Source organism: Streptococcus sp. DD12 (assembly GCF_001578885.1).
Classification (GTDB): domain Bacteria; phylum Bacillota; class Bacilli; order Lactobacillales; family Streptococcaceae; genus Streptococcus.
In genome coordinates this window covers 588500-632469 of the sequence record NZ_KQ969495.1, presented here as the reverse complement: position 1 = coordinate 632469, position 43970 = coordinate 588500, and the positions used below count along the sequence as shown (strand labels likewise).

Genomic DNA, 43970 nt, shown 5'->3' with positions numbered 1-43970 from the left:
ATTTCAGCCAATCTAGTGACTGTTAAAGAGACAAGCGGTGGTTTAGCCCTATCCTTACGTTCTCAAACGCTCAATGATTTGTCTTCCGTCCGTTATGCCGTTTGGTCCCAAGTTAACGGTCAAGATGACTTGCATTGGTATCAGGCCAATAGTCAAGGTGAGGTTCTTGTGCCTTATCGTGACCATACAGGGACTGGCCTCTATAACATCCATGTCTACACCCTCAAGAATGGGCAACTACAAGGTGTGACGACAACCAGTAAAACGGTTTCAGAGCCACACTTATCGACAAAAATTGAGGCTTTGGATACCGCAACCTACCAGATTACTATTTCTGGCGTTCCGGATTACCTGACTGACCTCAGCTTACCAGTTTGGTCTGATAGCAATGGTCAAGATGATTTGGAATGGGTACAGGCCTCTAAAATTGCTGAAAACACCTACAGTGCGACTGTTCGTTTGAGCAATCATAATTATAATCTAGGCCATTACTCTGCTCATATTTATGGGAAAAATCAGCTGGCTAATGGCAAGCAAGAAGGTCTTTTAGCGACGAAAGGCTTTACGGTAACGGCTATTGCAGATAAGGATAAGTTGGTCAACAGCTTCTTTATTGATATCTCAAGTTACCAAAAAGAGATTTCTGTTGCCCAGTTTGCTAGCTTGAAATCACAAGGCATCCAAGGGGTAGTGGTTAAGCTAACAGAGGGAACCAATTATATTAACCCATTTGCCGCCTCACAGGTGGCTAATGCCAGAGCTGCTGGACTGACTGTTTCGGCTTACCATTACTCACACTATACCTCAGCCGCAGAGGCACAAGCGGAAGCACGCTACTTTGCTGCTGCAGCCGAACGCTATGGCTTCAATAAGACTGCAGTAATGGTTAATGATATGGAAGCAGATGGCATGCTAACCAATATCAACGCCAATACTCAAGCTTGGGAAGCAGCCTTGAAAAATTTGGGTTACACAAATTTGGTGCATTATACCATGGGAAGTTGGTTGGATATCAATGGTGGTTCTGTGAATACCAACCTATTTGGCTTGAAAAACTTCTGGGTGGCCCATTATTATGATGGCTATCAAGTGATGAGTCAGGAACGGGCCAAAAGCCTATCGCTCTACAAGGGAGCAGCTGCTTGGCAGTTCACGAGCGTTGCCCCTTTAATTGGGATGAGTTTAGACCAAAGTTTAGATTATACTGGACGATTTACCCGTTAGTTCTTAACGGTTGGCTCTATTTATTTGAGCGAATTCATGCTATAATAAAGACAGGAAATGTCTGCTATAATGAGCTTTTTACGCTGACAAAAGAGCTAGGTGGACCCTAGCTCTTTTGTGTTTTTAATAAGGAGAATGCAATGACAAATGCTTTACTAGAACGGTTTATCCGATATGCCAAGATTAACACTCGTAGTGATGAGACCAGCCAGACCATTCCGACAACACAAAGCCAAGTGGATTTTGCTAAAAATGTTTTGGAACCTGAGTTGCGTGCATTAGGTTTGCAGAATGTGCATTACTTAGAAAGTAACGGCTATTTAGTAGCCACTTTACCGGCTAATGATGCACGTTTCACTCGAAAAATCGGTTTTATTTCACACATGGATACGGCTGATTTTAATGCGGAAGGTGTTAATCCGCAGGTGATTGAAAATTACCAAGGGGGTGACATTCCTTTAGGCACATCAGGTTTTTCGTTGTCACCTAAAGATTTTCCGCAGTTGGATGGTTACCTTGGCCAAACCCTGATTACAACGGATGGGACAACCCTTTTAGGGAGTGACGATAAATCTGGAATTGCTGAAATTATGACAGCCATGGCCTATCTAGTAGACCACCCAGAAATCAAACACGGGGAGATTCGTGTGGGATTTGGGCCGGATGAAGAAATTGGCCTTGGGGCTATTCATTTTGATGTCGCTGATTTTGATGTGGATTTCGCTTACACGGTTGATGGTGGGCCACTGGGCGAATTGCAGTATGAAACCTTTAGTGCAGCTGCAGCTGACGTGACGGTGCAAGGGCGCAATGTCCACCCTGGGACAGCAAAAGGCCAGATGGTTCACGCGCTACAAGTACTCATGGATATCCATGCCCAATTACCTGAAAACGAACGGGCTGAAACAACAGAAGGGCGAGAAGGTTTTTATCACCTCTTAACCCTGGAAGGAACTGTCGATGAGGCACAAAGCCATTACATTCTAAGGGATTTTGACCGTGAAGGCTTGGAGGCTAAAAAAGCTCTCTTGCAACAAATAGTTGACCAAACCAACCATCACCTCGACCAAGACCGTGTGACCTTGACACTGACAGATCAGTATGCCAATATGCGTGAAGTCATTGAAAAAGATATGACACCGATTACCCTCGCTAAGCAGGCCATGAATAGCTTAGGCATTACACCGGTAATTGAACCAATTCGTGGTGGAACTGATGGCTCAACGATTTCTTTCATGGGTATTCCAACCCCTAATCTATTTGCGGGTGGGGAAAATATGCATGGCCGCTATGAATTTGTCAGTCTGCAAACCATGGAGAAAGCGGTCGATGTCATTGTTGCTATTGTCAGCCAATCGGATACTGTCTAAGCAAAAAAGGAGGCAAGCATGATAAAAATTTTTGGTAAAATGCGCTACCACTGGCAACCAGAACCCTCTTGGTTGGTGATTTATTGGTCTTTTGCATTGATACCGATTTTTCTGGCGATGGCTCTGGTGTATGAGCAGGTACGCCTTCCAAATGTCATTTTCTTCTTGTTTGGTCTCTTTTTAGTCTTACTGATTGTGGGCTTTCATCGCTATTTTATCATCACAGAAGATGGCAAAGTTAAAGTGATTTCCCTAGATCCTATCCGCTTACGAAAAATGGATATTAGCCATATCAATCGTATCGAAGTTTCAAAAGGTAGGGTATGTTTTGTCTTAGCCAATAAGCCAAATCAAGTCTTTTCGATGCGCAAATGGCCAAAAAAATACTTTTTAGACGCTCTAGCAATCAATCCTTATTTTACGGGTGAAGTTGTTTTATTAGACCACCATTTTTTGGATTATTTTGAGCTCTATGCCAAAGGGAAAACAAAAAAAGCCCTTAAGCATCTTTAACGATGAGGGCTTTGGTTGGACAAGCTTTGACAGCAGCCAGAGTGCTAGATTTTGCCTCGACATCAAGGAGGCGTTGGTCAGCATTTTGAGCAAAGATGACGATGCCCTCATCATCATAATCAAACAGAGGTGACAGCGTCTGACATAGCCCACAAGCTATACATTTTTCTGGTAAAATTTGAACTTTCATAGTAATATTGTAGTACGAAATAAATAAAATCACAAGGAGTAAAACATGTCTAAAAAGCCATGGGAAGATAAAGTTGACGACGACTGGACAGAAGAGTACTCACGTTCAGCAAAAGGCGAAAATTTAATTTCGACGCCCTTCTTGACAGGGATTTTGGGAATTTTCTTTGTTGTCATTGTTGTCATTTTGGTGTTTTTCCTTTATACATCCACGGGTGGCAGCAACAAACAAGCATCTAGTCAGTCAAGCAGTTCTCAGTCATCAGTTGTTTCTAGTAGTTCTACCAGCGCATCTTCTAGCCAAGAAGAAGCGTCATCTTCAACAGAAGCTTCCTCTTCTTCAACAGAGGATAGTTCAAGCACAGCGACCTCTTCAAGTTCAACAACACCAAGTAGTAACGGTGGAACCATTACAGTCAATGCTGGTGAAGGACCAGCATCTATTGCGGCACGTGCGGGCATTTCCTTGGACCAATTGTATGCCCTTAACCCCGACCATATGACGACAGGTTCTTGGTATGCTAACCCTGGTGACGAGGTGTATGTAAACTAATGACAAAGCAGCCCATTCAAATTGCAATCGACGGACCAGCTTCTAGTGGTAAGAGTACAGTAGCTAAACTTATCGCTCAGAAATTGGGCTACACTTATCTGGATACTGGGGCAATGTACCGTGCCGTTACCTATCTGGCTTTATCCAATCAACTGACGGCAGAAAATGTTTCAGAACTGCTCGAACAACTAAAGACCTATTCTGTTAGCTTTGGGCGCGATGAGAAGAGCAACCAACTCGTTTATGTCGGTGATGTTGATGTGACCCATGCGATTCGTGAAAATGATGTGACCAATAATGTTTCCTGGGTTGCAGCAATTCCTGAAGTCCGAGAAGCATTGGTGGCTCTCCAACAAGACATCGCGCAAGAGGGTGGTATTGTCATGGATGGTCGCGATATCGGAACAGTTGTTCTGCCAGAGGCTGCTGTAAAAATCTTTTTGGTGGCTTCTGTTGAAGAAAGAGCCTTGCGCCGTTTCAAAGAAAATCAGGAAAAGGGAATTCCGACAGAACTGGAGCAGCTAAAAGAAGAAATTGCTCAGAGAGACTATAAAGATAGCCATCGAAAAACGTCCCCATTAAAACCCGCAGCGGATGCGGTGTCATTTGATACGACAGGGGTGTCTATTGAGGGCGTTGTTGACTTTATCATGGATAAAGTACAAAAAGTTCTTGACAAGCAGTGAGAGCTGTGATAGAATTTAAATAATGAGAAAAGCAGAAGTGAGAGCTTCTCGCCTTGCGACTAACGTTGTCTGGCCCTACATGTAAAACATCTTGTGATGATTACTCGTAGTGCGGACTGTTAAAGCAGTCCGCTTTGTTTTTCTCTAAAAAAATGAAGAGGTGAAGGATATCGCAAAAAGAGATTTGTTCATTAACGATGAAATTCATGTGCGTGAAGTTCGTCTGATAGGCCTTGATGGTGATCAACTTGGTATTAAGCCACGAACAGAAGCTCAGGAAATTGCTGATAACGCTGGTGTAGACTTGGTTCTCATCCAGCCTCAAGCAAAGCCGCCTGTAGCACGTATCATGGATTATGGCAAGTTCAAGTTTGAGTATCAGAAAAAGCAAAAAGAACAACGGAAAAACAAAGCGTAGTAACCGTTAAAGAAGTTCGTCTGAGTCCAGTTATCGACAAGGGTGACTTTGAAACAAAACTGCGCAATGGCCGCAAGTTCCTTGAAAAAGGCAACAAAGTCAAAGTGTCTATCCGTTTTCGTGGCCGTATGATTACTCACAAAGATATCGGTGCCAAGGTTCTTGCAGACTTTGCAGAAGCGACACAAGATATCGCGATTATCGAACAACGTGCCAAAATGGATGGTCGTCAAATGTTTATCCAATTAGCACCAATCCCTGACAAGAAAAAATAAGGGAAGAAAATAGAGGAGAAAGAAAATGCCTAAACAAAAAACACACCGTGCATCAGCAAAACGTTTTAAACGTACAGGGTCTGGTGGACTTAAACGTTTCCGTGCGTACACATCTCACCGTTTCCACGGGAAGACTAAAAAACAACGTCGTCATCTTCGTAAAGCCGCTATGGTGCACTCAGGAGATTTCAAACGTATCAAATCTATGCTGACTCGCTTGAAATAATCAGGCATCACTCACAATTCGAATATCTGGAGGAATTATAAATGGCTCGTGTAAAAGGTGGCGTTGTATCACGTAAACGTCGTAAACGTGTTTTAAAACTTGCAAAAGGTTACTATGGTGCTAAGCATATCTTGTTCCGTACTGCTAAAGAACAAGTAATGAATTCTTACTACTATGCTTACCGTGACCGTCGTCAAAAGAAACGTGACTTCCGTAAATTGTGGATCACACGTATCAATGCGGCTGCTCGTCTTAATGGTTTGTCATACTCACAACTCATGCATGGTTTGAAATTGGCTGAGATTGAAGTAAACCGTAAGATGTTGGCTGACTTGGCGGTTAACGATGCGGCAGCTTTTACAGCATTGGCTGATGCTGCTAAAGAAAAACTTGGTAAATAAGACCATATCAAGAAGTATTGGCGGAAGCCGATGCTTCTTTTTTTTACCTGGGCTCTTGAGAGCCTTTTTTTATACTTTAAATCATGCTATAATGAAAGTAATTCGTACGAAATGGGAGGGCATCATGCTCAAGAGAGATTTTATTCGTAATGCGATTTTCATCGTTATTGCTTTGGTTGCTATTTTATTGCTTCGTAGTTTTGTTTTTTCAACGATTCGTGTGCATGAACCCTCAAGTAATGCCTATATTGCCAATAATGATATCTTGCTCTTTAACCAAAATCGTCGGCCTGCTCGTAAAGATTTGGTGGTTTATGAGGTGGATGGCACCCGTTATATTGGTCGAGTTATTGCAACACCTGGTCAATCTGTCACCTTTATGGATGATATCTTATATCTGAACAATCAAGCAACGTCAGAACCTTACCTAGATCAGGTTAAAAGTCGTTTCCTCAGTAAGGCCTCACAGGGAACACTTTATACTGAAGATTTTAGTATTGCGACTTTGACACATAATAAAACAGATAAAATTCCTAAAGACACCTATCTTATTTTGAATGATAATCGAAAGAGCTCCAAAGACTCACGGACCCTTGGATTGATTTCACGAAAAAATATCAAGGGCATCGTCGCCTTTCGTGTTTGGCCTTTGGAAAAGTTCGGCTTTTTACGCATCCAATAAAAATAGACCTTTAAGGTCTATTTTTTTATAGAGTTTCAAATTTTCTCGCATTAACTTAGTCAATGGGCTTAGTCCTGCTTGTGTAGGTCTTTATGTTATAATAGAGAGAAGTAGAAATGAGGAGATAAACATGGCAACGATTCAATGGTTTCCTGGACATATGTCTAAGGCGCGCAGGCAGGTACAAGATAGCTTAAAACATGTGGATTTTGTGACGGTTTTAGTGGATGCCCGTTTGCCCTTGGCTAGCCAAAACCCTATGCTAGATAAGATTATCGGGGACAAGCCACGCCTTGTCTTGCTCAATAAGAGCGATCTAGCGGACCCACAATTGACAAAAGATTGGGAAGCGCTCTTTCGGCAACAGGGGTTGGCGACATTAGCCATCACAGCCAAAGAAAACCAAACAGTGAAGCTGGTCACCCAACAAGCCAAGCATCTAATGGCAGAAAAAATCGAGCGTTTGCGGTCTCGAGGTATAAAAAAAGAAACTTTGAGGACTATGATTGTCGGGATTCCTAATGTGGGGAAATCCACGCTGATGAACCGTCTTGCTGGTAAGAAGATTGCTGTTGTTGGGAACAAACCTGGTGTCACTAAGGGACAGCAGTGGTTAAAATCAAACAAGGACTTGGAGATTTTGGACACACCAGGTATTCTTTGGCCTAAATTCGAAGATGAAAAAGTTGGTCTAAAGTTAGCTTTAACTGGGGCTATTAAGGACAACTTGTTGCCCATGGATGAGGTCACTATTTTTGGGATCAATCATTTCAAGACTTATTACCCCGACCGCTTAAAAGAACGTTTCAAGACCATCAGTCTCGACCAAGAAGCGCCAGAAATCATTATGGATTTGACGCGCCAGTTGGGCTTTCGAGATGACTATGACCGTTTTTACCAGCTATTTGTTAAGGAAGTCCGTGATGGTAAGCTGGGGCGTTATACCTTGGACATCCCAGGAGAAGGTGATGGCGACAATCAGTGAGATAAAAAAGGCGCTAGAAAGTGTGACAGACTTAGAAGATAGTCGCTGGGCACAGTGGGAACAGGATTCTCGCAAGGGGGTTCAAGCTGCTATTAAACGGCGAAAACAGGCGATTCAAAAAGAGATGGCTGAACAAGACCGCCTCAAGCAAATGTTGGTCTATGAAAAAGAACTTTTAGAGCAAGGTTATGCGCTTATTGGTGGTGTCGATGAAGTTGGCCGTGGTCCTTTGGCAGGTCCTGTGGTGGCTGCCTGTGTTGTTTTGCCAAGAGGGCTGGTGATAGCAGGCTTAAATGATAGCAAGAAGATTGCTAAAAGTCAGCACCGTGTGGTCTATGACCGTGTTGTCGGTCAAGCTTTGGCCGTGGGGATTGGTCTGGTCTCAAATGAAGTTATCGATCGGATTAATATCTACGAGGCCACTAAAGTAGCGATGACAGAAGCCATCAAACAGGTTCAAGCACAGCTGGTTTTAGATGCCCTCTTGATTGATGCCATGACCTTGGAAGTGCCTTTGTATCAAAAAAGTCTCATCAAAGGGGATGCCAAATCACTCTCGATTGCGGCCGCATCTATTGTCGCCAAGGTGACACGGGATCAATTGATGGCCGACTATGATAAGCAATACCCTGGCTATGATTTCTCTCACAATGCAGGTTATGGAACGGCCAAGCATATCCAAGCCCTCAAACAGCTAGGACTTACGCCTATTCATCGTAAGACATTTGCCCCTGTCAAAGAAATGGTCGATGGGAGAGACTAAAGGGCTAGGTCATGGGCTTCAGGGAAAGCGCAAGAATTAAAAAACCAATCCTAACGAATAGAGTCATAAAGATCATTCCTATGGTCTTTTTTGTTGCGCAACGGTTTTGCAAGAAATATGCTCAGTTCCTCTATATAAAAAAATGATAACCAACCATTGGAAAAATAGATTATGTAAAATGATTGCGGCGTGGTAAGATGGAAACATCTCAAAAGTGAAAGAGGTTTTCCATGACAGAACATTTTACCATTCATACCATTGAAACAGCTCCAGAGGCCGTCAAAGACGTTTTAGCGACCGTCAAAGAGGCAAATGGGGGTTATATTCCTAACTTGATTGGCCTTTTAGCCAATGCACCAACAGCACTTGAAACTTACCGAACAGTTGGTGAGATTAACCGTCGCAACAGTTTGACCCCAACTGAGCGTGAAGTGGTCCAAATCACGGCTGCCGTGACAAATGGTTGTGCCTTTTGTGTGGCAGGTCATACGGCTTTCTCCATTAAGCAAATCCAAATGGGGGATGATTTGTTAGAAGCCTTGCGCAATCGCACCCCGATTGACTCAGATCCTAAGTTGGATACCTTGGCTAAATTTACGATTGCTGTCATCAATACCAAAGGACGTGTCGGGGATGAAGCCCTAGCAGATTTCTTTGAAGCAGGCTATACCCAAGAAAATGCCTTGGATGTTGTCCTAGGTGTGAGTCTGGCCAGCCTGTGTAACTATGCAAACAACATGGCTAACACCCCTATCAACCCAGAGTTACAGGCTTATGCCTTAGAGCAAGACCCAACAGCCTAAGAAACGGGACGTTTTTGGACCAAGGAGGACAAGAAATGAGCTTTTTTTCGACAACTTTTATTGACTGGTTGGACAGTCACGCCCAACAAATCGACCAAGAGTCCTGTGACGTGGCCAACCAACTGGTGGAACGCATTGCAGCTGAGGGGGCTTTCCGTGTCGGAGTCCCAGAATCATTGGGAGGCCTGGGAGGAAGTCACCAGGATGTGATTGAAGTTCTTGCTGAATTGGCAGAGCATTCCCTAACAGCGGCTTTTGCCTCATGGGGACAAAGGACGTTGATTGACAATATTCTTCATGCTGAGCAGGATTACTTTAAGACACATTACTTGGAAAAGTTGCTGTCTGGTGCGTATTCCGGTGGAACAGCTCTTTCTAATGCGGTCAAATTCTTATCAAATCTGGAAGAATTGAATGTCCAAGTCATTGAAAAAGATGGCGAATACGTCCTTAAAGGACGTTTGCCTTGGGTGACCAATGTGCGTGAGGATCATTTTGTGGCCATTTTTGTGGCCGGCTTTGAAGACCAAAGCCGTGAACCGATTGTTGTGGCAATCCCTTCTGAAACACCAAAGCTCACCCGCTCACAGGACCTAGAATTTGTTGCCTTGCAAGGGGCTAATACGGCAGCGCTGACTTTTAATCAGGTGCCTTTGCAAGAGGAATGGATTATTTCACATGATGCCAAACAGTTTTTGGCTCAAAATCGTCCAGCTTTCCTTGGCTATCAGTTTGGTTTAGCCTTTGGTCTGGCCAAAAAATCTCTGTCTGAAGTGGAAGCAAGCCTGGCCAAACGCAGTGTCCTCAAAGAGGAGTGGCAAGCCCAAAAAGAAGCTCTTGCAAGCATTAAAACGGAACTATTTGATGGTTTAAGGGACTATGATTATTTTGTAGCACACCCGAAAGAACTGTTTCAATTGCGTATCGATATTGTCGATGTCGTGGCGCAGAGCCTCTTGCTAGAGTTGCAGGCAGGTGGTGGTCGTGGTTACTTTAGCCATTCTACCTCTGGTTTTATTCGTCGCTGGAATGAGGGAGCCTTCTTGCCTATTGTATCCCCAAGTGCGGTGCAGTTGCGCCATATTCTATCAGGCGCATGAGACGGTTAGGCAATCTTTTAAAGCAGCCACCCTTCTTGCTTTCAGGGGCCATCTTGGCCCTTTTTGGTTTAGGAAAATCATGGACGGTTGACTGGCCAGTTTTTTCGCAAATCCTGACGGGTGTCGGTCTGTGTTTATGGCTGGCTTATGTCTTTTATTGGGGGAGGCATTGGCGAAAATGGTTGCAAGCTATCCAAACCCCTGCCTTTGCTTCAAGTTTTGCGACCTTTCCCATGGCTAGTCTCTTACTGTCTCACTATATCAGTCAATGGCCAAGTCTTCTGGGCTTAGCGCAAGTTTTATGGTGGTTGGCCTTTGGTGGTCATCTGGCCTTAATCCTATACTTTACCCTGACCTTTGCCAAAAAGCGCTGGTACCAACAGGTCTTGCCGAGTTGGACGGTTCTTTATGTTGGGATAGCTATGGGAGCTGTCACCAGTCAAGTTACGGGCCAATCCATTTTGGCTCAGCTCGTCTTTTACTTTGGTTTATTGGCCAGCTTGATTTTGTACCCTCCCTTGCTGATACGTTTGGCCAAACAAGGTCTTCCTGAAGCCTTATTAGCCCAAAAAGCTATTCTTTGCGCGCCCTTGTCCCTTCTTCTTGTAGCAGGGCAGGCCATCGGGGTTTTTCAAGGCGCATGGACTTATTTGCTCATTTTCCTGATTCTTTCACAAGCCCTTTACGTTTATGTGGTCATAAGCCTGAAAACTCTCTTAAGGCGAGCTTTTTCACCCGCCTTTTCGGCCATGACCTTTCCCCTAACGATTTCTGCGACCGCCCTCCAGTTGGGGTTGGCTGGGCTTCATCACCCGTTGCCTTGGTTGTTTTGGACGGAGCGCTTTTTAGCAACGCTTGTTTTGCTTTATGTCTTAGGGCAATTCATCTGCAAAAGCACAAGTGATTCGCAAAAGTAGGGAGGAGAGATTCTGTTAGCATAAAAGGCATGACAGTATAAAAACAAAAAAAACGGTTGGATTTGATGGTCCAATCGTTTTTGAATAGAATCTGTTGTCTTGGACAAAGCCTCTAAAATCTAAGGTGTTTTGTGGCAGTTGCAAAAGAATTGCCGTCATGCTCTTAGGTCTCGTCTTCAAGGTCTAAGGTCAGGGGGTAACAACCACGCACGGCGTTACAAGCGTAGATGGCATCAGCATCTTTGAGGTCTTTTATCTTCAGGTATTTTTCTTTGACACGACCACTAGTGACGAGCTTTTGCCGAAAAATGCCGTTTAAAATGTCGAGGTCAGCGGGGGGTGTCCACTTTTGACCATCTTTTTCAACGATAAGATTGCCAATTGTCGTTTCAAGTAAATTCCCCTTTTCATCAAAGAAGATAATTTCGTGAGAACTCTTTGGCAAGTGTGGGCGGTAACTGGTTTTAAAATGCGTGAAAGGATTTGCCAAATCTTTAGTCTGTAAGACTAGCTTGGCTTGTAAAAAGGTCTCTGGCAAGGGGGTTAAGATATCTGTATTAACCTGCAAGTCTCCCGTCCGTGATAGAGCCAGCCTTAGGCGGTAGCTCTGATGAGGGTCTGTCTGACTTTGCACCTCTGCGATGGCCTGCCAAAATTGCTTCTCATCGAAGGGGTAGTGGAAATAGCGACTAGCCTTTTTTAGCCGTTTGAGATGGTCATTTGCAAAGCTGACTTGCCCATTTTCCAATCGAGCTGTGGTGATGAGGTCAAACTTAGGGTGCTTTTGATAGAGTACCTGGGCTTTTTCTTTGGTTTCTTGATACTCACTTTTCCAATCACTCATCCAAGTAATGCCACCCCCGACACCGTATATAGCTTCTTGCTTGTGGACTTGGAGGGTCCGAATGGCGACATTAAAAATTGCATTACCGTCAGGCAAGAGGACACCTATGGTGCCACAGTAGACCCCTCTAGGGTTTGGCTCCAGTGCGTGAATAATGGCCATCGTGGCGATTTTAGGGGCACCTGTGATGGAACCACAAGGAAAGAGTGCTGAAAAAATAGTGGCCAGTTGCGTATTTTCTCGGAGTTCGGTGGTGATGGTTGAGGTCATTTGCCAAACGGTGGCGTATTGTTCCACTTGGCACAAGTGGGGGACTTTTTCACTCCCAACAAGGGAGATGCGGTTCATGTCATTGCGCAACAAGTCGACAATCATCATATTTTCTGCACGATTTTTGGCATCTTGTGCCAGCCACTCAGCGCGTGAGAGGTCATCTTCGTCAGAGATACCACGAGCGATGGTGCCCTTCATGGGACGTGTTAGCAAATGCGACCCCTGACGTTCAAAGAAAAGCTCAGGGCTGATGGAGAGGATTTTTTGGTCATCATGCGCAATATAAGCATTGTACTGAGCGTCTTGTTCCAGACGGATTTGCTCATAAATGGCTAAAGCATCTGCGGTCAGATTAGCCGAAAGCGGTATCGTGTAGTTGACCTGATAGCTGTCACCTTGACGCAGATGGTTTTTGATTTGGCTAATGGCCTTTTTATAGGCCTCTTGACTGACAGCAGATTGCCACGTTTTTGGCATATCAACAGGCCTGTAGGCGGTTGGAAACGGAACTCGCTTGGGGTGGCGATGAACACTAAAGTAGGCCAGATATTCTGTCTGCAGGGGGCCAGCGTGTACGGTAAATAGGGGGTCAAAGGCCTTGGCAGCTTCATAGGCTAGGTAACCAACCACGTAAAAGCCTTGTTTCTGGTAGTTTTCTGCTTTGTCAAGAATGCCCTTGACCTGAGACAAATCGGATGTTTTTAACTCTAAGAGGGGGTCTGTAAAAATGAGGCGTTCTTTAAGAGGCTTAAAATCAATGATAGTTAGATGGTGCATAGGTTTAGTGTATCACAAAATGCTTGCTGGAATAAAAGAAAACAGCCTTAAGGCTGATAATTAAGATAATAAAGGGAGTATCCACTGGGTCCAGGCCCAGGAAACAGGCATGACGATAACCATAGCTGGAATCATATCAGCAGTTGGAAACATTTTTAGCCCTAAAATCCGAAAACCGGTAGCAATCATCAAGAGGCCTCCGCAAGCTTTAAAGTCACTAATCATGACAGGCGTTGTGAGCGGAATAATTTGTTTGGCCGCTAAAAAGAGGGCGAAAAAGATGATGAATTGTGGAAGAGCGACTAAGGAAACCACTAGGCCCAGACTTGTCGCAAAAATCATGGCTGTGAAAAAGTCCAAAATAGATTTTGTGATGAGGATGGTGCTATCTCCGGTCATGCCGGACACGAGACTTCCATAGATACCTGTTCCACTCGCACAAAAAAGTACGATGATGGTGACGAGGGTAATGATAAATTCCTTTTCTGAAAGACTCTCGTTAGGGTTTTTGAAGGTCTTTCCCATGAGACCTGCCCCGCGCTCAATCCATTGTCCAAAATGGATGGCAAGACCAAATGCTGTACCGATGACGACTGAGAAGATAACAGCCGAGAGGTTCTTCATATCGAGCATGGAATAAATTCCCATACCGATAGAGGCCAAACCAAAAATCATGTTGAGCTGGGCTTTAAAATCTTCCTTTAAGAAACCTCCAAAGAGGGCACCAAAAAGTCCTCCTAGGGCTATCGCAACTGTATTGATGAGAACACCGACTGGCATAAGCACCTCCTTATTTAGTTAGGCTAATCTTACCACGATTTTTGGGACAAAACAAGGGGAGCTGGCTTTCTAGCTGACTTTTGTGATACAATGAAACTATGTTTCATTCTGTTTTATTAGGTCTTTCTAGTCTTCGGCGTCGTGAAGTGCTAGTGACAAGTGTGATTATCATGGGCTTTGCGCTGTGTTTGATTTTACCACAGTGGCTACAAGGGACTTTTATAGCTGGAAGTGACTTGTTATTTCACTATAACCGCTTTTATGACACAGCCATGCAAATCAAAACGGGGCATTATTCTTATTTTATGACCCTCTTTGGTTTTCAAGCTTCTGGCCGAATTGTGAATGCCCTCTATGGCCCTTACTTTGCCTATTTTCAAGGCTTGTTGGTTTTACTAACGCCGTCCTGGTTAGCCTATCAGCTTTTGAGTCGTTGGTTGATAGCGACTCTAGCGGGGCTTTCACTTTTTCGATTACTCAAACGCATAAACCTCAATCAGTGGCCAGCTTTAGCTATGGCTATGGTTTACATGACAACCTTTAGTATTCAGTATTGGACCTATCGTCAAGGTTTCACGAGTTGGGGAGCAGCGATTTTCCCTTGGTGTCTCATTCCAGCCATTGATTATGCACAAAAGCATAAGATTTCCATTGGCCGTTTGGCCCTTTCGGTTGCTCTGATGACCCAGGTGCACCTCCTATCGACTTTCTTTTTGGTATTAAGCTACCTGCCTTTTTACGCTTATGGCTTTTGGACGGATCAGCAGAAGGGGCAGGCCATTAAGCGTATTGTAGCAAGTATGCTCGTTTTCGTCCTTTTGTCCTTAAATGTCTTTTTACCCTTAGTGCAGGTCAATGCTAGAAATACCTTATTAGCTCCATTTGTAAACAAAAGCATGGCAGCCAACACCATTAACGGAACGGCGAGTTATTGGCTAGCGACACCTGTCCTTCTGGTCATTCTTCTCATTGTCTTTGTTGGCTGGCAGTTGCTCAAATGGCGACAAGCGTCCGCTTTATCACGCCTGACTTTTCTGAGCTTTTTAGGTTTTAGTTTTTGTGCCACCAGCCTTTTTCCATGGGCCTGGGCCAATGCGCACCACATCAAGGCAATTGAGACCTTACAATTTCCATTTCGCTTTTTTGTTCCTGCTCTTGTTTTTCTTTTTCTGGGTCTGGGACTCTTATGGAAAAATGCTTTTCAGCAAAAGAGCTGGCGCCGTCTAGGTCTTGCTTTCTTGTTACTGACGGCTTTGACTGGCTGGGTTCAACTCCAAGTGATTTTGCCCCAACAAAGGGGTTACCGTAACAGCTACAATACGATTCCAAACGGAAAACACCTGAGAGTGTTGACAGATGACGCAGGCATTCGAAAGGCTTTTAGCAGTAAAGATAAGGCAGATTTGTTAGCTTTGGCAGTGAAATCCACACCAGACTACCTGCCTCAAACGTCGCAAAAGACGGATGTGAATTATTACGATGTCTATGATGAGCTTGTCATCAAGCCTAATGAAAAGTATCAAAAAGTACAGACAGGCCAAGAGCTTCAGGTCACTTGGCAGGCTCAATCGGCTGGCCAAGTCGAACTCCCTGTTATTGCTTATGCGGATAGCCGTCTGACATTGAACGGTCACAAATTGACGAAGAAGGATTATAGCAGAGGGCTGATTGGCACAGTCATTGTCCATCAGGTAAAAGGTACCAATCACTTGACCTTAAGCTATCAGTCGCCTAAAACGTTTGTTTTTGCCATCTGGCTCAATATCCTGTCTTGGATTATTTTGGGAATTTGGGGACTTTTTCATCATAAAGCCTAAGAGAAAGGAAGCAAGCTTGCTTGAAGCTAGCTTCTTTTTTCTTGCCTAACTGGTGAAATCATGTTAGTATTTAGCTACCAATTCGGAGGTAAGGCATGGACAAGATAATCAGTGATTACGAAAAGTTAACAGTTAACCGCCGGCCCTTGCATCAAGTGGCTGATATTTTTAAGGGAAAAGCCATCTCACCCAAAGACGCGCCTGGGGATATTGCAGTCATCAACTTACGAGACATAGGCCCCTTGGGGATTGAAGGGGAGGACCTGCAATCGCTATCTGGAGATAAGCGTTTGTTACAACGCTACCTTTTAGAGGATGGTGATTTATTGCTGGCTTCAAAAGGGACCGTTCACAAGGCGGCTGTTTTTGAGGAGCAGGACTTTCCTTGTGTGGCATCGGCCAATATTATTGTTGTACGGCCTGGTAAGGAACTCTCAGGCTATTATCTCAAGTTCTTTTTTGAGTCTAAGCTTGGATTAGCCCTCCTAGACCAGGCAAGTAGTAGCCAGTCATTGCTCAATATTTCCAGTAAAGCCTTAGGCAGTATTGAGGTTCCGATAATCCCCTTGGTTAAACAAACCTATTTAGCGCAACGCTATCTGCAAGGCAGAGAGGATTATAAACGTAAGCTCTCTCGGGCAAATCAGGAATGGCAAAGAATTCAAGACGATATTACCAAGCACTTGTACTAGAAGTGGGCAGGACAGCTAAAAACTTCCAGCCTCTTTGCCATTGAGACTTACTAATTCACAAAAGGAGGAAAGACAAAACAATGTCACAAATAACATGTCCGCACTGCGGAACGGTTTTTACGGTTGACCAAAAAGAATACAGTCAACTGCTCAGTCAGGTTCGCAGTAGTGAGTTTGAAAAAGAAGTCCATGACCGCTTGGAAAAAGAAAAAGAGCTTTTAAAAGAGCGGGCCAAAAATGATCTAAAAGAGCAGGCTCAGGCTAAGGATAAAAAGATAGATCAGTTGTCACATGAAATCGAGCGCCAAAAGCAAGCACAAGAGATGGAAACACAGGCCCTTCTCACCCAAAAAGAGCAGGCGATTAGTGAGTTGACCTCACAATTAGAAAAGGCAGAGGCGATCAGAGAACTAGAAGTGAGACAAGCCCTGGCCAGCAAGGAAACGGAACTGACACAAGTCAAAAATCAATTGGAAGTGCTCAGTCTTGAAAACAAAACGAGCTTGGTTGAAGCCGTTGCTCAAGTGGAAAAAGAGCGTGATGCCGTTAAAAACCAATTGGACTTGCAAGAAAAAGAAGCCCAGCTCTCTTTGTCAAATCTCCAACAAGAATACGAATTAAAACTCAAAGCCGCTCAACAGGAAGTTGACTTTTATAAGAACTTCAAGGCACAACAATCGACCAAGGCTATTGGAGAAAGCTTAGAAATTTATGCAGAAACTGAGTTTAATAAGGTGCGTGCCTACGCCTTTCCAAATGCTAGTTTTGAAAAAGACAACACCATTTCTGGAAGGGGTTCCAAGGGCGATTTTATTTACCGCGAAACAGACGAAAATGGTGTGGAAATTTTGTCCATCATGTTTGAGATGAAAAATGAAAGTGATGAGACCAAAACCAAACACAAGAACCGTGATTTTTACAAGGAATTGGATAAGGATCGCACAGAGAAAAACTGTGAGTATGCCGTTTTGGTCACCATGCTAGAGGCTGATAATGATTATTTCAATACTGGAATCGTTGATGTCAGCCATGAGTTTCCTAAAATGTACGTGGTCCGTCCCCAGCTCTTTATTCAACTGATTGGGCTTTTGAGAAATGCGGCTTTAAACTCGCTCAAGTACAAGCAGGAGTTGGCGCAGGTACGAGAGCAGCATGTTGATATCACGCATTTTGAGGATGACCTAGAAAGTTTCAAAAAGGCTTTTGCTAAAAACTACAATTCTGCCAGCAGTAATTTTAAAAAAGCAATCGACGAGATTGATAAGAGCATTAAGCGCATGGAGGCTGTTAAGGCGGCCCTGACCACCAGTGAAAATCAGTTGCGGTTAGCCAACAACAAACTAGACGATGTTTCTGTCAAAAAATTAACACGAAAAAACCCAACCATGCGGGAAAAGTTTGCAGCCCTAAAGTCTGACTAAGGGATTGCGACGTCAAAAGACCACTACAATTCTGTAGTGGTTTTTCTTTTATAGGATGGTATCGTGTTTTTCGATAGCAAAAATGGCTAAGGTCATCAGCAGAGTCGCCAGGAGTAAGACAATGACCAAAACTGCCCAAGAGTGAAAGGCAGAAAAGCTATAACCAAGGAGGGCAGGACCTGTGGCCGCGATGCAGTAACCTCCTGATTGCACCATGCCCGATAAACGTGCGGTAGCTTGAGAATTACTTGTTTTTAAGGAGAAGGAGAGCATCATATAAGGGAAAAGCACACTGGTTGACAGGCCTAAGAGGAGGCTGATGACTAACCAAAAGTTAAACTTTGCGCTAGGTAGTAAAAGGCCAACCAAGCCCAATACAGAAAGCCCAGCAACGGCTGTCATAAAGGCTATCCTGCCTTTTTGGTTAAGCCTAGCGATGAGCGACGGTGTTACCATGGAAACAGGGATGCTGATGAAAGAGAAGGCGCCCGCAATCAGGCCTGCTTCTACCTGAGACAAACCAGCAGTTTGGGCAATCGTTGGCAACCAGGCCATTAACGTATAGTAGAGCAATGATTGCAAACCACCAAATACTAGAAAAACGAGGGCCGCTTTATTTCGCCAGAGTGATGTTGCCACACCATTGGTTTGCGCTTGAGCGAAACGGTGGTTATGACGGGTATTGGGCAACCAGACCAGAGTGGCAAGTCCGATTAGGCCACTTAATAAGAGGATAAAAATCTGCCAAGAACTGGCATTCACGATAGGAACAGCCAAACTAGACCCTAGAGCAGTCGTTAGGCCCATGACGGTTAGGTAGAGAGCGGTATAAAAGCCAACCTTTTGCGGAAAATAGTGCGAGACTAGACTCGGTAAAAGGACATTAATCATGGCGATGGCAAAGCCGACCAGTAAAGTACCTAAATATAAGGCGGGTAGGGAAATAATTCGCACGAGCGAACCCAGAAGTAGGACAAAAAGAGAGAGGGCTAAGAGTTTTTCTAGGCCAATTTTAGCAGCCCAGGCTGGCGCCAGCGATGAAAAGAGGGCAAACATGAGTAGGGGGAGAGAGGTCAAAATCCCTAGGTTACTAATGGAAACATGTAAACCACTCGCTATATCGGTCAAGATGGTTGGAATGGCCGTAAAAGGAACCCTCATGACAGCTCCCAATAAGATAATACCTGGTATGAGACAAGCGGATTTTTTCACAAAAAATGTCCTTTCACATTCGTTTTGATGATATGGCGAAATAAGTTAGTTTCCCAGTAGCTTTTGCAGAATTTTACCGCCATAAATCCAAAGGTAAGAAAAGGAAAGAATGGATAGCGGTTTGGTCCATAAGAGAATCCCAATCAGACGGCGATAGCTCATCTTAGATAGACCTGTAATCATGAGCATGATGTCAGCAGGCATAAAAGGAATAATTTGCGTAAGGATAAAAAAGCGTTCGTAATTCTTGGTGTCCAAGCGCCGTTCGTATTTGTCAAAGGTCGCCTCACTGGTGAAAAGTAAAATAAATTTCTTCCCATAAATGCGCACCAAAGTAAAGAGGATTAAGCTCCCAATGAAAATGCCCAGAAAATTGTATAAAAAGCCTAACCAAAAACGAAAGGTCAAAAAGCCCACGACCGTTGTGACACCACCTGGAATGATTGGGAAAACCACCTGGATAATCTGAACCAGAATGAAAATCAAAAAACCTGTCATAGGGTGATTTTCAACGGTCTGTGCCAGCAGATTGTCATCGTTTAAAATGCCTAGCTGAAAGAGCCAGATAACGGCAATAACAGAACCAAGCAGTGCCAATATACCTAAAATCTTAAAAATGTGTTGCCATACTTTGTACATGATGTTATGATACCACACTTTTTTGGTCCTAGATAGGTGAAACTGAGGGTTTTTATTGTTCTTTTTCTACAGATTTGCTATAATAAGAATCTCAAATGACGGGGTCGTTACGGATTCGACAGGCATTATGAGGTATGTTCTGCGACCCATCGGCAGATGTAAAAATGCCAGTTAAATATAACTGCAAAAAATAACACTTCTTACGCAGTAGCTGCCTAAACACCAGCTCGCGTAACTTCTGCAAGATGGCTTGCGTTTTGTTAGAGGTTTTATTTTAGCAAGATACGTTGTTTTGCTTGCCTAGGTAAGGCAAAAGAGATTTTTAGGCTCGCCTGAGCTGAGTTTGAGTTATGTACTAGGCTGAGGTTAAATGCATACATAACCTATGGTTGTAGACGAACATATTGGCAGGTGTTTGGACGTGGGTTCGACTCCCACCGACTCCATATTTACTTTTTAAACTTTTTAATCCTTCTTAAAACGTTGATTTTTGCAACGTTTTTTCTTTTTTGCTTCTTATAGCTTGCTATTACTTTTTAAAATAGGGAGTTACAAAAAGAGGGACTGAGGTCATTGCTATAGTAAAGACAACAAAAAAAGAGTGAAGAAACCGCGCTCCAATGGGTGCTCGACTCCTTCACTCTCTACCTAGATGATACATCAATTAACTTTTTTTACAATTTATCAAGTAAAAAAATAGAAGTGACCCACCTCCTACCGCAGACGAATCTGTTTCAAGGGGAGTTAGACCACTTCCTTATCATTTGAATTATACAATTTGTAAAGATTTCTTGTCAAGAAAAGAAAATAGAGGCTTTGCTACCCTCCCATGGCTCAGAGAGCTTTATGCGGAAGGATGTCAAGCTTTCTAAGGATTGACTAAGGCACCGACCACATCGTTTGTGGGATGATTTTTTTTATCGAAAATAATACAAGCGAAGTCGTCATCATACGGCTTTTTCTTATGCGTCTAATGGAATTTTAGCATGCTAAGATACTACAAGAGTTAGACAGTCTGGTCAACAAGTCCCATCAAAAGGTCTTGGAGACCTATAAACAGCGGGAACTGTCTTGGAAGTCACCAAAGAAAAAAGCCGTCCCACCGAGAGGCGGAGCGGCATGAGATTACCGTTTACTGGCTTGGCGCATGCTGTCGATCTTTTCAGCATTAGGGGTGACCCTTAGGGTCTTTTGTCCTCTGTAGGTGACAAAACCAGGATTACCACCTTTTGGCTTGTGGAGTTTTTTGGCTGTAATCATATCGACTTGCACCAGATTAGAGTGACGGGCTTTGGAGTAGTAGGCGGCTAGCTCAGCTGCATCTGTTTTAACTTCGTCGCTCGGATTGAGATTATCTCGGATAACCACATGGCTACCTGGAATGTCTTTGGCATGAAACCAGAGCTCGTCTTTTTTGGCCAGTTTAAAACTGAGTTCGTCATTTTGCAGGTTGTTGCGCCCGACTAAGATAAGGGTCTGCCCATCGCTAGCAAGATAGCTTTCTGGTGCGCGACGCTTATGCTGTTTATCCCCGTGGCGCTTCTTGAGAAAGCCTGTGGTAATCAATTCTTGGCGAATGTCTTGGATGTCATCTAAGTTGGCCTGTTCCAGAGCGGTTTCAACAGATTCCAGATAGCGGATACTGTCTGAGGTTTCTGAGATAAGACCATTCAGATGCTTAACGGCTTCCTTGAGCTTTTGGTAACGTTTGAAATAGCGTTGGGCATTTTGGTTGGGCGTCAGTGCCTTGTCAAGGGGAATCTGGACTTCTTCATTCGTGTAGTAATTGACCAAGCTAACGCTGTCTTGATCGTTTGGGACTTGATGCAAAAAGGTTGTTAGCAGTTCGCCGTATTGGCGAAAGGTTTCCGCACTATCCGTTGCCGCCAATTCTTGTTCTTGTTTTAGAAGCTTCTTGCGGCGGCTATTCAGTTGGTTCTTGACGAGTAAAATCAAGTCATGCGCTTGCTGGTTGACCCGATCGCGCTCGGCCTTATCCAGATAGTAAGTGTCTAAGAGGTCAGATAAAGAGTCAAAGTTCTTTTGGGCATCAGGATGGCTGACAGGGAAAAATCCTTTTGGAGTCAAACAAGCCTGTGTAGCCTGACTAAAGAATTGGCGAAAGGTTTTCAAGGTCTGTTGACTGCCAGTGAGCTCTTGCGCTAGTAAACTAGCGGTGTCTCTCCCTAGCCCTTGAAAGTTTTTTTGCAGTGAGTTAGCTGTCACGTCTGTTGTCTTGAGGATATGAAAGAGGGACTCGTCAGCAACCGTGAAAGGGTTAGCTTGATCCTGGGCAGGAGGGGCTACGTAGGTGCTACCAGGTAAGATGGTTCGATAGGAATTTTGCGAGAAACCAACGTGTTTGATGGCTTCTAGAATCTTATTTTCCTCTTCGTCGATAAGGATAATATTTGAATGTTTGCCCATGATTTCGATAATCAGAACAAGCGAGAGGTCGTCCCCGATTTCGTTTTTGTTGGAAATAGCAAGGCGCAGGATACGGTCATTGGCAAGCTGTTCAATACTTTGAATCAAGGCTCCCTGAAGGTATTTACGCATGAGCATGGTATAGGTAGTGGGGGTCTGAGGGTTTTGAAACTGCGTCTGTGTCAACTGTACTCGACTAAAAGTCGGATGGGCTGATAAGAGAAATTTCCAATTTTTGCGGTGGTTACGTACCGTTAAGACCAGTTCTTGGGCAAAAAGTTGATTGATTTTTTGAATACGACCACCCTCTAGCGATTGCTTGAGCTCTTGGGTCATATGATGTAAGAAAAAACCGTCAAAAGACATGGGATTCTCCTTTTCTAAAAGTGTCTTACCCATTATTATATCATGAGAAGGTAAAAGCAGGCATAGGAGAAAGGTAACTTTTTCTTTTTTACTAGAAATGTTCTTAGACTATGGCCTAGCGGGACAAATTAGGATAAAATAAGGATGAAATGAGGGAAAGTATGCGAAATTATGACGTTTTTTATCAGAGATTAACAGCTCCTTTAAGGCGCCATAGAAAATGGATTAGCTGGCTGGATTGGAGCAATAAGCTAGTGACGCTGACGATGTATTTGGCCTATGTAGCTTTGCTAGTGGGTTTATTAGTGATGAGAGACCCCTCACTTTTTTGGCGAATGGTTCTGATTCCTGGCGGAAGTTTTTTGGCGATTTCCCTTTTCCGCCATCTTCTGAATCGCCCAAGGCCTTACGAACGTTGGGCAATCAGTCCTTTGATTGTCAAGCATACCAAAGGACATGCCATGCCTAGCCGTCATGTTTTCTCAGCGACTATCATCAGTATGGCCTATCTTTATGTCTACTGGCCTCTAGGGTGTTTTTTCTTGGGCCTGTCTGTCTTGCTTGGCTCTTGTCGCATCTTAGCTGGCGTGCATTACCCCTCAGATGTCATTGTCGCTTATCTTTTAGCAGGGCTATCGGCCAGTCTTTTCTGGTTGTTATAAGAGAAATCCCTTTTCAGTGCAGGGTCTTTATGCTAGACTGAAATAGTATAAGAATGAAAATAAGGAGTCCGTATGCAAAGCCTTTTGCGAAAACTATCGAGTAGCCTAGAAGTTCTTGGGCGGTCTGCTGGTGTGCTCATTTTTGGATTGCTTTTTATCGTCACAATGGTCTTAAGGACCACCATGATGACGGGGCTTTCCGAATGGGCCATGATTACGCGCGAGCCCTGGTACGTTTATCTGACGGCCTTTATTTTACTGGCTTTGGGCCTCTATTGGCCACGCCTTTTTAAGGAATACAGCACCCGACAGATTCGCCGATTTTTTACCATTTGTTACCTGATTTTTGGCTTATCTTTGGTTTTACTCACGGCTTACGTAGGCCGTGATGATGCGGGGAAGGTTTTTGAAGCAGCTCTGCAGTTTAATGCTGGCGACTACCATCTGCTGGAGCCCGGGGGCTATATGTTTCGTTACCCCCATCAATTGGGCTTGGTGAGCTTTGAGCGTTTGGTGCTCTGGGCTATTCCCATTCCTTTGATATCAGTGTTCTTTGCGCTCAACTTAGCTTTTGTGTTGGGGATGAATACTGCCACCTACAAGATTGCCCAAGAATTATTCGGCAAAGCCCGTTGGGTCCGTGCAACAGTTATTGTCACCTATGGTTTTTTACCTCTATTATTTAACATCATGTTTGCCTACGGCCTTATGTTTGGCCTCTTCTTCGCAGTTTGGGCAGTTTATTTTGCCATTCGCTATCTTAAGTGGGAGAAGTGGTCCGATGCCTTGTGGTCTCTGCTCTTGATGACGGTGGCCTACTGGGTACGAAGTAACAATGTCATCCTCATTGTCGCACTTTTAGGGGTCTTCGTCCTACACGCGATGAAGCGGTGGCGCTTTAAACCTTTGCTTTTGGGCCTTGCCTATCTTGTTTTTGCCCTAGCTTCTAATAAGGCTACGGTTGCCTACTATGAGCAAGTCAGTCACCAGAAAATCTCTGGAACACCCCAGTTGGCTTGGGTAGCTATGGGAATTCAAGAAGACGAATCCTCCAATCGCGAACCCGGATGGTATACAGGTTATGTCCGAAAAGTTTACTTCCGTGAAAAAGGCGACATTAAAAAGATTGAAGCCAATGCCAAGCATTTAGTTCTCAAACGGGTAAGCTACTTTCTCAGTCATCCCGAGGACGCCAGCTGGTTTTTCGGCATAAAATTTTTAAGTTCATGGACAGAAGGCAGTTTCCAGTCGATTTGGTCAGGGCCTAGTAAGGCTAAAAAACAACCTTTATGGAATAGCTACGCCAAATCAATCTACCACCAAGGCTCTCTCCACCTGATTTTTATCACCTATATGCAGGCCTTCTTAATCCTGATTTATCTAGGGGGGCTCTGTTATTACTTGTTTAGCTTTAAGCGGTTGGGCGACCAAGCGCACCTCACCTTATATGCCCTGTTGGTCATGTTTGGGGCCATTATTTTCCATCTGGGTTGGGAAACAAAGAGTCAGTATATCTTACCTTACATCTATTTCCAATTGCCGATGGTAGCCGTTGGTCTGTCGGATGGCTTTGGGTTAGTCAGCTATAAACGCAGAAAGAGGCGGCAGAAACGACAAAAAGGCTTCTAGCTAGAGAAAAGACCTAGGACCACTATCGAAAGATAGTGGTTTTCTTTTTGAAACTAATTTCCCATAGCAAATAGTTGCATTGAGTCTTGGCCATGTGTTAGACTACGCCTATGATAACTTAAAGGAGAAAAAACGATGGCAAAAGCTTATGATTATATCGTTATTGGTGGAGGAAGTGGCGGGATTGCTTCCGCTAATCGCGCAGCTATCCATGGCGCAAAAGTCCTCTTGGTAGAAGGAAAAGCTGTTGGTGGGACCTGTGTCAATGTTGGCTGTGTTCCTAAAAAAGTCATGTGGTATGGGGCGCAGATTGCTGAAAGCCTTAGACTTTTTGCTCCCTCTTACGGATTTAATTATGGACCTGTCACCTTTGATTATGACACCTTGAAAAAGAACCGTGAGGCCTATATTGACCGTATTCATGGCTCTTATGAGCGTGGCTTTGAATCCAATGGTGTGGACTACATTTATGATTACGCGACCTTTGTTGATGCTCACACCATAGAAGTGGCCGGAGAAAAATACACGGCACCGCATATTCTGATTGCAACGGGTGGCCATGCCCTTTACCCTGAGATTCCGGGTGCTGAACTGGGTGAGATTTCGGATGATTTCTTTGCCTGGGACAGCCTGCCTGAGCGTGTGGCTGTTGTCGGAGCAGGCTATATTGCCATTGAATTGTCCGGTGTCCTTCATGCCTTGGGTGTGAAAACGGACCTCTTTATTCGCCATGAGCGTCCTTTGCGTCATTTTGATGAAGAAATTGTTGACGTGTTAGTGGATGCCATTGATGCCGATGGGCCGACCTTGCATCGGAATGCTTCACCAAAATCAGTGGAAAAAAATGCAGACGGTAGCTTGACAGTCGCCTTTGAAGATGGGGAAAGCCTTGTCGTTGATAAACTTATCTGGGCTATTGGTCGCAAGGCCAACACTACAGGTTTCGGTCTTGAAAAAACCGGTGTTGCAGTGGATGCGCGTGGGTTTATCACAGTGGATGATTTTCAAAATACCAGTGTTGAAGGCATCTATGCTGTTGGCGATGTTACTCCATGCCCTGCCTTGACTCCGGTTGCTATCAAAGCTGGACGCTTGCTGTCTGAACGTCTCTTTAACAACCAACCAAAAGCCAAGATGGATTATGACATGATTCCAACTGTTATTTTTAGCCATCCCCCTATGGCATCTGTCGGCTTGTCAGAAGCAGCTGCGGTGGCAAAATTCGGTTCAGACGAGATTAAGACCTATCGTTCGAGCTTTGTTTCCATGTATACAGCTGTGACGGACCACCGTCAACCCAACAAGATGAAGTTAGTGGTTCGTGGTGAAGATGAAGTCATTGTCGGTATCCATGCTATTGGTCAGGGAGTTGATGAGATGCTTCAAGGTTTCGCTGTGGCCATGAAAATGGGAGCGACAAAGGCAGATTTCGATAGTACAGTGGCGATCCATCCCACTGGCTCAGAAGAATTTGTCACCATGCGGTAATGGTAAAAGAAGAGAGCATTTAGGGAATAATGCCAACAAGAGAGACCAAGGAAAACTTTCTAGGTCTCTTTTTTGTGGGGGGAATGTGTTATAATAAAAGAAAATCAACAAAGGAGAAAATCAGCGATGACCATTGATTTTAAAGCAGAAGTTGCAAAACGTCAGGATGCCATGATGGCTGACCTCTTTGACCTCTTACGGATCAAATCAGAACGTGAAGATGACAAGGCAGATGCAGAGCATCCATTTGGACCAGGCCCAGTTAAAGCCCTTAAGCATTTTTTGGCTATGGCCGAACGCGATGGCTATCAGACCAAAAACATTGATAACTATGCCGGCCAGTTCGAGTATGGTGAAGGTGACCAGGTTTTGGGGATATTTGCGCACTTGGATGTGGTGCCTGCAGGTGAAGGCTGGGACAATCCGCCCTATGAACCGCTTATCCGTGATGGTAAGCTGTATGCTCGTGGGGCTTCAGATGACAAGGGACCAACCCTAGCTTGTTACTATGCCTTAAAAATCATCAAAGAGTTGAATCTCCCCGTCTCAAAGAAAGTTCGCTTTATCGTCGGGACAGATGAAGAATCTGGCTGGGGCGATATGGACTATTATTTTAGTCACAACGACCAAGACAAACCTGACTTTGGTTTTTCACCGGATGCAGAATTCCCTATTATCAATGGTGAAAAAGGAAATGTCACCGCTTATGTACATTTTTCTGGAGACAATCATGGTCAAGCAGAGTTAGTGTCCTTTACAGGTGGCTTGCGAGAAAATATGGTTCCTGAGCAAGCAGAAGCCCTCGTCCGCTTGCCGGAATCAGAAAAAGCCAGCCATAAAGAAGCCTTTGAAGCCTTTGTGGCCCAAGAACCTATCTCTGGTCAGTGGACTGAAAAGGATGATGCTGTCTTGATTCAGGTCAAAGGGAAATCAGCGCATGGCTCACTACCCGAAGACGGTATCAATGCAGCGACTTACTTGGCGCGTTTTCTAAAAGACTTGCCGTTTGAAGGACCAGCTCAAGCCTATATCACCTTTATCAGTGACCACTTGCATAAGGATTTTGCAGGAGAAAAACTTGGTCTGGCTTATACAGATGCTAAGATGGGGGCTCTGTCTATGAATGCTGGTGTCTTCTCCTTTGACCAGTCACAAGAGGACAATACCATTGCCTTAAACTTCCGCTACCCTAAAGGAGTGACTAGTGCTGACCTTAAAGCTGGTCTTGAAAGACTCTCCGGTCCAGAGCAGGTAACCCTGTCTGAGCACGAGCACACACCACACTACGTCCCAGTGGATGACCCAATGGTTGCAACGCTTTTGCAAGTTTATGAAAAACATACAGGGCAAAAGGGGCATGAGACCATTATCGGTGGGGGGACCTTCGGTCGCCTTTTGGAAAGAGGGGTTGCTTTTGGAGCGATGTTCCCAGGTTATACCAACACCATGCACCAAACCAATGAATTTGCCGATGTGGCGGACCTTTATCGGGCGAGTGCGATTTACGCTGAAGCCATTTATGAGCTGATTAAGTAAGAAAAATAAATTACATTTTTGTTACAAAACAAAGACAAAGGCCTCGCTTCGGTCACAGATGTTATAATTTATGCAAAAATAATACAAACAGAAAACGCTTGTTTTCTGTTTTTTTAATGGATTTCCACTAATGAAAGTGTCAAGAAAAAGCATATTCTGTTTTTTAGGCGCAAGTTAGAAAATATCCGTTAAATCCTTTTAGAACAGGCATTTGCCCTATATGCATCTTTTGTTTAAAATCCAGAAGTAGCCAAAAGATGTCAAAAACGTAACGCTGTATTAAGACTTGCTTAACCCTATTACTATTTCAAACAGGTTATGTTATGATTTACTATGGAAAAAATTGATTTTATCTTAATGCAAGAAAGGTAGTTAGCCATGTCAGGAAAACATGCAAAGCAAAAGACGGTGACTTATTCGCGCGTTGATCGTGTGACCATGCACAAGTCGGGGAAACATTGGGTGACGAAAATGGTTTCTCAAATGGGGACCTACGCCCTCAAAGGAGCAGCTGTAGCGGGGGCCTCCCTCGTTTTATTTGGAGCTGCTGGAACTGTTCAAGCAGATGAGGTAGATGCTAATACGGGTGATGCCACCAATAGTCAAGCCACTGATGCCACTTTAGAAAGCGCAGAAGTAGAGGACCAGGCAAGTAACGCTGGGACAGCATCAGTGACAGGGACTCAAGAAGACGCAAGTTCAGATACCACTGCGAGCGAGGAGAGCAGTCAAAGCGATTCTTCATCTGCGACTGCGCCAACGGTAACGGCTAGGACGACAACCGCGGCTACAGGTGGTCAAACAGAAGAGTCATCAACAGTTGCTGCTTCAGGCAATGAGACGACTTTCTCAAAAACGGGTACGACGATTACCGTCAGCAACCCTGATGTAAAGGTAACAGGCTCTAATCAGCTTTATGGGACAACCCATGTGGACTACAGCGTAGATTTTCCTGACCAGTTGGCTATCAACTCAGGTGATAGTGTTCTTTTGACCTTGCCAGATGCTTTGCGATTACAGACAGGCTATAGTTTTGATGTGTTAAATCCCGATGATGCTGTTGTCGGACATGCTGTAGCAGACCCAGAAACCAAGACGATTTTGACGACTTTTAATGATTATTTTGAAAGTCACCCTCTTCATAAAAATGTCAGTCTGCACCTGGATACCAAGTGGGATTCAGAAGTCGTTAACCGACCTGGCCAAGAAGTTGTCCTAAACTTCAACGGGAGCTTGGTCCCTGTTAAAGTGGATGGCGTAGCGCCACCACAAAGCAATGAAGTCATCGCCAAATGGGGGAATCAAACACAGACAGATGCCAATGTCAACAGCTGGTGGATTCGCTTCAATAATGCGCGTGAGCTCTTAAACTATGTCACCTTGACGGATACTTGGGGACAAGGGCAAACTTATGTGGATGGGTCAATGTCTGTCACTTTCTTGAAAGATTGGGAAGGCTGGCAAGTATCTGATACAAATAGCGAACAAGCCCAAGCATTTTTCAATGCCTTTCACGTCTATGCTGGCGGCTTTGAAGCTAAATTGGATCAATTAAATGATATCTTGGTTTTAAACTATCAAACCCGGTCTACGACGGGTGAGAATCCGACGAATACGATAAAATTTGTGGCAGAATCTACTGGTGGTGAAAGCACCTATACCATTGAACGTGTCACAGGAAATGGGCGTGCCGCTGGAGATAGCGAAACACCAATCATCCCGAACACGCCAACTTCAGAAACGCCAAATCAACCAACACCACCAAATCCAACTCCTGGTCGTGGTGGTAGTGGTTTTGGGCCTCGTCCAAGCGCAACAGCTATGGCTGCTTACACGAAAAGTCTTCAAGCCAGTCCTAGTCCAGTAGCTCCTGTCGCTAAAGGTCTTGCCGTCGCTGCAGCCCGCCTTCCAGAAACAGGAAGTCAGGACATGACAGGCTTAGCCATTCTCGGCTTTGCCCTTATGGGAGGCAGTCTCTTATTGACCTTTGGTCCACGTCGTTACCAAGCCTAATGAACAACACCCTTTCATCCTCTGAAATGGGTGTTTGTCATTTCTGTAGCAAATAATTGGCAAGGACGAAACTTTAGGTTACAATAAGCCTATCAAAAATTATGGAGGGTTGTTATGGCTGAAATCGTAACAGATAAAACATTTGAACAAGAGACATCTGAAGGACTTGTCCTCGTTGATTTTTGGGCAACTTGGTGTGGCCCATGTCGGATGCAAGCGCCTATCTTGGACCAATTAAGCGAAGCCTACGATGATAGCGAATTGCGCATTTTGAAAATGGATGTGGATGAAAATCCAGAAACAGCTCGTCGTTTTGGCATTATGTCCATTCCAACACTTATGTTCCTTAAAGATGGTGAAGTTGTGAAGCAAGTAGCAGGTGTTCACACCAAGCAACAATTGTCTGCTATTGTCGATGAACTTAGCTAAGTGCTTTGGTCATCCTTAAACGGGCTGACTTTACCTAAAAAGACGCTAGGGATTTCCCTAGCGTCTTTTTTTGAGGTTTAAGCTGTCTTGCAGACTGCTTCTTATTTATCGATTAGCAACCAAACTAGGTTGGGCAAAGTGTTCTGTATGATGGGTTTCCCGTTCAGCGATTGCTTCGTAATCCGTGTCATTCCAGTCTAGCAATCGGTAGTTTTGGTTATCTGTGGTTTCAAGCAGAGTAAGGCTGGCATTGTTTAGTCCCCCTTTTTGGCGTAATTCGGGGATTTCATAGCCCAGCAAACGGCGAATACTTGCTGTCAAGATAGCTCCGTGTGAAACCAAAAGGACCTGTTCCACGGTGTTAGGATTTAGAGATTTGACAAAATCACAGATACGGTTGGTAGCTTGGTAGACACTTTCAGCAGCAAACACATTGTGGTCAAACTGGCCGAGGTTATGGTAGAAGGCGTTAATCTGTTTGGGGTAGATACCCTGAATAGTTGTAATTTTTTGCCCTTCAAGTCGTCCAAGATGCCATTCTTCTAAAGCTTTTGTGACTTCAATCGTTTTTTGGCTGGTTTGGTTATTGGCCATTAGGATGGCTGCGGAATCTTGTGCCCGTTTGAGTGGACTAGTGTAAACTGCGTCAAAGGCTGTGGTACTTAAAGCAAGGCCTAGACGCTGAAGCTCTTCTTTGCCTTCGATCGTCAGCGGGGAATCGCCATTGGCCCCTTGGAAGCGCCCTTCAGCATTCCATGTGGTTTTTCCATGACGTACAAAATACAGTTTCATGATGTCTCCTTTAGAGGTGTTTAATGGTCGGTGAGTAAATCTGTAAATTCAGCAGCAACAAAATCGGCTAGGATTTGGCTATCTATTCGGATAGAACGGCCGATTTCTCCTGCTGAAACAATGAGCGAGCCGGATTCTTTAGCCGTCTGGTCGATGAAAATAGGAAAGGCATGTTTTTGTCTGATACCAACAGGGTTGTTGGCACCGTGAACATAACCAGTAGTCTTTTGCAGTTCCTTTTGCGGAATCATGGTCACTTTTTTATTGCCAGAGACCTTGGCGAGTTTTTTCTCATCCAAGTGCTCTGTGATGGGAATGATTCCAATGATTGGCCCAGTTTTGTCGCCTTTTAGGGCCAGTGTTTTATAGATAGCTGAGCGGTCAATCCCCTCAGGTAGGCTTCCCTCCAAGGCGTTGAGGCTAAGGCTATCGTGGCTGATGCCTGCTTTATCCAAAATCTGATCTACGAGGGTCTTTTTAAGTCCCTTTTTCTTTTTCATGTGATGTGCCTCCCTATTAACTACCCTTCTATTGTACCATGTTATGCCTTGTTCGAATAGTCTGGGAAAACGAATTCTTGCCTTGACCTGCCATCGAAAAGCAGGGAGAGCTTGGTGATTATCTAGGGTAAGAGGAGAAGGGGGGGGCTTTGGGATGAGGTGTTTTTAGGCTATCAAAAAGCCTAGGAGCTTTCTCCTAGACTTGAAATGACTTAACTGCCAAAAAGTTTTTTAAAGGTTGCTTGGGTGTCTTTTGTTGGCGCAATTTGGTTAAGGTCCAAGACACCATTGTAACCGTTTAGACGGCCTTGCGACGTGTACTGATGCAGGTCATAATCTAAATCGGTAGCCGGTGCGGCATTATAGTAACCGTTGTCTGTCCCATAAGTTGGAATCCAGACGGCGCTAAAGCCAGAAGTGGAAATCCCGTGTTCTTGCATAAAATAAGTTCCAATGTAAATCCCGATTTTCTTGGCACCGAGGGAGGCGAGCTCCTTGCGAAAAGCTTGGACACCTGCATCCATATCAGACATCGTTTTTTCCTCGACATCTAACCAGTAGTAGGTAGGGTGGTATTTTGAGGCGGCTTTATAGAAGGTTTTTGCCTCTGCTCGCATTTCTTTTTTATTGGAACCCAAGACATAAGCGTAAACAGCAACAGGAATGCCACGTTTTTGAAACTCAGTAATATGTTTCTGGTAAGCGGTATCCATGCCGTCAGCGTCAGTGGCATTGTTTTTCTTGGTAATATTTGACCCCCCTTGGACACGGACGATAACAGCGGAAATATTTTTAGCGAGGGTATCGTAATCAATACTGTCAGGTGCCTGCCAAGCGGATAAATCAATAATAGGTTTGAGGGCTTCTTGACTGCTAGCACTAGATGTTGACGATGATGTGGTCAACGTACTTGAGGGAATATCTTTTTCGGCCTCGGCAAGGCTCCTCGTTCGGCTTTGTGTTGTCACCAGATGGGCCAACACAACCCCAAAAGCAAAGATTCCCAAGAAGATAAAGGCTACAATCGGTTTTAGTCGTCTTCTCATTAACGTCATTTTAACCTAAAATGCGTCACTTGACAACTCTAAGGCTTCCGTTAGCAGAAAGGCCACTTTTTTGAGCTGTCCTTGGACACCTCCATTGGTTGCTATAGATGGAAATTATAACCTACTATAAAAAAATGGTAATTGTTCCCCTGCAGGGGAAGTGATAAGATAAAAGGCAATTACCTATCCATCTTAGAAATAAGTGAGGCGACAGCATGACGAAAACACACGAACATTTTGACCACGTAGGTTCTTACCTGCGTCCCCAAGCTCTCAAAGAAGCTCGAGAATGCTACGCAAAGGGAGAAATTAGCCAGCAAGAACTTTTGGAAACGCAGGACCGTTTGGTCAAAGAATTGGTCGGTCACCAAGTGGAAAATGGCCTTAAAGTGGTTTCAGATGGGGAGTTTGGTCGCTCATGGTGGCACCTGGACTTCCTTTGGAACCTTAATGGTCTCGAAGCCTACCAACAAGAAGATTCCTATAAGTTTCATGGGGCTAAGACCCGTACCACAAATGTCCGTTTAAATGGTCAAATCACTGAAAATCCGGACCACCCTTTCTACCGTGATTTTACCTACCTAAAATCAATTGTCCCTGAAGGCGTAACCCCTAAGGTAACCATTCCGAGTCCTTCCCTAATCATCAATCGGGACCATCGCTCTGACCTGGCCTTAGAGTATTATGAAACTTGGAATGACTTTTTAGATGGTCTGGCTCAGGCTTACAAGGATACCATTTTACATTTTTATGACTTGGGAGCGCGATACATCCAGTTGGATGATACCACTTGGGCTTTCTTGATTCAACAACTTGAAGATAATAAAAACAATCCTGAGGAGCGCCAGAAATTCCAACGCATTGCTCAAGATGATGTCTATGTCATCAATCAAATTTTGGCAGGTTTGCCGGAGGATTTGACTGTTTCCACCCATATTTGTCGAGGGAACTTTAAATCAACTTATCTCTTTGAGGGAGGCTATCATACCATTGCCCGTTACTTGGGGCAATTAAACTATGACATTTTCTTCTTAGAATACGATGATGCCCGCTCAGGTGATTTTTCTCCCTTGGCAGCCATTTGGAACAACCGCAAATCTGTCGAGTTGGTTTTGGGGGTTATTACATCAAAAGACCCTGCGCTTGAGGATGTCGATGCCATCGTGGCCCGTATTCAAGACGCAGCCAAAAGCGTCCCTTTGGAAAATCTCGGTATCTCTACCCAGTGTGGTTTTGCTTCAACGGAAGAAGGCAATATCTTGACCGAAGAGGATGAATGGCAAAAATTGCGTTTGATTAAAACCATCACAGAGACCATCTGGAAGGATTAGTCGCTAGGGGTTCATTTTAACTGTAAAACGTTTAACCGAACAGTCTCCCCTGGGGGCTGTTTTTGCTTTTCAAGGATTTGTCAGAAAATTTCCACGATTTTACGGGTAAGAGTTTACTTTTACATACAAAGAAGTATAATAGATAGTAACGAAAAAAGGAGAGATTTTTGTGGCTACTAAACGACTCGAGAACAATACAAATGCTGACATTGTTCGTGAAGAAATCGCGATCTTAACCCAATTGTTGGATGAAACTACGCAAAAATTGATTGGCCCATCTGGCTTAGCGCACATCAAAGAGATGACTCGCCTATCAGCCAAGGGAGATTATCAGGCGCTTGAAAACTTGATTTCCCAAATGGATAATCAGGAAATGGTTGTGGTTTCTCGCTATTTTGCTATTTTGCCACTACTGATTAATATTTCAGAAGACGTCGATCTGGCATATGAAATCAACTATGAAAATAATGTTGGGCAAGATTACCTAGGAAAACTCGAACACACCATTGACCTTGTGACAGAGCATAAAAATGCGCAAGAGATTTTGGAACATGTCAATGTTGTGCCTGTTTTGACGGCTCACCCAACTCAGGTTCAGCGAAAGACCATGTTGGAGTTGAACAATCAAATCCATGAACTTTTGCGGAAACACCGTGATGTTAAAGAAGGGCGCATCAACAAGGAGAAGTGGGAATCTGACCTCAAGCGCTATGTTGAGACAATGATGCAGTCAGATATTATCCGTGAAAAGAAACTCAAGGTAACCAATGAGATTTCCAACGTCATGGAGTACTACAATAGTTCCTTGATTCCAGCGATTACGAAATTGACTAGTCGTTATCAAAAATTGGCTGCTCAAAAAGGCTTGTCCTTGGATGACTCAAAACCCATTACCATGGGGATGTGGATTGGTGGTGACCGAGATGGGAACCCTTACGTCACTGCGGAGACCTTGCGTCTATCAGCCATGGTGCAAAATGAAGTCATCATGAATTATTATCTGGACAAGTTATCAGCGCTTTATCGCACCTTCTCCTTGTCTGATAACCTTATCCAGGTCACCGAGGCTTTACGGGCTCTAGCGGACAAATCCTCAGATACGTCAGAATTCCGTGAAAAAGAACCTTACCGTCGTGCCTTTAACTATATCCAACACAAGATTTCCCAAACCTTGGCCCATATTCAAGGCAGACAGGAACAGGCCCAAAGTCTTCCAACTTGGGCAACTGAGTCTGCTGCTGTTACTGAGGAGCTAGATGTCTATGCCAATGTATCTGAATTTCAGGCGGATTTAGCCGTTATTAAAGATTCATTGGTGTCTAATGGCGATGAGGACCTCATTGATGGGGAGTTTGAAGAACTTTTAGAAGCAGCCCGTGTCTTTGGTTTCTTCTTGGCGACCATCGACATGCGTCAAGACTCTAGTGTCCACGAAGCCTGTGTGGATGAACTCCTGCGTGAGGCCAATATTGTGCCTAACTACAGTGACTTGTCTGAAACAGAAAAAGTAGCTGTTCTCCTTAAAGAATTGCAAGAAGATCCAAGAACCTTGTCTAGCGCTAACGCAGACAAGTCTGAACTTCTGCAAAAAGAATTGGCCATTTTCCAAACAGCCCGTGACCTTAAAGACACCTTGGGTGAGGATGTTATCAAACAACACATTATCTCCCACAGTGAAAGTGTCTCAGACCTTTTTGAGCTCGCTATCCTCCTTAAAGAAGTAGGACTTCTCGACACAGACAAGGCTCGCATCATGGTGGCACCTTTGTTTGAAACCATTGAAGACTTGGAGAATTCTGGCGATATCATGCGGCAATACCTTTCCTATGATATTGTCAAACGATGGATTGCGCAAAATAAGGGTTACCAAGAAATCATGCTGGGTTATTCAGACTCCAACAAAGACGGTGGTTACCTGTCTTCTGGTTGGACCCTTTACAAGGCGCAAAATGAGTTGACACAAATTGGAGAAGAACGCGGTATCAAGATTACCTTCTTCCACGGTCGTGGGGGAACTGTTGGTCGTGGGGGTGGTCCTTCTTATGAAGCCATTACCTCGCAACCTTTTGGAACGATCAAAGACCGGATTCGTTTGACAGAGCAAGGAGAGGTTATCGGCTACAAATACGGCAACAAGGATGCCGCCTACTACAACCTTGAAATGCTTGTGTCTGCAGCCATTGACCGGATGGCGACAGGTATGATTACCAGCTCAGAAGAAATTGGCGACTACCGTGAAGCGATGGAAAGCATCGTCACGGACTCTTATCAGATCTATCGTGACTTGGTCTTTGGTAACCCTCATTTCTATGATTACTTCTTTGAGGCGAGTCCTATTAAAGAAGTTTCTAGTCTGAATATCGGTTCACGGCCGGCAGCGCGTAAAACGATTACGGAAATATCTGGCCTGCGTGCTATCCCATGGGTATTTTCTTGGTCTCAAAACCGGATTATGTTCCCGGGTTGGTATGGTGTAGGTTCTGCCTTTAAACACTTTATTGATCAGGCTGAGGGAAATCTGGAACGCTTGCAACACATGTATAAAACTTGGCCCTTCTTTAACTCACTCTTGTCAAATGTTGACATGGTTCTATCCAAGTCTAACATGAATATCGCCTTTCAATATGCCCAGTTGGCTAAGGATCCAGCGGTTCGTGAGGTATTTAACATTATCCTAGATGAGTGGCAGTTAACCAAAGATGTCATCTTAGCGATTGAGCAACAAGAAGACTTCATCGAAGAGAGTCCATCTTTGAAAGCTTCGCTTGAATACCGTCTTCCTTACTTTAATGTGCTTAACTATGTGCAGATTGAACTGATTAAACGCCTGCGCAAAGGGGAATTAGACGAAGAAACTGAAAAACTTATTCATATCACTATCAACGGAATTGCAACAGGTTTGCGTAACTCTGGTTGATGATGAGAGCACCGTCATTGCGGTGCTTTTTTGGTGAAAAAGTTTGGAACAGTGAAACGTTTTCACTGTTTTTCTGTAAGAGACTGTACTATAATACTCTTTGTAAAAATTTAAAGCCTTTTCTTTGCCTTTTGGCATGAGGTCGGGTATTGTAGTAGATGAAGTAAATGAAATGAGGTGACGAGATGTCCAAACTCACTAAAACAGATTATCTTGAAATGTTTGTTAAAATGCAACAGATTCGGGATGTGGATATGACATTGAACAAATTGGTTCGTCGTGGTTTTGTCCAAGGGATGACCCACTTTTCGGTTGGTGAAGAGGCTGCCTCTGTTGGCGCCATTCAACCCTTGACTGACCAAGATATTATTTTTCAAATCACCGTGGTCATGGTCAGACAATTGCCAAAGGTATCGATATTAAGGCGATGATGGCTGAACTTGCCGGTAAAGCAACAGGTTCTTCCAAAGGACGTGGTGGTTCCATGCACTTGGCCAATCTTGAAAAAGGCAATTACGGAACTAATGGTATTGTTGGTGGGGGCTATGCCCTGGCTGTGGGAGCGGCCTTGACGCAACAATACGAGGGAACAGACCGTGTTGTCGTTGCTTTTTCAGGGGATTCAGCGACCAATGAAGGGTCTTTTCATGAGTCAGTCAACCTAGCTGCTGTCTGGAACTTGCCTGTTATTTTCTTTATTATCAATAACCGTTACGGAATTTCAACTGATATTAGCTATTCTACTAAGATTGACCATCTGTACAAGCGAGCTGACGCTTACGGGATTCCTGGTTACTATGTTCCAGATGGAAATGATGTCGTTGCTGTTCAAGCCATGATGGACAAGGTGGTAGCGGACGTCAGAGCTGGTAAGGGGCCTGCTATTGTCGAGGTTGAGTCTTACCGCTGGTTTGGGCATTCAACAGCTGATGCTGGGGCTTATCGGACTAAGGAAGAAGTGGATGCTTGGAAAGCGAAAGACCCTATCAAGAAATATCGCACTTACTTGCTATCAGAAGGGATTGCTAGTGAGGAAGAATTGGACCAGTTAGCTGATGCGGTTGCCGATGAAGTAAAAGAAGCGGTCGCCTTCGCTGAGGAAAGTCCTTTCCCTGAACTTTCAGTAGCTTTTGAAGATGTCTTCGTTGACGAATAGGAGAAAAGAATGACAGAATTTAAGAAAATGGCTTTACGTGAAGCAATCAACTTGGCACAAAGCCAAGAAATGCGACGCGATGAAAAGGTCTTCTTGATGGGAGAAGATGTCGGTGTCTACGGGGGAGACTTTGGGACATCAGTTGGCATGTTAGCTGAGTTCGGTGAAAAACGGGTTCGCGATACCCCTATTTCAGAGGCTGCTATTGCAGGTGCAGCTGTCGGGGCTGCTCAGACGGGCCTTCGTCCGATTGTGGATTTGACTTTTATGGACTTTATCACCATTGCCATGGATGCGATTGTCAACCAGGCAGCCAAGACCAACTACATGTTTGGTGGGGGCTTGAAAACCCCAGTTACCTTCCGTGTGGCATCTGGTAGTGGGATTGGTTCTGCAGCGCAACACTCTCAGTCACTTGAAGCTTGGGTAGCACACATTCCTGGTTTAAAAGTTGTGGCACCTGGTACGGCAAATGATGCCAAGGCCTTACTAAAAGCGTCTATTCGAGACAATAACCCTGTTATTTTCCTTGAACCTAAGGCTTTGTATGGGAAGAAGGAAGAAGTGGATCAGGACCCTGATTTTATAATTCCGCTGGGGAAAGGTGACATCAAGCGCGAAGGTAGTGATGTCACTATCGTCACTTACGGGCGCATGTTGGAGCGTGTTTTACAGGCAGCTCAGGAAGTCGAACAAGATGGCATTTCAGTAGAGGTTGTCGATCCTCGTACCTTAATTCCTCTGGATAAGGACATCATTATCAACTCTGTGAAGAAAACAGGGCGTGTGATTCTGGTCAATGATGCCTATAAAACAGGTGGTTTTATCGGTGAAATCGCAGCCATGCTGACTGAGAGTGAGGCCTTTGATTATCTGGACGCCCCAATCATACGTTTGGCTTCCGAGGATGTTCCTGTGCCTTATGCGCATGTCCTTGAAACGGCTGTCTTACCAAGTGTTGAAAAAATCAAAGATGCCATTATCAAGCAAGTCAATAAAGGCTAATCACTAAAACAGGAAAGGAGACCAGATGGCAGTAGAAGTTATCATGCCAAAGCTGGGTGTTGACATGCAGGAGGGTGAAATCCTCGCCTGGCACAAGGCAGAGGGCGATAGCGTCCAAGAAGGGGATATCCTCTTAGAAATCATGTCAGATAAGACCAACATGGAAATCGAAGCCGAAGATTCGGGTGTGCTCTTGAAAATCCTTCACCCCGTCGGTGATGTGGTACCTGTCACAGAAGCGATTGCTTATATCGGACAGGCGGGAGAAGATGTTGCCGCATTGACTCCAGAACCATCGACACCAGCAGTTGAGGAAGCTTCTCCGGTAGAGAAGGCCTTAGAAACAAAAGACGCGCCTCAAGCCAGCCTGGCAGACCGTCCGCATGACCCTGTCTCTTCTGAGGATGGGAAAGTTCGGGCGACACCAGCTGCGCGGAAACTGGCAAGGGATTTGGGCATTTCTCTAGCGGAAGTTCCAGGAACCGGTGCCAAAGGGCGGATTCATCGCGATGATGTCGCTGCCTTTGAAGCTGCGACACCGAAAGCCTCACCCCTTGCAGCTAAAATGGCTTTGGAATACGGGATTGATTTACAAGCGGTCAAAGGTTCGGGCTTCCGTGGCAAGATTATGAAAGAAGATATTCTTGCTTTAGTAAGCAAGGAAGAGCCGTCAGATGAAGTTAAGCCAGCTGTCAAAGACGAAAAAGTTCAAGAAAGCTTGCCAGAAGGCGTAGAAGTTATCAAGATGAGTGCGATGCGTAAGGCGATTGCCAAGGGAATGGTCAATTCGTACTTAACCGCACCAACCTTCACCTTGAACTACGATGTCGATATGACCAATCTGATGGCTTTGCGTAAGCAACTGATTGACCCTATTATGGCTAAAACTGGCTTTAAAGTGACCTTTACCGACTTGATTGGTCTAGCTGTTGTTAAAACCTTGATGAAACCCGAACACCGGTATTTGAATGCGTCCTTAATTCATGATGCGCAAGATATTGAACTTCACCGGTTTGTAAATCTAGGGATTGCAGTGGGACTCGATGAGGGTCTGGTTGTGCCCGTCGTTCACGGTGCTCAAGACATGAGCTTGGCTGACTTTGTCGCAGCATCAAAAGATGTGATTAAAAAAGCTCAGACAGGCAAATTGAAAGCTCAAGAAATGTCTGGCTCAACTTTTTCAATTACCAATCTGGGTATGTTTGGAACCAAGAGCTTTAACCCTATTATCAACCAACCAAACTCAGCTATTTTAGGAGTCGCTGCAACGGTTCAAACGCCGGTCGTTGTCGATGGCCAAGTTGAAGTGCGTCCGATTATGGGCCTTTGCCTTACCATTGACCACCGGATTGTTGATGGGATGAATGGGGCTAAATTTATGGTTGACCTCAAGGCCCTCCTAGAAAACCCGATGGAATTACTGATTTAAACGTAAGAAAGGAAAACACATGGCAGTAGAAGTTATTATGCCAAAACTGGGTGTCGACATGCAGGAGGGGGAAATCCTCTCATGGAAAAAACAAGAAGGCGACACTGTCCAAGAGGGCGATATCCTTTTGGAAATCATGTCAGACAAGACCAATATGGAAATCGAAGCTGAAGATTCTGGTGTTTTGCTGAAAATTATTCACTCTGATGGGGATGTCGTTCCCGTCACACAGGCCATCGCCTATATTGGTGAACCTGGTGAAGTGGTCCAAGAAGCAGGACAAAGCCCAGCCAATCCTGCTCAAGCTTTGAAAGAAGCTGGTCTTGAAGTTCCTGAAAAACCTGTCCAACAAGTCGCTGCCGTCCGTGAGGAAGCTTTGGCTGATGATGAGTATGACATTGTTGTCGTTGGTGGTGGGCCTGCGGGTTATTATGCGGCCATCCGTGGGGCACAATTGGGCAGTAAGGTAGCGATTGTAGAGAAATCTGAATTTGGTGGTACCTGTCTTAACAAAGGCTGTATCCCAACGAAAACTTACTTGAAAAATGCAGAAATCCTCGATGGTCTTAAGATTGCCGCTGGTCGTGGGATTAACCTCGCATCAACCAACTACACCATTGATATGGATAAAACGGTGGACTTTAAAAACCAAGTCGTTAAAACCCTGACAGGTGGTGTCCGTGGTCTCTTAAAAGCCAATCAAGTCACGATTTTTAATGGTCTTGGACAAGTCAATCCTGATAAGAGCGTGGTGATTGGTGGGGATACTATTCGTGGACGCAAAATTATCCTGGCAACAGGGTCAAAAGTGTCTCGTCTCAATATTCCAGGCATCAATTCACCACTGGTTTTGACCTCTGATGATATTTTAGACCTGCGTGAAATTCCAAAGACCTTGACCGTCATGGGTGGTGGTGTCGTCGGTGTCGAACTCGGTTTGGTTTATGCCTCTTATGGGACTGAGGTTACCGTGATTGAGATGGCAGACCGTATCTTGCCAGCAATGGACAAGGAAGTTTCACTGGAATTGCAAAAGATTCTTGCCAAAAAAGGTATGGTCTTTAAGACATCAGTTGGGGTGTCTGAAATCGTTGAAGCCAACAACCAATTGACCCTCAAACTGAGTGATGGGTCCGAAGTGGTATCAGAAAAGGCCCTTTTGTCCATCGGTCGTGTCCCTCAGTTAAACGGTTTAGAAAACCTCAATCTGGAAATGGATGGCAACCGTATCAAGGTCAATGCCTACCAAGAGACATCTGTGCCTGGTATTTATGCCCCTGGTGATGTCAATGGAACGAAGATGTTAGCGCATGCGGCTTACCGCATGGGAGAAATCGCAGCAGAAAACGCCGTCTGGGGAAATGTCCGCAAGGCCCATCTCGACTTTACACCGGCAGCGGTTTATACCCATCCTGAAGTTGCCATGTGTGGGATTACCGAAGAGCAAGCGCGCAAGGATTATGGCAATATTTTGATTGGTAAATCTAGCTTTGCAGGTAATGGGCGTGCTATCGCTTCAAATGAAGCCCACGGTTTTGTCAAAGTCATCGCTGACACCAAGTACCATGAAATTCTCGGTGTCCACATCGTTGGGCCAGCCGCAGCTGAAATGATAAATGAAGCCGCAACCATCATGGAAAATGAGCTAACTGTTGATGAACTCTTACGCTCTATCCATGGCCACCCAACCTTCTCAGAAGTCATGTACGAAGCCTTCGCTGACGTCCTTGATGAAGCTATTCACAACCCGCCAAAACGCAAGAAATAAATCTCGAAAAGCTAGACCCTTGGGGCTGGCTTTTTTTGTTAGGAAGACAAGGTGATTTTTGTGAAAGAGCTTTCTTTTTTGTTTTTTTAACAGTTAAACTGAGCTGAAAGCCCTTTATCCGTGTATAATAGGCTTGAACATTTTGATACTTTATAGAAAGAAGGCAAACGATGTCTTATTACATACATGCAGACCAGTTTTTCTATCCCCAAGGGATTCGCCAAGGCGGTTATCTGGAAATCAGTCAGGGGCGTTTTGGGGCCTATCAGGTGGACTTGCCTGAAGGTGCGGAGGTCTTGGATTACTCTGGTTTTAGTATTGCGCCTGGGCTTGTGGATACGCATATCCATGGTTTTGCAGGCAGTGACGTCATGGATGCTGACGTAGATGGCTTGGTGCATACCATGAGTGAGGGCCTTTTATCGGCTGGTGTGACGAGTTTTTTGCCAACAGCATTGACAGCTTCTTTTGAAACACTGCTGGACATTAGCCGTTTGGTCGGTGAACATCACCAGGAAGCGACAGGGGCTAAAATCCGAGGCTTGTATTTTGAAGGGCCTTACTTTACAGAAGAGCATAAGGGGGCTCAAAATCCAAAATATATGAAAGACCCAAGTTTTGCTGAGTTTACAGCTTGGTATGAAGCGTCTAAGGGCCTTTTAAGCAAAATTGCCATTGCTCCAGAACGGCCACAGGCAGCAGACTTTGCCCGAAAGGTGAGTGACTTGGGTGTTGTTGTAGCTCTGGGGCATTCCAGTGCGACCTATGCCCAAGCTGTCAAAGCCGTAGATGCCGGAGCCAGCGTTTGGGTGCATGCCTACAATGCCATGCGAGGCCTCTCCCACCGTGAAATCGGTATGGTAGGCGCTGTCTACCAGCTTCCCCAAACCTATGCGGAATTGATATGCGATGGCCACCATGTGTCGCCTGAGGCTTGTGATATTTTGATCCAACAAAAGGGCTATGACAAGGTGGCCCTGATTACGGATTGTATGGCTGCTGGTGGGCTAAAGGATGGCCAGTATAAACTGGGCGAATACACCGTGGATGTCCGTGATGGTGCAGCCTTTTTACCGACTGGAAATTTAGCTGCCTCTATCTTACGCTTGAAAGATGGCATGAAACATGTGGTGGATTGGGGCTTGGTAAATGCACATGAAGCGGTCATGATGGCTAGCTTGATTCCTGCTCAATCCATGCGGATTGATGATGTCTGTGGGCAAATCAAGCCAGGACATGCTGCCGATTTTATCGTCCTAGATAAGGACTTGTCTTTGCAGGCAACCTATTTGGATGGGATTAAGCGGTTTGAAGTGGGACAATAAACAGGCAGTTTTAGAGGATTTGAAACAGTTGAGAGTCTTGCTCTCAACTGTTTTTTGTCTTACCCTTGCTTTTATGCGTTTTCAGCTAGGGATTAGGAGAAAAATTCTTTCAAAAACCTTAAAACTTTGCTATAATTATCTTTGTAACATTTGTAACATAAAGGAGATGCTGTGTTTTATTCAGGAAAGCATTGTGCGCGCAAGGAGCGTTATGGGATTAAGAAATTAAGTGTCGGGGTAGCGTCTGTTCTGATTGGGACCGTCTTTGCGACGCAAGGAAGTGTTTTGGCGGATGAGACGGCTGGTCAAGCTCTGGAAACAGTGACTGGTCAAGTGACGACAGGAGCTAGTGCCTCTGCTGAGCTGATAGAGGATGCTGAGTCGTCCTCCGACACTGCCTCTGGTCAAACTGATGACAACAGCCAAACCTCCCAAAGCAGTCAAACCAAAGTAGAGGCTGACCGTCTCGACGCCAGCAGTGCTCCAGCTAGTCAGGACCAGGCGACTACAGAGATATCTGCGCAACCATCTTCTGCAGATGCCAGCACGGCCTCATCTGAAACAAGCACTGAAACAGCGGTATCCGAAAGG

38 protein-coding genes, 1 other RNA gene, 2 pseudogenes and 1 other annotated feature are annotated in these 43970 nt (G+C 44.7%); of the genes and pseudogenes, 32 read left to right on the top strand and 9 right to left on the bottom strand.

Translation table 11 applies throughout. The annotated features are described in order from the left end of the window. From STRDD12_RS08325 to STRDD12_RS02935, 3 genes are all read left to right on the top strand, one after another. On the top strand, positions 1–1224 hold a 1224-nt coding region (locus STRDD12_RS08325), incomplete at its 5' end, for a GH25 family lysozyme (protein ID WP_197456646.1). A 140-nt stretch (positions 1225–1364) separates the two neighbouring features. After that, positions 1365–2594: a peptidase T gene (pepT, locus tag STRDD12_RS02940; protein WP_066915005.1), complete on the top strand. Its 1230-nt coding sequence runs from the start codon at positions 1365–1367 to the stop codon at positions 2592–2594. Between the two features lie 18 nt (positions 2595–2612). Then, positions 2613–3107 (top strand): EbsA family protein, encoded by a 495-nt coding sequence (locus STRDD12_RS02935; protein WP_066915003.1) that lies wholly within the window; start codon positions 2613–2615, stop codon positions 3105–3107. On the opposite strand, the gene STRDD12_RS02930 is transcribed toward STRDD12_RS02935, so the two are convergent. Beyond that, the gene (locus tag STRDD12_RS02930; RefSeq protein WP_066915001.1) at positions 3094–3297 is read right to left on the bottom strand and encodes a ferredoxin; all 204 of its coding nucleotides are present in this window, start codon (positions 3295–3297) and stop codon (positions 3094–3096) included. The genes STRDD12_RS02935 and STRDD12_RS02930 overlap by 14 nt on opposite strands. A gap of 45 nt (positions 3298–3342) precedes the next feature. Between STRDD12_RS02930 and STRDD12_RS02925 the strand changes: the two genes are divergently transcribed. The 11 genes and pseudogenes from STRDD12_RS02925 (at position 3343) to STRDD12_RS02875 (ending at position 11105) form a co-directional block, all read left to right on the top strand. Next, complete coding sequence (locus tag STRDD12_RS02925; protein WP_066914999.1) at positions 3343–3849, top strand: SAG1386/EF1546 family surface-associated protein; 507 nt, start codon at positions 3343–3345, stop codon at positions 3847–3849. Further along, positions 3849–4535, top strand: coding sequence for a (d)CMP kinase (gene cmk, locus STRDD12_RS02920; protein WP_066914997.1), 687 nt, complete (start codon positions 3849–3851; stop codon positions 4533–4535). Before STRDD12_RS02925 ends, cmk begins: the two co-directional genes overlap by 1 nt. A 23-nt stretch (positions 4536–4558) precedes the next feature. Continuing rightward, positions 4559–4682, top strand: a sequence feature (ribosomal protein L20 leader region). A gap of 13 nt (positions 4683–4695) precedes the next feature. Beyond that, positions 4696–5228, top strand: a pseudogene (infC, locus tag STRDD12_RS02915) (translation initiation factor IF-3). Between the two features lie 25 nt (positions 5229–5253). Continuing rightward, a complete protein-coding gene (gene rpmI / locus STRDD12_RS02910; RefSeq protein WP_066914995.1) occupies positions 5254–5454 on the top strand; it encodes a 50S ribosomal protein L35 in 201 nt (66 codons plus the stop codon). Between the two features lie 41 nt (positions 5455–5495). After that, complete coding sequence (gene rplT / locus STRDD12_RS02905) at positions 5496–5855, top strand: 50S ribosomal protein L20 (protein ID WP_066914993.1); 360 nt, start codon at positions 5496–5498, stop codon at positions 5853–5855. 124 nt (positions 5856–5979) lie between these two features. After that, entirely contained in the window at positions 5980–6537 is a 558-nt protein-coding gene (gene lepB, locus STRDD12_RS02900; protein ID WP_066914991.1) for a signal peptidase I, read from the top strand. A 130-nt stretch (positions 6538–6667) separates the two neighbouring features. After that, positions 6668–7522 carry a ribosome biogenesis GTPase YlqF gene (ylqF, locus tag STRDD12_RS02895; protein WP_066914990.1) on the top strand — a complete coding sequence of 285 codons (855 nt, stop codon included), beginning with the start codon at positions 6668–6670 and terminating at the stop codon, positions 7520–7522. After that, positions 7506–8285: a ribonuclease HII gene (locus STRDD12_RS02890; RefSeq protein ID WP_066914989.1), complete on the top strand. Its 780-nt coding sequence runs from the start codon at positions 7506–7508 to the stop codon at positions 8283–8285. Before ylqF ends, STRDD12_RS02890 begins: the two co-directional genes overlap by 17 nt. A gap of 230 nt (positions 8286–8515) precedes the next feature. Beyond that, positions 8516–9088, top strand: a complete 573-nt coding sequence (locus tag STRDD12_RS02885) for a carboxymuconolactone decarboxylase family protein (protein ID WP_066914987.1) — start codon at positions 8516–8518, stop codon at positions 9086–9088. A gap of 35 nt (positions 9089–9123) precedes the next feature. Continuing rightward, a complete protein-coding gene (locus STRDD12_RS02880) occupies positions 9124–10188 on the top strand; it encodes an acyl-CoA dehydrogenase family protein (RefSeq protein WP_066914984.1) in 1065 nt (354 codons plus the stop codon). Then, positions 10185–11105 (top strand): TDT family transporter, encoded by a 921-nt coding sequence (locus STRDD12_RS02875; protein ID WP_066914982.1) that lies wholly within the window; start codon positions 10185–10187, stop codon positions 11103–11105. Before STRDD12_RS02880 ends, STRDD12_RS02875 begins: the two co-directional genes overlap by 4 nt. Before the next feature lie 163 nt (positions 11106–11268). On the opposite strand, the gene pabB is transcribed toward STRDD12_RS02875, so the two are convergent. Both pabB and STRDD12_RS02865 read right to left on the bottom strand, forming a co-directional pair. After that, complete coding sequence (gene pabB, locus STRDD12_RS02870) at positions 11269–12999, bottom strand: aminodeoxychorismate synthase component I (RefSeq protein WP_066914980.1); 1731 nt, start codon at positions 12997–12999, stop codon at positions 11269–11271. Positions 13000–13059: 60 nt separating this feature from the next. After that, positions 13060–13779, bottom strand: coding sequence for a DUF554 domain-containing protein (locus STRDD12_RS02865; protein ID WP_066914978.1), 720 nt, complete (start codon positions 13777–13779; stop codon positions 13060–13062). A gap of 98 nt (positions 13780–13877) precedes the next feature. Between STRDD12_RS02865 and STRDD12_RS02860 the strand changes: the two genes are divergently transcribed. The 3 genes from STRDD12_RS02860 to STRDD12_RS02850 all read left to right on the top strand — a co-directional run bounded on the left by STRDD12_RS02860 (position 13878) and on the right by STRDD12_RS02850 (position 17709). Then, entirely contained in the window at positions 13878–15596 is a 1719-nt protein-coding gene (locus STRDD12_RS02860) for a glycosyltransferase family protein (protein ID WP_066914976.1), read from the top strand. 95 nt (positions 15597–15691) lie between these two features. Further along, entirely contained in the window at positions 15692–16288 is a 597-nt protein-coding gene (locus STRDD12_RS02855; RefSeq protein WP_066914974.1) for a restriction endonuclease subunit S domain-containing protein, read from the top strand. Positions 16289–16368: 80 nt separating this feature from the next. Next, the gene (locus STRDD12_RS02850; RefSeq protein ID WP_066914973.1) at positions 16369–17709 is read left to right on the top strand and encodes a DUF2130 domain-containing protein; all 1341 of its coding nucleotides are present in this window, start codon (positions 16369–16371) and stop codon (positions 17707–17709) included. Positions 17710–17757: 48 nt separating this feature from the next. Here the strand turns inward: STRDD12_RS02850 and STRDD12_RS02845 are convergent, their stop codons facing one another. Both STRDD12_RS02845 and STRDD12_RS02840 read right to left on the bottom strand, forming a co-directional pair. Then, positions 17758–18921 carry an MFS transporter gene (locus STRDD12_RS02845; RefSeq protein ID WP_066914971.1) on the bottom strand — a complete coding sequence of 388 codons (1164 nt, stop codon included), beginning with the start codon at positions 18919–18921 and terminating at the stop codon, positions 17758–17760. A gap of 45 nt (positions 18922–18966) precedes the next feature. Beyond that, complete coding sequence (locus STRDD12_RS02840) at positions 18967–19560, bottom strand: TVP38/TMEM64 family protein (protein WP_066914969.1); 594 nt, start codon at positions 19558–19560, stop codon at positions 18967–18969. A 100-nt stretch (positions 19561–19660) separates the two neighbouring features. Between STRDD12_RS02840 and ssrA the strand changes: the two genes are divergently transcribed. Beyond that, positions 19661–20009, top strand: a transfer-messenger RNA (tmRNA) gene (gene ssrA / locus STRDD12_RS02835). 676 nt (positions 20010–20685) lie between these two features. Here the strand turns inward: ssrA and STRDD12_RS02830 are convergent. Continuing rightward, the gene (locus STRDD12_RS02830) at positions 20686–22353 is read right to left on the bottom strand and encodes an Rqc2 family fibronectin-binding protein (protein WP_066914967.1); all 1668 of its coding nucleotides are present in this window, start codon (positions 22351–22353) and stop codon (positions 20686–20688) included. A 161-nt stretch (positions 22354–22514) separates the two neighbouring features. On the opposite strand from STRDD12_RS02830, the gene STRDD12_RS02825 reads away from it, so the two are divergent. The 6 genes from STRDD12_RS02825 (at position 22515) to trxA (ending at position 30110) form a co-directional block, all read left to right on the top strand. Then, on the top strand, positions 22515–23015 hold the full coding sequence (locus STRDD12_RS02825) for a phosphatase PAP2 family protein (protein ID WP_066914965.1): 501 nt from the start codon (positions 22515–22517) through the stop codon (positions 23013–23015). Positions 23016–23087: 72 nt separating this feature from the next. Next, a complete protein-coding gene (locus STRDD12_RS02820; RefSeq protein ID WP_066914963.1) occupies positions 23088–24644 on the top strand; it encodes a glycosyltransferase family protein in 1557 nt (518 codons plus the stop codon). A 135-nt stretch (positions 24645–24779) separates the two neighbouring features. Next, positions 24780–26132 carry a glutathione-disulfide reductase gene (gorA, locus tag STRDD12_RS02815; RefSeq protein WP_066914960.1) on the top strand — a complete coding sequence of 451 codons (1353 nt, stop codon included), beginning with the start codon at positions 24780–24782 and terminating at the stop codon, positions 26130–26132. Positions 26133–26258: 126 nt separating this feature from the next. After that, positions 26259–27668, top strand: a complete 1410-nt coding sequence (gene pepV, locus STRDD12_RS02810) for a dipeptidase PepV (RefSeq protein ID WP_066914958.1) — start codon at positions 26259–26261, stop codon at positions 27666–27668. Positions 27669–28046: 378 nt separating this feature from the next. Further along, entirely contained in the window at positions 28047–29681 is a 1635-nt protein-coding gene (locus STRDD12_RS02805; RefSeq protein WP_066914957.1) for an Ig-like domain-containing protein, read from the top strand. A gap of 114 nt (positions 29682–29795) precedes the next feature. Continuing rightward, complete coding sequence (gene trxA, locus STRDD12_RS02800) at positions 29796–30110, top strand: thioredoxin (RefSeq protein WP_066914955.1); 315 nt, start codon at positions 29796–29798, stop codon at positions 30108–30110. Positions 30111–30215: 105 nt separating this feature from the next. On the opposite strand, the gene STRDD12_RS02795 is transcribed toward trxA, so the two are convergent. The 3 genes from STRDD12_RS02795 to STRDD12_RS02785 form a co-directional block, all read right to left on the bottom strand. Continuing rightward, positions 30216–30902: a histidine phosphatase family protein gene (locus STRDD12_RS02795; RefSeq protein ID WP_082753045.1), complete on the bottom strand. Its 687-nt coding sequence runs from the start codon at positions 30900–30902 to the stop codon at positions 30216–30218. A gap of 20 nt (positions 30903–30922) precedes the next feature. Next, entirely contained in the window at positions 30923–31402 is a 480-nt protein-coding gene (locus tag STRDD12_RS02790; protein WP_066914953.1) for a YbaK/EbsC family protein, read from the bottom strand. A 212-nt stretch (positions 31403–31614) separates the two neighbouring features. Further along, positions 31615–32448, bottom strand: a complete 834-nt coding sequence (locus STRDD12_RS02785) for a glycoside hydrolase family 25 protein (RefSeq protein ID WP_066914952.1) — start codon at positions 32446–32448, stop codon at positions 31615–31617. Positions 32449–32663: 215 nt separating this feature from the next. Between STRDD12_RS02785 and STRDD12_RS02780 the strand changes: the two genes are divergently transcribed. The 8 genes and pseudogenes from STRDD12_RS02780 to STRDD12_RS02745 all read left to right on the top strand — a co-directional run. Then, positions 32664–33779: a vitamin B12 independent methionine synthase gene (locus STRDD12_RS02780; RefSeq protein ID WP_066914950.1), complete on the top strand. Its 1116-nt coding sequence runs from the start codon at positions 32664–32666 to the stop codon at positions 33777–33779. A gap of 169 nt (positions 33780–33948) precedes the next feature. Further along, positions 33949–36696 (top strand): phosphoenolpyruvate carboxylase, encoded by a 2748-nt coding sequence (gene ppc, locus STRDD12_RS02775; RefSeq protein ID WP_066914948.1) that lies wholly within the window; start codon positions 33949–33951, stop codon positions 36694–36696. Between the two features lie 185 nt (positions 36697–36881). Further along, a pseudogene (locus STRDD12_RS02770) lies at positions 36882–37852 on the top strand (thiamine pyrophosphate-dependent dehydrogenase E1 component subunit alpha). Positions 37853–37861: 9 nt separating this feature from the next. Continuing rightward, positions 37862–38857: an alpha-ketoacid dehydrogenase subunit beta gene (locus STRDD12_RS02765; protein WP_066914946.1), complete on the top strand. Its 996-nt coding sequence runs from the start codon at positions 37862–37864 to the stop codon at positions 38855–38857. A gap of 25 nt (positions 38858–38882) precedes the next feature. Beyond that, complete coding sequence (locus STRDD12_RS02760) at positions 38883–40286, top strand: dihydrolipoamide acetyltransferase (RefSeq protein ID WP_066914944.1); 1404 nt, start codon at positions 38883–38885, stop codon at positions 40284–40286. A gap of 19 nt (positions 40287–40305) precedes the next feature. Continuing rightward, the gene (lpdA, locus tag STRDD12_RS02755; protein ID WP_066914942.1) at positions 40306–42054 is read left to right on the top strand and encodes a dihydrolipoyl dehydrogenase; all 1749 of its coding nucleotides are present in this window, start codon (positions 40306–40308) and stop codon (positions 42052–42054) included. 170 nt (positions 42055–42224) lie between these two features. Further along, complete coding sequence (gene nagA / locus STRDD12_RS02750; protein ID WP_066914940.1) at positions 42225–43379, top strand: N-acetylglucosamine-6-phosphate deacetylase; 1155 nt, start codon at positions 42225–42227, stop codon at positions 43377–43379. 171 nt (positions 43380–43550) lie between these two features. Continuing rightward, positions 43551–43970 (top strand): YSIRK-type signal peptide-containing protein (locus STRDD12_RS02745; RefSeq protein ID WP_156471453.1); only part of this gene is annotated, 420 nt, incomplete at its 3' end.

What these genes read in the sequence shown, in the direction of transcription:
- rplT (WP_066914993.1), top strand. Translation starts at nt 5,496, where the DNA reads ATGGCTCGTGTAAAAGGTGGCGTTGTATCACGTAAACGTCGTAAACGT.
- cmk (WP_066914997.1), top strand. Translation starts at nt 3,849, where the DNA reads ATGACAAAGCAGCCCATTCAAATTGCAATCGACGGACCAGCTTCTAGT.
- STRDD12_RS02930 (WP_066915001.1), bottom strand. Translation starts at nt 3,297, where the DNA reads ATGAAAGTTCAAATTTTACCAGAAAAATGTATAGCTTGTGGGCTATGT.
- STRDD12_RS02760 (WP_066914944.1), top strand. Translation starts at nt 38,883, where the DNA reads ATGGCAGTAGAAGTTATCATGCCAAAGCTGGGTGTTGACATGCAGGAG.
- STRDD12_RS02925 (WP_066914999.1), top strand. Translation starts at nt 3,343, where the DNA reads ATGTCTAAAAAGCCATGGGAAGATAAAGTTGACGACGACTGGACAGAA.
- STRDD12_RS02795 (WP_082753045.1), bottom strand. Translation starts at nt 30,902, where the DNA reads ATGAAACTGTATTTTGTACGTCATGGAAAAACCACATGGAATGCTGAA.
- pepT (WP_066915005.1), top strand. Translation starts at nt 1,365, where the DNA reads ATGACAAATGCTTTACTAGAACGGTTTATCCGATATGCCAAGATTAAC.
- STRDD12_RS02780 (WP_066914950.1), top strand. Translation starts at nt 32,664, where the DNA reads ATGACGAAAACACACGAACATTTTGACCACGTAGGTTCTTACCTGCGT.
- STRDD12_RS02935 (WP_066915003.1), top strand. Translation starts at nt 2,613, where the DNA reads ATGATAAAAATTTTTGGTAAAATGCGCTACCACTGGCAACCAGAACCC.
- STRDD12_RS02850 (WP_066914973.1), top strand. Translation starts at nt 16,369, where the DNA reads ATGTCACAAATAACATGTCCGCACTGCGGAACGGTTTTTACGGTTGAC.
- STRDD12_RS02830 (WP_066914967.1), bottom strand. Translation starts at nt 22,353, where the DNA reads ATGTCTTTTGACGGTTTTTTCTTACATCATATGACCCAAGAGCTCAAG.
- ylqF (WP_066914990.1), top strand. Translation starts at nt 6,668, where the DNA reads ATGGCAACGATTCAATGGTTTCCTGGACATATGTCTAAGGCGCGCAGG.
- STRDD12_RS02820 (WP_066914963.1), top strand. Translation starts at nt 23,088, where the DNA reads ATGCAAAGCCTTTTGCGAAAACTATCGAGTAGCCTAGAAGTTCTTGGG.
- STRDD12_RS02790 (WP_066914953.1), bottom strand. Translation starts at nt 31,402, where the DNA reads ATGAAAAAGAAAAAGGGACTTAAAAAGACCCTCGTAGATCAGATTTTG.
- STRDD12_RS02855 (WP_066914974.1), top strand. Translation starts at nt 15,692, where the DNA reads ATGGACAAGATAATCAGTGATTACGAAAAGTTAACAGTTAACCGCCGG.
- STRDD12_RS02765 (WP_066914946.1), top strand. Translation starts at nt 37,862, where the DNA reads ATGACAGAATTTAAGAAAATGGCTTTACGTGAAGCAATCAACTTGGCA.
- lepB (WP_066914991.1), top strand. Translation starts at nt 5,980, where the DNA reads ATGCTCAAGAGAGATTTTATTCGTAATGCGATTTTCATCGTTATTGCT.
- STRDD12_RS02805 (WP_066914957.1), top strand. Translation starts at nt 28,047, where the DNA reads ATGTCAGGAAAACATGCAAAGCAAAAGACGGTGACTTATTCGCGCGTT.
- STRDD12_RS02890 (WP_066914989.1), top strand. Translation starts at nt 7,506, where the DNA reads ATGGCGACAATCAGTGAGATAAAAAAGGCGCTAGAAAGTGTGACAGAC.
- STRDD12_RS02840 (WP_066914969.1), bottom strand. Translation starts at nt 19,560, where the DNA reads ATGTACAAAGTATGGCAACACATTTTTAAGATTTTAGGTATATTGGCA.
- STRDD12_RS02825 (WP_066914965.1), top strand. Translation starts at nt 22,515, where the DNA reads ATGCGAAATTATGACGTTTTTTATCAGAGATTAACAGCTCCTTTAAGG.
- lpdA (WP_066914942.1), top strand. Translation starts at nt 40,306, where the DNA reads ATGGCAGTAGAAGTTATTATGCCAAAACTGGGTGTCGACATGCAGGAG.
- nagA (WP_066914940.1), top strand. Translation starts at nt 42,225, where the DNA reads ATGTCTTATTACATACATGCAGACCAGTTTTTCTATCCCCAAGGGATT.
- rpmI (WP_066914995.1), top strand. Translation starts at nt 5,254, where the DNA reads ATGCCTAAACAAAAAACACACCGTGCATCAGCAAAACGTTTTAAACGT.
- pepV (WP_066914958.1), top strand. Translation starts at nt 26,259, where the DNA reads ATGACCATTGATTTTAAAGCAGAAGTTGCAAAACGTCAGGATGCCATG.
- gorA (WP_066914960.1), top strand. Translation starts at nt 24,780, where the DNA reads ATGGCAAAAGCTTATGATTATATCGTTATTGGTGGAGGAAGTGGCGGG.
- STRDD12_RS02875 (WP_066914982.1), top strand. Translation starts at nt 10,185, where the DNA reads ATGAGACGGTTAGGCAATCTTTTAAAGCAGCCACCCTTCTTGCTTTCA.
- STRDD12_RS02885 (WP_066914987.1), top strand. Translation starts at nt 8,516, where the DNA reads ATGACAGAACATTTTACCATTCATACCATTGAAACAGCTCCAGAGGCC.
- pabB (WP_066914980.1), bottom strand. Translation starts at nt 12,999, where the DNA reads ATGCACCATCTAACTATCATTGATTTTAAGCCTCTTAAAGAACGCCTC.
- STRDD12_RS02785 (WP_066914952.1), bottom strand. Translation starts at nt 32,448, where the DNA reads ATGAGAAGACGACTAAAACCGATTGTAGCCTTTATCTTCTTGGGAATC.
- STRDD12_RS02860 (WP_066914976.1), top strand. Translation starts at nt 13,878, where the DNA reads ATGTTTCATTCTGTTTTATTAGGTCTTTCTAGTCTTCGGCGTCGTGAA.
- STRDD12_RS02865 (WP_066914978.1), bottom strand. Translation starts at nt 13,779, where the DNA reads ATGCCAGTCGGTGTTCTCATCAATACAGTTGCGATAGCCCTAGGAGGA.
- trxA (WP_066914955.1), top strand. Translation starts at nt 29,796, where the DNA reads ATGGCTGAAATCGTAACAGATAAAACATTTGAACAAGAGACATCTGAA.
- STRDD12_RS02880 (WP_066914984.1), top strand. Translation starts at nt 9,124, where the DNA reads ATGAGCTTTTTTTCGACAACTTTTATTGACTGGTTGGACAGTCACGCC.